This window comes from Vibrio sp. V38_P2S17PM301 (assembly GCF_009904845.1).
GTDB lineage: Bacteria > Pseudomonadota > Gammaproteobacteria > Enterobacterales > Vibrionaceae > Vibrio > Vibrio proteolyticus.
In genome coordinates this window covers 1-55,741 of the sequence record NZ_WXWO01000058.1, presented here as the reverse complement: position 1 = coordinate 55,741, position 55,741 = coordinate 1, and the positions used below count along the sequence as shown (strand labels likewise).

The 55,741-nt window shown below is 48.7% G+C and carries 61 protein-coding genes, 1 tRNA gene, 1 pseudogene and 1 riboswitch (1 of these 64 cut by a window edge); of the genes and pseudogenes, 24 read left to right on the top strand and 39 right to left on the bottom strand.

From position 1 onward, the window contains the following. On the bottom strand, positions 1–967 hold the 5' portion of the coding sequence (locus CAG64_RS13820; RefSeq protein WP_202600948.1) for a putative 2-aminoethylphosphonate ABC transporter substrate-binding protein. 44 nt of this gene lie to the left of the window's left edge; only the first 967 of its 1,011 coding nucleotides appear in the window; its start codon is at positions 965–967; the stop codon falls past the left edge of the window. A 255-nt stretch (positions 968–1,222) separates the two neighbouring features. On the opposite strand from CAG64_RS13820, the gene phnW reads away from it, so the two are divergent. Genes phnW through phnX form a run of 3 tightly spaced genes read left to right on the top strand, consistent with a single transcriptional unit; the run spans position 1,223 to position 4,568 of the window. Further along, positions 1,223–2,326, top strand: a complete 1,104-nt coding sequence (gene phnW, locus CAG64_RS13815) for a 2-aminoethylphosphonate--pyruvate transaminase (protein WP_161453859.1) — start codon at positions 1,223–1,225, stop codon at positions 2,324–2,326. 24 nt (positions 2,327–2,350) lie between these two features. Further along, positions 2,351–3,730 (top strand): aspartate aminotransferase family protein, encoded by a 1,380-nt coding sequence (locus CAG64_RS13810; RefSeq protein WP_161488781.1) that lies wholly within the window; start codon positions 2,351–2,353, stop codon positions 3,728–3,730. Between the two features lie 10 nt (positions 3,731–3,740). Continuing rightward, entirely contained in the window at positions 3,741–4,568 is an 828-nt protein-coding gene (gene phnX / locus CAG64_RS13805) for a phosphonoacetaldehyde hydrolase (RefSeq protein ID WP_161488780.1), read from the top strand. Between the two features lie 55 nt (positions 4,569–4,623). Here phnX and CAG64_RS13800 read toward each other — a convergent pair whose 3' ends face one another. After that, positions 4,624–5,166 carry an NUDIX domain-containing protein gene (locus CAG64_RS13800; protein ID WP_161488779.1) on the bottom strand — a complete coding sequence of 181 codons (543 nt, stop codon included), beginning with the start codon at positions 5,164–5,166 and terminating at the stop codon, positions 4,624–4,626. Positions 5,167–5,649: 483 nt separating this feature from the next. On the opposite strand from CAG64_RS13800, the gene CAG64_RS13795 reads away from it, so the two are divergent. From CAG64_RS13795 to CAG64_RS13785, 3 genes are all read left to right on the top strand, one after another. Next, positions 5,650–6,645 carry a glycosyl transferase family 90 gene (locus CAG64_RS13795; protein WP_161457680.1) on the top strand — a complete coding sequence of 332 codons (996 nt, stop codon included), beginning with the start codon at positions 5,650–5,652 and terminating at the stop codon, positions 6,643–6,645. A gap of 126 nt (positions 6,646–6,771) precedes the next feature. Beyond that, the gene (locus CAG64_RS13790) at positions 6,772–7,092 is read left to right on the top strand and encodes a hypothetical protein (RefSeq protein WP_161448143.1); all 321 of its coding nucleotides are present in this window, start codon (positions 6,772–6,774) and stop codon (positions 7,090–7,092) included. Between the two features lie 23 nt (positions 7,093–7,115). Continuing rightward, complete coding sequence (locus tag CAG64_RS13785; RefSeq protein ID WP_161448145.1) at positions 7,116–7,805, top strand: helix-turn-helix transcriptional regulator; 690 nt, start codon at positions 7,116–7,118, stop codon at positions 7,803–7,805. Here the strand turns inward: CAG64_RS13785 and yjjG are convergent, their stop codons facing one another. After that, entirely contained in the window at positions 7,806–8,480 is a 675-nt protein-coding gene (gene yjjG, locus CAG64_RS13780) for a pyrimidine 5'-nucleotidase (RefSeq protein WP_161448147.1), read from the bottom strand. Between the two features lie 95 nt (positions 8,481–8,575). Between yjjG and CAG64_RS13775 the strand changes: the two genes are divergently transcribed. Continuing rightward, a complete protein-coding gene (locus CAG64_RS13775) occupies positions 8,576–9,496 on the top strand; it encodes a LysR family transcriptional regulator (RefSeq protein ID WP_021705038.1) in 921 nt (306 codons plus the stop codon). On the opposite strand, the gene CAG64_RS13770 is transcribed toward CAG64_RS13775, so the two are convergent. Further along, on the bottom strand, positions 9,475–9,645 hold the full coding sequence (locus tag CAG64_RS13770) for a hypothetical protein (RefSeq protein WP_161448149.1): 171 nt from the start codon (positions 9,643–9,645) through the stop codon (positions 9,475–9,477). The genes CAG64_RS13775 and CAG64_RS13770 overlap by 22 nt on opposite strands. A gap of 121 nt (positions 9,646–9,766) precedes the next feature. Further along, positions 9,767–10,312, bottom strand: coding sequence for a hypothetical protein (locus CAG64_RS13765; RefSeq protein WP_161448151.1), 546 nt, complete (start codon positions 10,310–10,312; stop codon positions 9,767–9,769). A 449-nt stretch (positions 10,313–10,761) separates the two neighbouring features. On the opposite strand from CAG64_RS13765, the gene elbB reads away from it, so the two are divergent. From elbB to CAG64_RS13750, 3 genes are all read left to right on the top strand, one after another. Then, positions 10,762–11,412, top strand: a complete 651-nt coding sequence (elbB, locus tag CAG64_RS13760) for an isoprenoid biosynthesis glyoxalase ElbB (protein WP_021705036.1) — start codon at positions 10,762–10,764, stop codon at positions 11,410–11,412. A gap of 238 nt (positions 11,413–11,650) precedes the next feature. Next, positions 11,651–12,790 (top strand): L-threonine dehydrogenase, encoded by a 1,140-nt coding sequence (gene yiaY / locus CAG64_RS13755; protein WP_161448153.1) that lies wholly within the window; start codon positions 11,651–11,653, stop codon positions 12,788–12,790. A gap of 94 nt (positions 12,791–12,884) precedes the next feature. Beyond that, on the top strand, positions 12,885–13,622 hold the full coding sequence (locus CAG64_RS13750) for a dienelactone hydrolase family protein (RefSeq protein ID WP_443084057.1): 738 nt from the start codon (positions 12,885–12,887) through the stop codon (positions 13,620–13,622). A 41-nt stretch (positions 13,623–13,663) separates the two neighbouring features. On the opposite strand, the gene secF is transcribed toward CAG64_RS13750, so the two are convergent. The 4 genes from secF to CAG64_RS13730 all read right to left on the bottom strand — a co-directional run bounded on the left by secF (position 13,664) and on the right by CAG64_RS13730 (position 17,859). Beyond that, positions 13,664–14,566: a protein translocase subunit SecF gene (secF, locus tag CAG64_RS13745; protein WP_021705033.1), complete on the bottom strand. Its 903-nt coding sequence runs from the start codon at positions 14,564–14,566 to the stop codon at positions 13,664–13,666. A gap of 3 nt (positions 14,567–14,569) precedes the next feature. After that, the gene (secD, locus tag CAG64_RS13740) at positions 14,570–16,411 is read right to left on the bottom strand and encodes a protein translocase subunit SecD (RefSeq protein ID WP_040902499.1); all 1,842 of its coding nucleotides are present in this window, start codon (positions 16,409–16,411) and stop codon (positions 14,570–14,572) included. A 91-nt stretch (positions 16,412–16,502) separates the two neighbouring features. Next, positions 16,503–16,970: a hypothetical protein gene (locus CAG64_RS13735; RefSeq protein WP_021705031.1), complete on the bottom strand. Its 468-nt coding sequence runs from the start codon at positions 16,968–16,970 to the stop codon at positions 16,503–16,505. A gap of 220 nt (positions 16,971–17,190) precedes the next feature. Continuing rightward, positions 17,191–17,859: a hypothetical protein gene (locus tag CAG64_RS13730; RefSeq protein ID WP_161448157.1), complete on the bottom strand. Its 669-nt coding sequence runs from the start codon at positions 17,857–17,859 to the stop codon at positions 17,191–17,193. Positions 17,860–17,939: 80 nt separating this feature from the next. Here CAG64_RS13730 and CAG64_RS13725 point away from each other — a divergent pair, with 80 nt between their 5' ends. After that, the gene (locus CAG64_RS13725) at positions 17,940–18,506 is read left to right on the top strand and encodes a hypothetical protein (RefSeq protein WP_161452080.1); all 567 of its coding nucleotides are present in this window, start codon (positions 17,940–17,942) and stop codon (positions 18,504–18,506) included. A gap of 3 nt (positions 18,507–18,509) precedes the next feature. Here CAG64_RS13725 and CAG64_RS13720 read toward each other — a convergent pair whose 3' ends face one another. Together CAG64_RS13720 and CAG64_RS13715 are read right to left on the bottom strand one after the other, a co-directional pair. Further along, on the bottom strand, positions 18,510–19,484 hold the full coding sequence (locus tag CAG64_RS13720; protein WP_161448160.1) for a GGGtGRT protein: 975 nt from the start codon (positions 19,482–19,484) through the stop codon (positions 18,510–18,512). A 15-nt stretch (positions 19,485–19,499) separates the two neighbouring features. Next, entirely contained in the window at positions 19,500–20,192 is a 693-nt protein-coding gene (locus CAG64_RS13715) for an iron-sulfur cluster assembly scaffold protein (protein WP_161448162.1), read from the bottom strand. A 103-nt stretch (positions 20,193–20,295) separates the two neighbouring features. After that, positions 20,296–20,360, bottom strand: a riboswitch (Fluoride riboswitch). 236 nt (positions 20,361–20,596) lie between these two features. On the opposite strand from CAG64_RS13715, the gene CAG64_RS13710 reads away from it, so the two are divergent. Next, positions 20,597–20,917 (top strand): hypothetical protein, encoded by a 321-nt coding sequence (locus tag CAG64_RS13710; protein ID WP_021705026.1) that lies wholly within the window; start codon positions 20,597–20,599, stop codon positions 20,915–20,917. A 97-nt stretch (positions 20,918–21,014) separates the two neighbouring features. Here the strand turns inward: CAG64_RS13710 and CAG64_RS13705 are convergent, their stop codons facing one another. Together CAG64_RS13705 and phhA are read right to left on the bottom strand one after the other, a co-directional pair. After that, positions 21,015–21,347 (bottom strand): 4a-hydroxytetrahydrobiopterin dehydratase, encoded by a 333-nt coding sequence (locus CAG64_RS13705; RefSeq protein ID WP_021705025.1) that lies wholly within the window; start codon positions 21,345–21,347, stop codon positions 21,015–21,017. After that, the gene (phhA, locus tag CAG64_RS13700) at positions 21,340–22,131 is read right to left on the bottom strand and encodes a phenylalanine 4-monooxygenase (protein ID WP_161448164.1); all 792 of its coding nucleotides are present in this window, start codon (positions 22,129–22,131) and stop codon (positions 21,340–21,342) included. Before phhA ends, CAG64_RS13705 begins: the two co-directional genes overlap by 8 nt. 220 nt (positions 22,132–22,351) lie before the next feature. On the opposite strand from phhA, the gene CAG64_RS13695 reads away from it, so the two are divergent. Continuing rightward, on the top strand, positions 22,352–24,328 hold the full coding sequence (locus tag CAG64_RS13695; RefSeq protein WP_161448166.1) for an acetoacetate--CoA ligase: 1,977 nt from the start codon (positions 22,352–22,354) through the stop codon (positions 24,326–24,328). Between the two features lie 39 nt (positions 24,329–24,367). Here CAG64_RS13695 and CAG64_RS13690 read toward each other — a convergent pair whose 3' ends face one another. Beyond that, positions 24,368–24,943: a class I SAM-dependent DNA methyltransferase gene (locus tag CAG64_RS13690; protein ID WP_161448168.1), complete on the bottom strand. Its 576-nt coding sequence runs from the start codon at positions 24,941–24,943 to the stop codon at positions 24,368–24,370. Positions 24,944–25,076: 133 nt separating this feature from the next. Here CAG64_RS13690 and CAG64_RS13685 point away from each other — a divergent pair, with 133 nt between their 5' ends. Together CAG64_RS13685 and CAG64_RS13680 are read left to right on the top strand one after the other, a co-directional pair. Next, positions 25,077–25,955 carry a LysR family transcriptional regulator gene (locus CAG64_RS13685; protein ID WP_021705021.1) on the top strand — a complete coding sequence of 293 codons (879 nt, stop codon included), beginning with the start codon at positions 25,077–25,079 and terminating at the stop codon, positions 25,953–25,955. Positions 25,956–26,134: 179 nt separating this feature from the next. After that, positions 26,135–27,028 (top strand): cation diffusion facilitator family transporter, encoded by an 894-nt coding sequence (locus tag CAG64_RS13680; RefSeq protein ID WP_021705020.1) that lies wholly within the window; start codon positions 26,135–26,137, stop codon positions 27,026–27,028. Between the two features lie 52 nt (positions 27,029–27,080). Here the strand turns inward: CAG64_RS13680 and CAG64_RS13675 are convergent, their stop codons facing one another. The 21 genes from CAG64_RS13675 to hutW all read right to left on the bottom strand — a co-directional run bounded on the left by CAG64_RS13675 (position 27,081) and on the right by hutW (position 42,641). Next, positions 27,081–29,441 carry a Lon protease family protein gene (locus tag CAG64_RS13675; protein WP_021705019.1) on the bottom strand — a complete coding sequence of 787 codons (2,361 nt, stop codon included), beginning with the start codon at positions 29,439–29,441 and terminating at the stop codon, positions 27,081–27,083. Between the two features lie 157 nt (positions 29,442–29,598). Further along, on the bottom strand, positions 29,599–30,300 hold the full coding sequence (locus CAG64_RS13670) for a DUF4336 domain-containing protein (protein ID WP_021705018.1): 702 nt from the start codon (positions 30,298–30,300) through the stop codon (positions 29,599–29,601). A gap of 15 nt (positions 30,301–30,315) precedes the next feature. Then, the gene (locus CAG64_RS13665) at positions 30,316–31,047 is read right to left on the bottom strand and encodes a glucose 1-dehydrogenase (RefSeq protein WP_161488515.1); all 732 of its coding nucleotides are present in this window, start codon (positions 31,045–31,047) and stop codon (positions 30,316–30,318) included. Beyond that, positions 31,044–31,847: a PhzF family phenazine biosynthesis protein gene (locus tag CAG64_RS13660; RefSeq protein ID WP_161488514.1), complete on the bottom strand. Its 804-nt coding sequence runs from the start codon at positions 31,845–31,847 to the stop codon at positions 31,044–31,046. Before CAG64_RS13660 ends, CAG64_RS13665 begins: the two co-directional genes overlap by 4 nt. Before the next feature lie 70 nt (positions 31,848–31,917). Beyond that, positions 31,918–32,430, bottom strand: coding sequence for a GNAT family N-acetyltransferase (locus tag CAG64_RS13655; RefSeq protein ID WP_021705015.1), 513 nt, complete (start codon positions 32,428–32,430; stop codon positions 31,918–31,920). A 139-nt stretch (positions 32,431–32,569) separates the two neighbouring features. Beyond that, positions 32,570–32,791 (bottom strand): hypothetical protein, encoded by a 222-nt coding sequence (locus CAG64_RS13650; protein ID WP_021705014.1) that lies wholly within the window; start codon positions 32,789–32,791, stop codon positions 32,570–32,572. 193 nt (positions 32,792–32,984) lie between these two features. After that, a complete protein-coding gene (locus tag CAG64_RS13645) occupies positions 32,985–33,446 on the bottom strand; it encodes a RidA family protein (RefSeq protein WP_161488513.1) in 462 nt (153 codons plus the stop codon). Between the two features lie 65 nt (positions 33,447–33,511). Next, complete coding sequence (locus CAG64_RS13640; RefSeq protein ID WP_161488512.1) at positions 33,512–34,534, bottom strand: S66 family peptidase; 1,023 nt, start codon at positions 34,532–34,534, stop codon at positions 33,512–33,514. A 39-nt stretch (positions 34,535–34,573) separates the two neighbouring features. Then, positions 34,574–35,311 carry an SDR family NAD(P)-dependent oxidoreductase gene (locus tag CAG64_RS13635; RefSeq protein ID WP_161452521.1) on the bottom strand — a complete coding sequence of 246 codons (738 nt, stop codon included), beginning with the start codon at positions 35,309–35,311 and terminating at the stop codon, positions 34,574–34,576. A gap of 32 nt (positions 35,312–35,343) precedes the next feature. Beyond that, on the bottom strand, positions 35,344–35,829 hold the full coding sequence (locus CAG64_RS13630; protein ID WP_161488511.1) for a GNAT family N-acetyltransferase: 486 nt from the start codon (positions 35,827–35,829) through the stop codon (positions 35,344–35,346). A 56-nt stretch (positions 35,830–35,885) separates the two neighbouring features. Then, on the bottom strand, positions 35,886–36,170 hold the full coding sequence (locus CAG64_RS13625) for a MazG nucleotide pyrophosphohydrolase domain-containing protein (RefSeq protein WP_021705009.1): 285 nt from the start codon (positions 36,168–36,170) through the stop codon (positions 35,886–35,888). Between the two features lie 459 nt (positions 36,171–36,629). After that, the gene (locus CAG64_RS13620) at positions 36,630–36,920 is read right to left on the bottom strand and encodes a YciI family protein (protein WP_021705008.1); all 291 of its coding nucleotides are present in this window, start codon (positions 36,918–36,920) and stop codon (positions 36,630–36,632) included. Between the two features lie 123 nt (positions 36,921–37,043). Beyond that, positions 37,044–37,589, bottom strand: coding sequence for a nucleotidyltransferase family protein (locus CAG64_RS13615; protein ID WP_161488516.1), 546 nt, complete (start codon positions 37,587–37,589; stop codon positions 37,044–37,046). A gap of 12 nt (positions 37,590–37,601) precedes the next feature. Next, a complete protein-coding gene (locus CAG64_RS13610) occupies positions 37,602–38,084 on the bottom strand; it encodes a PaaI family thioesterase (RefSeq protein ID WP_161488510.1) in 483 nt (160 codons plus the stop codon). Between the two features lie 55 nt (positions 38,085–38,139). Then, on the bottom strand, positions 38,140–38,499 hold the full coding sequence (locus CAG64_RS13605) for a VOC family protein (protein WP_161488509.1): 360 nt from the start codon (positions 38,497–38,499) through the stop codon (positions 38,140–38,142). 184 nt (positions 38,500–38,683) lie between these two features. Then, a complete protein-coding gene (locus tag CAG64_RS13600) occupies positions 38,684–39,088 on the bottom strand; it encodes a lysozyme inhibitor LprI family protein (protein WP_337247455.1) in 405 nt (134 codons plus the stop codon). Positions 39,089–39,156: 68 nt separating this feature from the next. Continuing rightward, complete coding sequence (locus tag CAG64_RS13595) at positions 39,157–39,525, bottom strand: hypothetical protein (protein WP_161488508.1); 369 nt, start codon at positions 39,523–39,525, stop codon at positions 39,157–39,159. 71 nt (positions 39,526–39,596) lie between these two features. Continuing rightward, entirely contained in the window at positions 39,597–40,130 is a 534-nt protein-coding gene (locus CAG64_RS13590; RefSeq protein WP_040902510.1) for an ATP--cob(I)alamin adenosyltransferase, read from the bottom strand. 65 nt (positions 40,131–40,195) lie between these two features. Then, positions 40,196–40,726: a heme utilization protein HutZ gene (gene hutZ, locus CAG64_RS13585; RefSeq protein WP_021705002.1), complete on the bottom strand. Its 531-nt coding sequence runs from the start codon at positions 40,724–40,726 to the stop codon at positions 40,196–40,198. A gap of 18 nt (positions 40,727–40,744) precedes the next feature. Continuing rightward, a complete protein-coding gene (gene hutX / locus CAG64_RS13580; protein ID WP_161452511.1) occupies positions 40,745–41,257 on the bottom strand; it encodes a heme utilization cystosolic carrier protein HutX in 513 nt (170 codons plus the stop codon). Between the two features lie 10 nt (positions 41,258–41,267). Then, positions 41,268–42,641 carry a heme anaerobic degradation radical SAM methyltransferase ChuW/HutW gene (gene hutW, locus CAG64_RS13575; RefSeq protein WP_161488507.1) on the bottom strand — a complete coding sequence of 458 codons (1,374 nt, stop codon included), beginning with the start codon at positions 42,639–42,641 and terminating at the stop codon, positions 41,268–41,270. A gap of 168 nt (positions 42,642–42,809) precedes the next feature. Here hutW and CAG64_RS13570 point away from each other — a divergent pair, with 168 nt between their 5' ends. Genes CAG64_RS13570 through CAG64_RS13545 form a run of 6 tightly spaced genes read left to right on the top strand, consistent with a single transcriptional unit; the run spans position 42,810 to position 47,299 of the window. Further along, the gene (locus CAG64_RS13570; protein WP_161488506.1) at positions 42,810–43,508 is read left to right on the top strand and encodes a TonB family protein; all 699 of its coding nucleotides are present in this window, start codon (positions 42,810–42,812) and stop codon (positions 43,506–43,508) included. A gap of 2 nt (positions 43,509–43,510) precedes the next feature. After that, on the top strand, positions 43,511–44,200 hold the full coding sequence (locus CAG64_RS13565) for a MotA/TolQ/ExbB proton channel family protein (protein ID WP_161488505.1): 690 nt from the start codon (positions 43,511–43,513) through the stop codon (positions 44,198–44,200). After that, positions 44,197–44,610, top strand: a complete 414-nt coding sequence (locus CAG64_RS13560) for an ExbD/TolR family protein (protein ID WP_161488504.1) — start codon at positions 44,197–44,199, stop codon at positions 44,608–44,610. The genes CAG64_RS13565 and CAG64_RS13560 overlap by 4 nt, the downstream gene beginning before the upstream one ends. 14 nt (positions 44,611–44,624) lie before the next feature. Then, a complete protein-coding gene (locus tag CAG64_RS13555; RefSeq protein ID WP_161488503.1) occupies positions 44,625–45,470 on the top strand; it encodes a heme/hemin ABC transporter substrate-binding protein in 846 nt (281 codons plus the stop codon). Between the two features lie 9 nt (positions 45,471–45,479). Then, positions 45,480–46,517 carry a FecCD family ABC transporter permease gene (locus CAG64_RS13550; RefSeq protein ID WP_161488502.1) on the top strand — a complete coding sequence of 346 codons (1,038 nt, stop codon included), beginning with the start codon at positions 45,480–45,482 and terminating at the stop codon, positions 46,515–46,517. Beyond that, positions 46,517–47,299, top strand: coding sequence for a heme ABC transporter ATP-binding protein (locus CAG64_RS13545; protein WP_021704994.1), 783 nt, complete (start codon positions 46,517–46,519; stop codon positions 47,297–47,299). The genes CAG64_RS13550 and CAG64_RS13545 overlap by 1 nt, the downstream gene beginning before the upstream one ends. 55 nt (positions 47,300–47,354) lie before the next feature. Here CAG64_RS13545 and CAG64_RS13540 read toward each other — a convergent pair whose 3' ends face one another. After that, positions 47,355–49,238 carry a DEAD/DEAH box helicase gene (locus CAG64_RS13540; protein ID WP_021704993.1) on the bottom strand — a complete coding sequence of 628 codons (1,884 nt, stop codon included), beginning with the start codon at positions 49,236–49,238 and terminating at the stop codon, positions 47,355–47,357. Between the two features lie 430 nt (positions 49,239–49,668). On the opposite strand from CAG64_RS13540, the gene rnb reads away from it, so the two are divergent. Further along, positions 49,669–51,681 (top strand): exoribonuclease II, encoded by a 2,013-nt coding sequence (rnb, locus tag CAG64_RS13535; protein WP_161488501.1) that lies wholly within the window; start codon positions 49,669–49,671, stop codon positions 51,679–51,681. 62 nt (positions 51,682–51,743) lie between these two features. Here rnb and CAG64_RS13530 read toward each other — a convergent pair whose 3' ends face one another. Further along, positions 51,744–52,094 carry a DUF3024 domain-containing protein gene (locus CAG64_RS13530; protein ID WP_021704991.1) on the bottom strand — a complete coding sequence of 117 codons (351 nt, stop codon included), beginning with the start codon at positions 52,092–52,094 and terminating at the stop codon, positions 51,744–51,746. 197 nt (positions 52,095–52,291) lie between these two features. Here CAG64_RS13530 and CAG64_RS13525 point away from each other — a divergent pair, with 197 nt between their 5' ends. Beyond that, positions 52,292–53,107, top strand: coding sequence for a phosphate ABC transporter substrate-binding protein (locus tag CAG64_RS13525; protein WP_021704990.1), 816 nt, complete (start codon positions 52,292–52,294; stop codon positions 53,105–53,107). Positions 53,108–53,159: 52 nt separating this feature from the next. Here CAG64_RS13525 and CAG64_RS13520 read toward each other — a convergent pair whose 3' ends face one another. Next, positions 53,160–53,840, bottom strand: a complete 681-nt coding sequence (locus CAG64_RS13520; RefSeq protein WP_021704989.1) for a MaoC family dehydratase — start codon at positions 53,838–53,840, stop codon at positions 53,160–53,162. Between the two features lie 317 nt (positions 53,841–54,157). Between CAG64_RS13520 and CAG64_RS13515 the strand changes: the two genes are divergently transcribed. Next, positions 54,158–54,248, top strand: a tRNA-Ser gene (locus CAG64_RS13515). A 519-nt stretch (positions 54,249–54,767) separates the two neighbouring features. On the opposite strand, the pseudogene CAG64_RS24105 reads toward CAG64_RS13515, so the two are convergent. Next, positions 54,768–55,736: pseudogene (locus tag CAG64_RS24105) on the bottom strand (recombinase family protein); the annotation flags it as partial. Positions 55,737–55,741: the final 5 nt, after the last annotated feature.

Here is a 55,741-nt window from a genome sequence, read left to right as displayed (position 1 = left end):
CCGCCAGGACTTTTGCACGTTCACTCCCCATTTTTGCAAAGTCCATCTTAGCCATTACGTCCTGAACGTTCGGAAAGTTAGAGACGGTCGCTTTGACCTCTTTGTGGCCGACCACCGGATACATCTCCACATACAGCTCATTGGCCGCTTTTGATACCGACCAGTCGACAACGCGCTTGGCAGCGTCGGTCTCGTTCACCAGACCCACGGCTTCAGATTCCCAGCCAATTCCCTTAGGTACGATCACATCCAGTGGCGCGCCCTGCGTTTTCAGTTTCGCACCACGACTGGCCATGGAGATACCGATAGCCACTTCGCCCATACCTGCCTGTACGCACGGCTTTGAGCCCGAATGGGTATAATGAGCGATGTTTTGATCCAGACGCTGCATGTAGTCCCAGGCTTGTGTTTCACCCATGTTTTGTAGCCAGGCAGAAACTTGCATGTAACCGGTACCTGAGGAAGCAGGGTTTGGCATCGCAATGTGACCTTTATATACCGGCTTGGTCAGATCTTCCCACGATGTGGGTTTTGGCAGGTTAAGCTGTTTCGCCACCGCTTCATTAAAACAGACCGCATTGAAGAAAGCGTCGTTCCCAAACCAAGCCTGTTTCGACTGCGGGTCATTCAGGTTTGCATTCAGTTCGTCGACACCTTTTGGCGTGTATGGCTTCAGCAGCCCCTCTTCCTTCAGTAAAGCCATGGACGATCCTGCCAGACCCCAAACCACGTCGGCGTGTGGATTGCTTTTCTCAGCCAGCAGTTTCGCGGTCATGATCCCCGTTGAATCACGCACCCACTTAATCGTTACATCCGGGTTATCTTTTTCAAATGCCGATTTGTACTTCGCCAGAATGTCAGTTTCGAAAGCGGTGTAAACCGTCACTTCCTGAGCCGCCATTGCATTAGCGGCCAGCATAGACAGAAGTGCAGCCAGAGATCCTTTCATCAAACGGTTGTTCATCATCTTCTCCAGTTTAGAACATAAGTTTTGCGGTGAATTTAATTGGTCTGTACCAGTTAACCGACCACCACCGTAAAAGGACTCTGTGACGATTACATGAACAAAAAGTGGCAGTTTGACGAAAAATACAACTTTTGAGAGTCGGCGGTTTCCCCGCAGATGAAACTTTTGTGAAATTGTAAATCGGGCTATTTACGCGCCAAATCCGCCTTGCTAGAGTCAAAATCAATTCTGGTATAGTCCAATGAGAAAACAAACATGAAAAATGCGTATTTGCTGCTGACACCCGGTCCTCTCTCTACGTCAGAAACCGTTCGGGAAGCCATGCTGAAAGACTGGTGTACGTGGGATGACGATTACAATAAAGACATCGTTGAAGTGATCAGACACAAACTGGTCCGTCTGGCAACGCGTCAGCCCGGTTATACTTGTGTGCTGATGCAAGGCAGCGGAACCGCCTCTGTCGAGGCAACAATCGGCAGCGCCATTGACCGCAATGGAAAGCTGCTGGTGGTCGATAACGGTGCCTACGGCGCAAGAATCGCTCAGATTGCTGATTATCTGGCTATTCCGAACCATGTCGTTTCGCCTGGCGAAACATCACAGCCACACTTGGATGAGGTGGAAACGGCATTGGTCTCGGACCCTTCCATCACACATGTTGCCATCGTCCATTGCGAAACCACCACAGGAATGCTCAATCCAATCGAAGCCATCGCTTCACTGGCCAAACGCCACGGGAAAATCGTCATACTGGATGCCATGTCGAGTTTTGGCGGCATTCCAATGGACATTGGCGATCTGGGGGTCGACTTTATGATCAGCTCTGCGAATAAGTGTATTCAGGGCGTGCCCGGATTTGGCTTTGTGATTGCCAAACAAGATGAACTGGAAAAGTGCCGGGGTCAGGCACGCTCTCTGAGCCTGGATCTTTACGCTCAGTGGTACTGCATGCAGGTCAATCACGGCAAATGGCGATTTACCTCCCCCACTCACACCGTACGAGCGTTTTACCAGGCATTATTAGAGCTTGAGCAAGAAGGTGGCATCAATGCCCGCTACCAGCGCTATCGGACCAATCAACGTACGCTGGTTTCCGGCATGCGTTCACTCGGTTTCGAACCTTTGCTGGAAGATGCGCTCCACTCGCCTATCATCACCTCTTTTCACTCACCCGCTCACAGTGACTATCAGTTCAACGAGTTTTATCAACGTCTTAAATCACAGGGGTTTGTGATCTATCCAGGCAAAGTCTCAAACGCAGACTGCTTTCGTATTGGCAACATCGGTGAAGTGTATCCAGCCGACATTGAACGCCTGATTGAAGCCGTCAGCACCGCCATGTACTGGCAGCACGTCTGAGTTTGAGCAAAGGACACTCCGAATATGACTCAAGCCATTCCTCAGCCCAATCTCCACAGTGAGGGCGACATCAATACAACCCCGGCTCGTCAGGCCTGGAACTCGTCAATTGATGATGAGAATACCCAGACTCTGCTGCAAAGAGACCGTCAGGTTTTTCTGCATCAGGCCATGTCAACGCCCTGCCTGGACGCCTTACAAGCCGCTGACGGCATCTACATTCAGGACACCGCTGGCAAACGCTATATGGACTTTCATGGCAATAATGTCCATCAGTTGGGATACGGTCACCCGCATGTGATTCAGCGTCTAACGGAACAAATGGCTGCGTTGCCCTTTTCTCCCCGTCGCTTTACCAATGAAACGGCCATCCGTTGCGCGGAAAAACTGATCAGCATCTGTGGTGGAGAAATGCGTCGGGTACTGTTTGCCCCCGGTGGCACATCCGCCATTGGCATGGCGCTTAAATTAGCCCGTTACGTTACCGGGAATTACAAAGTCGTCTCATTGTGGGACTCATTTCACGGTGCTTCGCTGGATGCCATTTCGGTGGGGGGAGAAGCGTGTTTTCGCCAGGGAATGGGGCCGCTGATGGCCGGCGTTGAACGTATTCCACCAGCCGTTTCGTATCGCGGAGCCTTGTCTTCAAACGATGGCGGTGACGTTCACTATGCAGACTATCTGGAATACGTCATCGAGAAAGAAGGTGGTGTTGGGGCTTTTATTGCGGAAGCCGTTCGCAACACCGATGTACAAGTCCCCAGTAAGGCCTACTGGCAACGTATTCGCGCCATTTGTGACAAACACAATGTCATGCTGATCATCGACGACATTCCCAATGGTATGGGCCGCAGCGGTGATTGGTTCACCTATCAAGCGTATGACATCGAACCAGACGTACTTTGTATCGGGAAAGGCTTCGGTGGTGGCATCGTGCCGTTTGCAGCCATGATCACCAAAGAGAAATACAACGTCGCCGAGCGGATTTCGATGGGTCACTATACCCATGAAAAAAGCCCGCTCGGCTGCGCGGCCGCTCTGGCCACCATCGAGACCATCGAGCAAGAAGGTCTGCTGGCTCATACGCGTCAACTGGGTCGTGTTATGCAGGAACGATTGCATCAGCTCAAAGCCCGCTATCCGCTCATCGGAGATGTTCGTGGGATCGGTCTGCTCTGGGGGGTGGAACTGGTGACCGATCATCGCAGTAAAACCCGGGCTTGTGATGAAGCCGAAGCGATGTTGTATGAATGCCTCAATCGCGGGCTGAGTTTTAAGGTCTCACAGGGCAACGTCATCCAACTCAGTCCACCGCTTATTATCACGCGAGCACAGCTCAATCAGGCTCTGGATATTTTCGAGCAAGCTCTCGCTCAAATTTCTCAAGATTTTCAATACGTTTAGGACCAAGATAATGACTCAATCCACTTCTCTTTCTCCGCTGCAGGCGGTGATTTTTGACTGGGCCGGTACCATTGTAGATTTCGGCTCGTTTGCACCTACCAGCATATTTGTCGAAGCGTTTCGCCAAGGCTTTGACTTTGATATTAGCCTGGAAGAAGCGCGGGAGCCGATGGGGCTGGGTAAATGGGATCATATTCAGGCGGTTGGCCAGTTAACGACGGTTGATGCCCGCTGGCGTGCCCAGTTTGGCAGATCGATGACATCTGATGACATCGACCGAGTTTACGCCACATTTATGCCGTTACAAAAAGCCAAAGTGGCCGATCATGCAGAGCCGATTCTCAACGCCATTGAGGTGGTCAATGCACTCAAAGCACAGGGTATCAAAATTGGCTCCTGCTCCGGCTATCCGCGTGAAGTCATGGATGTACTGATCCCGGCTGCAGCCAACTACGGTTATCTGCCGGATTATGTGGTTGCGACCGATGATCTGCCTCAAGGCGGGCGTCCGGCTGCGTTTATGGCGCTCAAAAACGTCATTGAACTGGGCGTCACCGACGTCAATGCCTGCGTGAAAGTTGACGACGCTGTGCCTGGAATCGAGGAGGGGCACAACGCCGGTATGTGGACAGTCGGCCTATTGCTCTCCGGTAACGAAGCCGGACTAACCTGGGAAGAATATCAAAACGCGGACAGCGTCACTTTAGACAACGCACGGCAGAAAGCCCGAAGCAAATTACTCAAGTCTGCGCCTCACTACCTCATTGATACCATTGCCGATCTACCTGACGTCCTAGCAGACATTGAGCGCCGTCTCAATGCCGGTGAACGGCCGTAAAAAAGCCGAATGTTCAGCCCATAAACGAATACGCCCTCTTTACGGAGGGCGTGTGCTAGTCAATCAGGCCTTTTAGCTTAGCCAGACCGTAGGCGGCGATGGTCACATTATCTTTGATTTCACCGTCAATCATCATTTGTTCAAACGTCTGAAGCGAAAACGCTTGTGTGATCAAATCTTCTTCTTCCTTGTCAAGACAGTTACCCACATACGTCAGGCCAGCAGCCAGATAGATATGACAGGTCTGATTGAGGAATCCATAGGCGATAAACTGGGCGCCCACATAGCTCATAATGGCGGCAGACAATCCGGTCTCCTCTCTCAATTCGCCTTTAGCCAGTTCGAGAGGATCGGCATCCGGGTTTGACTCCCATGCCCCTTGCGGCAATTCCCAGCAGCGTTGACCTACAGTGTAACGGTACTGTTGTACCAAATGGATCTCGCCGTTATCCACGGCAAGAATCACTGCGCAGTCTGGCTTATCGACCACACCATAAATCCCTTCCGCACCACTGGGGCGCACTATTTTATCTTCGCGCACCGTCATCCACGGGTTCTGATACACCACTCGACTATCTAACTGTTTGATATCACTCATATCTGATTCTCTCGATTTGTACCCTGGTACCTTAACAAAACGTGCTGCGGCTGAACAGAAACGCTCTGAACGCAATATCCCCATTAAAATGGGTGACATATCAAGCAAGTGCATAAAAATAAAACATCATTCGATTTTACATACAGAGAATATAATTTTTTCTTTATGAAAAACGGTGCAATTAAAATATAAATCAAGTCTCAAATTTGCTGTCCGACATGTGAGTTTATATAGTAATCATCAATAATAAATGCTCTACTTATTATTGATGATAATTATATTAATGTATTTTCTATCTAACAGTGGATGATTACCTTACAAGAAACCCTGCCATTATTGAGAATAATTCGTATATTAAATTGATTCCATACGCATCAAATTACTGAGTTACTGTTAAGTAACGGAATTATCATATTTCTTTCATTGATGGTTAATCCAACTGTATTAGATTTGTCTTAAGATTCAGTCACGAGAGTCATTAACGTGCGTAAAAACAAGTTCTTATACTACTTTTCCAATGCCATTACCTTATTGATGCCAAAATGTGTCTATCGCTGGGATCGCCACAAGATTATTCAATCCATTGATTATTATGATCAGAATGAGATCTACGACAGAGTGAATTATTACAATAAGTTAACTCGTGGATTTTCGCTGAATGAAAATTGCGGGACAAAAGTGAAAACTTTTAAAAAGACCAAAGGAGCGACCTATTTTTTTGATCTTCGTTCCGTAATACGTTATTTCCCTTGTGGGTTACGTTTCGATTATAAAAATGGCGATGTCACTCATATTCCTGATCATCCTACGTTTTTAAAAAGTCGCCCGATTAATGGCTGCAACGAACATTCTGTATTGTTAAAACTGAACCGTATTCGTCATTTTAACTTTGTCTGCGACAAACTGCCTTATCAGGAAAAAAAGAACATGGTTGTTTGGCGGGGTGTCGGGCACAAGGATCATCGTAAACGGGTTATCCGAGCGTTCTATGATCATCCTCGCTGCGACATTGGTCAAACCAAACCCAGACAAGGACAACCGTGGGAAAAGGACTTTATGAGCGTGGCTAAGCAGCTGCAGCACAAATTTGTTCTTTGCATCGAGGGGAATGACGTTGCCACCAATCTAAAATGGGCCATGTCCTCCAACTCACTGGTGATGATGTCAAAACCCAAATTCGAGACCTGGTTTATGGAAGGTCGGCTTAAAGCAGGCGTGCATTACGTTGAATTAAAGGACGATTACTCCGATCTCATCGAAAAAATGGACTACTATCTGGAGCATGAAAATGAGGCTCTGTCGATCATACACAACGCGAATCAATGGGTTGAGCAGTTTCAGGACGACAACAAAGAGCGTCTGATCTCCTTGCTGGTCGCCGATAAATACTTTTCTAAATGTGAAAATAATCCAGTATCGACACTGCCAATGTTAACGCCGTTTGCCCCGCGGACACTTGGTCGCTTTTTTGCCCGGTAATTTTAGCTCTTGCGCCGAACACGGTTACCATGCGGTAGCCGTTGTACTTCTCGCCACACTCCTGACATGTCCTGTCAAAGTCACGTTTTAAGCTTGTTTCCGAACTTAACCAACAAGGAAACAATCATGCAAAGTGCTATTGAAATCGTCACCTTTAAACTGCGTCAAGGAGTAACGGAACACGATCTGGTTGCCGCATCGGAGCAGAGCCAGGCATTTGTCGCTAATCTGCCAGGGTTTCAGTATCGTTCATTAAGCTACGAAATCGAACGTAACCTGTGGAATGACGTAATCTATTGGGATTCCATGGAAGAAGCCAAACAGGCCAGTAAGCAGTTTGCAGCGAATGAGCAATGTCAGGTCTTAATCGCACTGATCGACCGAGATTCAGTCGACATTCAGCACCAACACATTAAGATGTGTGACCTGGCCAAAAAATACCGTTAATCAGCATCTGGGATGAAGACTGAATGAGTAAATCGGAACGACTATTTGAACTCCTGACCTTGCTGCGTTCCCGACGCTACGCGGTCACTGCCTCGGCGCTCGCTGAAGAAATGCAGGTTAGCGAAAGGACCATTTATCGCGATATTCAATCACTCATTCGTTCCGGCGTTCCGATATACGGAGAAGCGGGGGTCGGCTATTTACTGCAAGCCGGCTCCCACCTCCCGCCCTTGATGTTCACCGAACAAGAAATGATGGCACTGGAACTGGGCATGAAAATGGTGCGCTCATGGTCAGACGAAGAACTCGCCAGCGCGGCCAAAAGTGCGTCGACGAAAATATTGTCTGTCCTTCCGGACAAAAGAAAACAACAGGTGGAAGAATTTTCGATGCTCGTGCCGGATCTGCATTCTCGTTCAGACACCGCCAGACATAGCCAGATGCTGCGCCATGCAACCGACGCCAGGTTGAAAGTCGAAATGAAATACACCGCAGAGAATGGTAAGCAAACCCGGCGCACGCTCCAACCTCTCGGGCAAATTTTCTGGGGCAAGATATGGACATTAGTGGCTTGGTGCGAACTGCGCCACGACTATCGTCATTTCCGTCTTGATCGCATCAAAAAACTCAGCACACTTGATGAGGGATTCGAGATAACAAACACCAAATCCCTCAGTCATTACACATCACTCCATGCGCCGGCAGAACGCTGATTAGGCGATCAGAATGTCTTTCAGTTCATGCAATGACGCCACGGTGTAACTCGGAGCAATGCCATCCACGGCATCTACACGTTCGGTATTGAGCCAGCAGGTTTCTATCCCAAAATTCATACCACCAAGAATGTCTGAATGCGGGTTGTCACCAACCATCAATACTTTCGATTTGCACGGATGGCCCATCAGCGACATCGCATGGGCAAAAATACCTTCGTCTGGCTTGGCGATACCCACTTGCTCAGAAATCACAATGTGATCGAAGTAGCTGCTCATTCCAGTTCTTTCCAGACGAATGGCCTGAAGCTCCGTAAAACCATTGGTGATGATGCCCATTCTGGCCTTTCCTGACAGCGCTTCCATCAACTCCTTCGCACCCGGCAGTAAGGTACAGATATCCGCCATAGCTTCGAGAAATGCAGTGTTCAGCTCAGCAGTGGTCGTTTCAAGTTTTTTCGCCCAGAGGTCAAAACGTGTATGCTTTAGCTCATCAGCGGTAATGTCGCCATTTTGATAATCAACCCAGAGCGGTTTATTCACTTGCTGATACTCAGCAAAGTCCTGTTGCGTGAATTCAATTCCCTTACGGGCAAACATCAGTTGCATGCCTTTGAATGCGTCAAAATGGAACAGGGTCTCGTCCGCGTCAAACAGAATCCAATCGTACTTCATGATTACTCCTTACTCGTTCGGCCTAGTTTAGATTGTTTTCTTCTGGATGATAATCCATATAATAAGAAACTCATTGTTAACTTAAACTCAACTCTATGCACAGTTTCTCTGCTATCCCCGTGTTCGTCGCCGTTGTAGAAAACGGCAGCTTTTCCGTCGCGGCTGCCAAGCTCAATATCACCAAGTCAGCAGTCAGTAAACGCGTCAACCAGTTGGAGGATGAACTCGGCATTCGTCTGCTGAACAGAACAACGCGCAAACTCAGCCTGACGGAGGCTGGTCAGCGCTATTACGATTACGTATCGCAGGCGCTGGGTCTCGCTCAGCAGGGGCTGGACGCCGTCACAGAGTTGCAGGGCTCACCGCAAGGGCGACTGAAAATCAGCGTACCAATGGGATTTGGTGTCAAGCACGTCGCACCCATTATCGCCGATTTCATCGAGCTGAATTCGCAAATCGAAATCGATCTGCAACTTGAAGATCAAATGGTGGATTTGATTGAAGGTGGTTTCGACCTGGCGATTCGTATCGGCCATTTACCTGTCTCTAATTTGGTGGCACGTCGTCTGGCGCCCTGTAAAAGCCTGTTGTGTGCCTCTCCCATTTATCTGGAACAATACGGTGAACCCAAACGCCCAACGGATCTCGCTCATCACAATTGCCTGCGCTATAGCTATTTCCGAGGCGGGCACGAGTGGACATTTGAAAGTGTCCACGGCGAGCATAAAGTCGTTCCTAAGGGAAACTTTGTGGTGAATAACAGTGAAGTTATCCGCCGCACGGTGTTAGACGGACTCGGCATCGCTCAGTTACCCACGTTTATCGTGGCATCCGATATCGCCAAAGGCACCTTAATTCCCGTGATGCAGGACTTCCCTCTGCCAGAGCACGCCATTTATGCGGTGTTTCCGGAAAGAAAGCACCTGCCACTGAAAGTCCGGACGTTCATCGAATACATAGCCGACCGGCTGGGGACAGATACACCCTATTGGGATCAGTTGATCGCGACTCCCTGACCCACACTTGCCATACGTTCACGCAGGCGCTGGGCATAGTCACGTAATACTCTGGCGTTGTCGCCTGCCTTCGCATCCCCACACACTTCTCCGTTAAACGAAATCTGTGGGCTGGAATAAAACGGCCTGCGTTTCGGAGCGTAACTCATGATCGTACCACCGTTCGCACACAAATAGGCACGTGCGTATGGTTTGATGTATGGCCATTCCCAAACCGCACTGCTCTCTGTGAGATCGTTGTTGCCTACCTGCTCTTTTAAGGTTTCGGTGTCATGTTCCGCCCAGGCTTAAATGACCAAACTCGTGCTCAAGCACATGTTGGGAAGTGTTGTACCGCAAGGCAATAAAATGACCATGAGGCGCACGCTCTGCTTGTCCGTGGAGGTCACCCTTAAAAAACGTGTTTTCACTGCCAAGAATCAACGCATAATAATGGTTGGACTGCTGACGGATCTGGCTAATACGATCGGCCCCCAGAACAGATTCCAGCGAATAATGCGCTGAGCTAAAGTCCAGTACATAGTGATCGCTCAAATCAACAAACGTTACTTCTGCCACATTGCGTGTCATTGGGATACAAGAGTTCTCCAAAACCCAATTGGAGTAATTCACCCAAAATTGCATCTGAGTACGGATCTCTTGCTGCGAACGTCCTTTCAGAGCTTCGTTTGCCACAAAGAAATGGACGTACGTCGGCACGGGCTTATCAATATTACACACCGGCGCTTTCATCCCCCGGCTGATGCTCTTCGACTGGCAACCACTGACACTCAACACCCCCGCCAGTGCAGTAAAAGAAAGATATTTACGCAGCATATTATTCATCTTATATACAACCAGTCGGGCAATGATACTGAGCCGTGACCAGGAATCAATAATTGAGATTCGCCTCACTACTGGGTTTCATGCACAACGCCAAGCGTTATCGTCAACTTTATTGATATAGACCTCTTACCGCCTCGTCATAATGTGTGACAAATCAGGCAATTTAAGCAGCCTCTTCCACCCTGTCAGTGAACAGATGACTCAGCTCAACGACACTGAATACAAGTCCGTATTAAGCTCGTTGCAATTACAGGGGGAGCTATGAAACACTTTTTGCCATCGAGCGTTATGCTGACACCTTTTGTCGTGAAAAATTATCGGCCTGACGATCACGATCAGGATGAAATCGACGATAATATAGAAAGCACTGAAGTTGATCAGGAACTTAGCCAAAAGGAGTGAGTCCTGAGTTCTTAAGCGTAAAGAAAAGGAAAGTTAAGATGAAAAAGGTTGCTGTCATATTGAGCGGATGCGGTGTTTTCGATGGTGCTGAAATCCATGAAACGGTGCTGGCTCTGCACGCGATCGAGAAGCATGGTGCGACCTGGCACTGCTTCGCGCCAGATATCGAACAAATGCATGTGATAAACCACATCACTGGTGAGGAAATGCCTGAAACCCGCAATGTGCTGGTCGAATCTGCTCGAATCGTCCGAGGTCAGATAGAGGATGTCGCCAAACTGAATCCGGCTGACTTTGATGCCCTGCTCTTGCCCGGCGGCTTTGGCGCAGCAAAAAACCTGACCGACTTTGCTGTCAAAGGCACAGAATGCAGTATTAATGCTCATGTGGCTGCAGCCTGTCGTGGCTTTGCCGAAGCGAAAAAGCCTGCGGCGTATTTGTGTATCGCGCCAGCCATTATTCCCATGATTTACGGCACCGATGTACAGGGCACTATCGGAAATGACGTCCAAACTGCCAAAGCCTTTCGTCAGATGGGCGGCGATCATGTCGAGTGTCCGGTAGACGACTATGTGTTCGATACAGAAAACAAAGTGCTTTCAACACCAGCTTATATGCTGGCTGAAAACATTTCACAAGCCGCAAGCGGGATTGAACGTCTGGTAGCACGCTTGATCGAAATCGCCTGACGGCGTCTCAGCGAAAAAGCGTCCACGCGGCGCTTTTTCCATTCTGTTTAACCATTTGATTAAAAGTATAATTTTAATCACTTGCGTTTAACAAACCACACATAATGTGCAATAAGACCCACATCACAAATATCACTATCTGTGAGTTTGACGTGCCAGAACTTGCCTCAGATCAAGCCTTTTTATCCACATTATATGCGAGCCTGTATGCATACATAAACACAGTGGAGCATTCTTAATGACAAGTGCATTTTTCATTCCTACGGTTAACCTGATGGGCGCAGGCTGTCTTAAAGACGCAGCAGACAGCATTCAGTCGCAAGGCTTTAAGAAAGGCCTGATCGTGACCGACAAAGTGCTCAATCAAATCGGCGTGGTGAAACAGGTTCAGGATCTGTTGGGCGATAGAGACGTCGACACCGTGGTTTTTGATGGCACCCAACCGAACCCAACCATAGGAAATGTTAACGACGGACTTAGCCTTCTGGCAGACAACGAATGTGACTTTGTTATCTCGCTGGGCGGCGGCTCACCACACGATTGCGCAAAAGGCATTGCGCTGGTCGCCACCAATGATGGTGCAATCGCCGATTATGAAGGTGTCGACCAGTCAGCAAAACCGATGCTGCCATTGGTGGCCATCAATACAACAGCGGGCACCGCGTCTGAAATGACACGATTTTGTATCATCACCGATGAAAAACGTCACATTAAAATGGCGATCGTCGATAAGCACACGACCCCACTGATGTCGGTCAATGACCCAGAACTGATGCTGGCGAAGCCGGCTTCCCTGACCGCCGCGACGGGTATGGATGCACTGACTCACGCCGTAGAAGCCTATGTGTCAACGGCCGCTACGCCGATCACAGATGCGGTAGCGATAAAAGCGATTGAGCTGATTCAGGCCTACCTGCGCACCGCGGTGAAAAAAGGTGATGATATCGAAGCCCGCGAACAAATGGCGTACGCTCAATTTATGGCATTCAATAACGCCTCTCTGGGTTATGTGCATGCGATGGCACACCAACTTGGCGGCTTCTACGACCTGCCGCACGGTGTGTGCAATGCCATCTTGTTACCACACGTGCAACGATACAATGCCCAGGTGTGTCCTGAACGTCTGCGTGACGTAGCGAAAGCAATGGGTGTAAATGTCGATGCAATGTCGGCAGAACAAGGCGCAAACGCCGCAATCGACGCCATCGTTCAGTTAGCCAAAGATGTCGGTATCCCTGCGGGTATCGGTGAACTGGGCGCGAAAGCGGAAGACATTCCAACCCTGGCGGATAACGCACTCAAAGATGCCTGCGGTTTCACTAACCCGAAACAGGCTACTCACGACGAGATCAGTCAGATCTTTCAAGCGGCTATGTGATCTTACTCTATGCTATTAAGCCTCCCTCGGGAGGCTTTTTTGTTTTGCTCTACTGTTTGTTCAGGCACGTACTAAACTAGTCGGAACACAGGAGGTGATTATGCTTAAACCACTCGCACTCTCTTTGTCACTTTTGACAGCATCAGTACTGGCCGGAGAGAATCAGATTTACAATGTAAATGGTAGTGAATACGAGGGCTACTGGTCCAAAGTCAGCGACACTGCACCACTTGTTTTGTTGGTTCATGACTGGGATGGGCTGACCGACTACGAAGTGCAACGTTCGGAAATGCTCAATAAACTAGGCTATAACGTTTTCGCCGTCGATTTGTTTGGAAAAGGCGTTCGCCCGACCAAAGTCGAAGACAAACGTCAGCATACCGGCGAGCTTTACAAGGATCGCCAAAAGTTGCGAGCACTGATGCAAGGTAGCCTGGATTATGCCGCGAAGTTGAACGGCAGTGGCACGAATGTGGTCCTTATGGGGTATTGTTTTGGTGGTGCCGCAGTGCTTGAGTCCGCCCGAGCAGGCATGAACGCCAAAGGGTTTGTCACGTTTCACGGCGGACTGACAACCCCAGAAGGTCAATCGTATGCCGATGCTAAAGCGCCAATCCTGGTTTTCCATGGAACAGCCGATAGCGCCATCACCATGGATCAATTTGCCACGCTGGCCAGTGAACTGGAATCACAAGGCGTGAAGCATGAAATGATCACCTACAGTGGCGCGCCGCACGCCTTTACTGTATTTGGCAGTGAGCGTTATCGCAAAGATGCTGATGAAAAATCGTGGACCCGCTTTACGGAGTTTCTCGCCGCACAAACCCAGTAATGACAAAGCCCCGCTGTCGCGGGGCTTTCTGGCTTTTCTTGTTAAGGTGCGGTATCCACTTCTACTGGCATGTAGTGTTTCGGCTCCAGTTTGAACCACTCCGGCAAGATAGTACCGATTGAAATCGAAGACCAGGTACCGGAAATCACACCGATGAACATCGCAATTGCAAATCCTTCTAGTGGCCCGCCTCCCATGATCCATAGCGCAGCAATTGTCATCAAGGTGGTGCCCGATGTCACCATAGTACGCGAAAATGTCGCGATCACTGCCTGATCGTTGGTGTCTTTGGTCGGCGTCTTCGGCTTCGCCAATAAAAGCTCACGAATCCGGTCTGCAATGATAATGGAATCATTCAACGAATAACCGAGGATCGCCAGCACCGCCGCGAATACCGTAAGGTTGAACTCCATCTGTGACAACGCGAAGAAGCCGAGCACCAATACCACATCGTGGAACAATGCCAGTATTGCCCCGCTTGCTAAGCGCCATTCAAAACGGAAGCTCAGATAACCCAGAATACACAGCACACAGATAAGAAATGCCAGACCACCTTGATTGTAGAGATCCTGGCCAACCTGTGATCCCACCATACTATTGCTGATCACATCCACTTGATGCGACACCCCCTGAAGAATGTGGGTAATATCCGGGGTGGTTTGCCCTGCTTCTGGGATCGCATAGCGGATGATCCAGCGTCCGTCCTCATTCGAGTGTGTGACACTGGTAAACTCTCCAAGCTCAGGCTTCAGCGCCTGAGTCAGTTGCACGTTAGTCAGGGTCGGATCAACTTTCACTTCGGTCACCATACCACCCGTGAAATCCAGGCCCATATTCAGACCCCGTACGCCTAACGCCGCAAAAGAAATCACCATCAGCAGAATAGAGACCAATCCCGTCACGTAGCGAATTGGGCGAATGTGTCGTTTCAAATACTCAACCATGATTTATACCCTCACATCGCGGCGGCCATCGCGGCCCCAAACCAAGTTAATGATTGCCCGTGATGCGAACACACCACTGAACATACTGGTCAACAAACCCAATCCCAGCGTCAGGGCAAAGCCCTGAATAGGCCCGTTACCGATGGAGTAAAGAATGACGGCGGTAATCATGGTCGTGACGTTTGCGTCCAAAATAGTGCTGAATGCACTGTTGAAACCTTGATCGATCGACTGGGCAAAAGAGCGCCCTTCTTTGACCTTATCTTTTATCCGCTCAAAAATCAGCACGTTGGTATCCACGGCCATGCCGACCGTCAGTACCAGGCCCGCAATACCTGGCAACGTCAGTACCGCTCCCGGCAGCAGCGCAATCATACCCAGCAAGCTCACCATATTGATCAGCAACGCGGTATTCGCAACCCAGCCTAAACGGCGGTACCACAAAGCCATGAAGGTCAGCGTCATCGCCATACCTAATGCCAGCGCCGCAAAACCGTTGTGAATATTCTCCGCCCCCAAAGACGCGCCGATTGTACGCTCTTCGACAATGGTTACAGGTGCGGTCAGAGAGCCAGCACGCAGTAACAGAGCCAGATTCTGCGCATCCTGCATAGAGCCAGCCCCCGTAATGCGGAACTGACTGCCCAGTTGAGACTGAATCGTTGCTACGCTGATCACACGTTCGCTGCGTTCTGTTTCGCCTTTCGCGTTGGTGGTGTATTCGCGGTACACCGTCGCCATTGGCTTACCAATGTGCTTACCGGAAAAATCACTCATGATTTTGCCACCAGCATGGTCGAGAGAAATGTTCACCTCGGAGAAACCCATTTTATCAACACCAGCACGCGCATTGACAATGTGTTCGCCAGTCAACACCGGACGCTTTGCCAGAACCACTTCACGACCATTGTTGTCTTTGAGGATCATGTCGTCATACGACTTGCCCTGAGACGGTTCTTTCGCTTCATGGAATGCCAGCGTAGCTGTCGCACCAATCACATTTTTTGCCTGAGACGGGTCTTGAACACCCGGCAATTCGATACGGATGCTGTGTTCGCCTTGACGCTGAACCAAGGCTTCCGTAATGCCCAGTTCCTCAATCCGATCACGCATAATCTTAAGGTTTTGCGTCAACGTAATGCTCTGGAACTCACTTTTGTTCTGTTGCGTCGGATTCACACTCAGATGATCGGAATAGCGTTTCACATCCCAACCTGGATAGTTCTGTTTGAGGTACGTAGCTGATTTCGTCAAAGCGTCTGAAGAAATACTATTAAGATCAAAGCCATCCACGCCTACTTTCACAAACTGAACATTACGCACCCGTTCTTGACGAAGCATGTCGCGCATCTCATCAACCAGTGCATTGCGCTGATCTTCAAAGGCTTTGTCCACATCCACATTCAGCAGAAACTGAACACCTCCTCGCAGATCAAGGCCAAGTTTGATCGGGCTAAAACCCAGGTTGCTCAGCCATTGCGGTGCCACGGACACATAAGAGAACGAAATACTGTCATCTTTGTTCAACAGTTCGTCCAATGCCCCGCGTGCATGGGTTTGATCCGTTTCGTTATTGAATACCAGCGTGGTTTTCTCACCTTGTTGGGTGATGGTGTCTACATTGATGTTGCGATGAGCCAGATACTGGTTCACTTCTGTTACTGAACTCAACACTTTGTTGTTCTGTGACGCTGTCACCTGAATGGACGGTTTCTCACCGTACCAGGTCGGAATAGCGCTGAGTGTCAGGACAATAATTGTCGCAACCAGAACCACATACTTCCAAGCAGAATAGTGATTCATCAGACGAGCGCTCTTTGCCGTCTTTTTCGGAGTTTTCTTCATATACGTATAATCCCTCGATTGTTTATCGAGTGTTGTCTAAATCAGATTGAGATAAAGCCTGGCGCGGAAAACGCCACGTAAAGAGGAAAACTCAGTATTGACTGTTTAGCGCTACGTACAGTGCATTGGTTTCTTTCCAGCCAGCAATACGATGGCTTTGGGAAAACTGGTTGTCTGTCTCGTAATGAGGCGTGTCGATATCTGCGCGGTAGAGCCGATGTGCCGGCGCAATAGCGCTATTAATATCACTGCCATCGAAAGACGGAACATCGCCATCTTCCAAATGGCGGGAGCTCCAACGGTTAGCGTTAATGATACCAACGGCCGCGGAGTCAAATTCGGAATGAGAGCTGGGTGTTGACGACGGAGTTTGCGTTTCCCCACTCTGATCAAACAGAGCCTGAAAATCAATACTCCCCGGTAATACGTGTGACGGTTTAGTGCTGGACAGACGTGTCAATACATCGGATTCCGTCTGCGACAGGTACGCAGAAGCCTGCGAAGGTAAAACCATCGCCAGCAAGGTAAAGAAGATGTATTTAATTAAGCGAAATGCCATTCACGCGGCCAATAAAAACCAAACCAGAATGCATAATAGATTTGCGCATTCATAGCGACAACTAAAAAGTTCTAAAATCTAACATTTCAATGGTGCAACATAGGTAAGTGTCTTAATTTTGAGCCAGAGCCGTTCAAAAGCTCGCCAAAAGTAAACGAAAGAGTGACTCAAAGACTGAAAGTCAAAGGCTCCGAACCTCTGATTATTCGCCCCTCAGTAATTAGCGAAAGAAAATTTCGCCTGTTTGAACATCGACATAAATCTTATTTGACACCTTGAAGCCGCCACAATAGACAAAGTACACGTAGCCATCACTGTATTTGACAGAAGTGACCCATCCTCCGAGCTCTTCAAAATCCGCTGGTGAGCAAGTTCCGTCTTGCAGCAATTTGTCGGTTGTTTTAACAAACATCTCTTCATAGAGATCAAAATCGTCTGAGCCGTTGATGTACCCGGTTATCGTCTCCCGACGCTCGGCTTCACTGATGATAGGCGGCGTTTCAAGTAAGGCATCCATCGGCACCCACTCCGCCACTTCCGGGCCGCCTTCTTCGTATACATAATAGGGCGAAATTCGGCCCCACCCGTCCTTTTGCTCGAGAATAATCAGCTTGTCACCACGATAATATTCGGTCTCAGCATAAGCATCATAATCCGGGGCTTCTCGCACACCTAACTGAGGAGAACCAACGTAATAGTCTGTTTTCACGACATCCGGTTGCGTTTTGACGACTTTCTTGCCTTTGTATTCGGTTGCTGGCGGTACAAGAGGCTCATTCTGACTGGCGTTTTGCGCGGCTTCCTTCGGTTTGAGATAAAACATGTAATACCCAGCAGCAGACGCAGCCAATCCGAGCACCAGCAAGACCAACATCACTATTTTTCTCATCGTTTCGCGTCTTCTTCCTGTTTATCTCAATCACACATCGCTCATCTATAATTAACTCAGATACACCTGCAGAGATAACTATGATCTGGCGACTACTTGTCCTTATAACGGCCACAGCGTTGATCACTTTACCGTCTCAAGCCAAAAGTGTGCAGTGTAATGAAAAAGAATGGAACAAAGCTCTTGCTGCACAAAAGCGAATTGACGACAGGTATAACTTTCATGCCAACAAATTCAACTTCTGGTTGTCTGCGTATCATCGCCAGGTTTTTCTCCATGATGAATTTTCCTCACAGGAACTGGTGTCTTTCTGGCAATCAGACAAACAACAGTGGCACCTAAAGCTGGAAGGACAAATCCGGGCATCAAGAGCCGCAGCAGACAACATGAATATAGAGACGTTACAACTGCGTCAGATGACGCCTGCTATCCGTCTGATGGAGTCCAACTGGTTGTCTTTGAACCAAGCCTGCGAAGAACAAGGATTTGCGCTCAATATGATCACCAGCGCAGGCTATATACAAGTCAATCAAAAGCTGCGGCAAGAGGTGCAAAAGCTGATGGAAAAGCTGGAGTTTCTTCGTAGCCGGTATTCGCAAGAAGCTGAGAGTCTGGAAAATGCACGCCAGCCCTCTCAGCATAACTAGTCGTTATTGATGCACTTGTTGTTCAACAGCGACGGCCAGTGCCACGGTCGCCCCTACCATCGGGTTGTTCCCCATACCAATGAACCCCATCATCGCCACATGCGCCGGCACCGATGAGCTGCCTGCAAACTGTGCATCGGCATGCATCCTGCCTAGCGTATCGGTCAAACCGTAAGACGCCGGACCTGCTGCCACATTATCTGGATGTAACGTTCTGCCGGTTCCACCACCTGAAGCGACAGAGAAATACCGCTTATTGAGCGCCGTGCACTCGGACTTATAGATACCAGCAACCGGATGTTGAAAACGGGTCGGGTTGGTTGAGTTCCCCGTGATACTGACATCCACTTGCTCGCAATGCATGATCGCCACACCTTCGCGCACATCGTCCGCCCCGTAGCAAAGAATGTCTCCTCTGACACCTTTAGAGAAGCGCGTACGACTGACTTCAACAAGCGTTCCTGTATCGTAGTCGAACTCGGTCCGGACGTAAGTAAAACCATTGATACGAGAGATTAAATACGCAGCATCTTTGCCCAATCCGTTAAGGATTACTTTCAATGGCGTTTGTCGTGATTGATTGGCGTTTAACGCAATTTTTATCGCGCCTTCCGCCGCCGCGAATGATTCGTGCCCAGCCAGAAATGCGAAACACCGGGTCTGTTCATTAAGCAAACGAGCTGCCAGAGCCCCATGGCCCAGCCCAACTTGACGCTGCGCCGCCACACTGCCCGGTTTACAAAATGCCTGCAAACCTTCCCCAATAGCGATGGCCGCTTCTTCTGCTTTAGTTACCTGGCGCTGTAAGGCCAACGCGGTGCCGAGCGTGTACGCATCGCAGGCATTATCAAAGGCGATCGGCTGAGTCTCCAAAACTTGCTGCTTCGGATCGATGTCAAACGTCAGGCAGTATCGGTGCGCTTCTTCAATCGAAGAAAAATTCATGCTTTGCAGTAGTTGAGTCACTTGATTATTCATTTTGTTCACCTTTGGTTACGCCTGACGAGGGTTAATGGTCATCGCCGCTTCATTGAACCGGCCATAGACTCCGACCGCATTTTGCATCGCCTCGTCAGCCGGGATACCTCGTTCTATGTCGGCCATCATTTTGCCCAGGTTAAGATATTGGTAACCGATCACTTCACTGCGTTCATCCAGTGCCAGTTTGGTGACGTAACCTTCCGCAAGCTCCATATAACGCACCCCTTTCAGACGCGTCGAGTAACTGGTTCCCACCTGACTACGCTGACTTTTGCCAAGATCCTCCAGTGCTGAACCTATCTCCAAACCATCTAGAGAGAACGCCGACTGACTGCGGCCGTAAACAAACTGCAAAAAGATTTCGCGCATCGCGACATTTATGGCATCACATACCAAGTCCGTATTCAGTGCTTCTAGAATGGTTTTACCGGTAAGAATTTCCGCCGCCATCGCCGCAGAGTGCGTCATACCCGAGCAGCCCACAGTTTCGACCAAGGCTTCTTCAATAATGCCTTGCTTTACGTTAAGCGTCAGTTTAGCCGCACCTTGTTGCGGAGCGCAGGTTCCGACTCCATGACTGAGACCTGAAATCGCAATGACGTCTTTAGGGCGTACCATTCGCCCCTCTACGGGGATCGGAGCAGACGGATGCAATTCGCCACGTTGAATCGGGCACATGGATTGGATTTCGGAAGAGTATTGCATGGCGTTTTCCTTTGGGTCAGGAAAACAAGTGCAGATGGCGGCATCTGGTTCCTACAGAAAATCGAGCAATATCCTTGCCCTTCCAACAGTTACACCTGTTTTCGTTTCTGTAGGAGTCATCAGCCCAAGCGGCGGTTAAATAGGTGGAACCCCATCACCTTGCTTAGGATGATAAGGCCAGTTTGCGTCCGTTTGCAAATGCCTTTTTAGAGTCTTTTTACCTAAAAACCGAATTTTTAATGACTCAAAGTGGTTAAAAATGTGGCACGCATAAATTGTGCAAATATAGTTCAAAGTTTTCGAACAACTTGAACCATGAATTGCTATAGAGTGAGACATAAATCACACATATGATTTACATCAGGTGCTCAGAGAGCAAAAATCAAACCAATAAGGATCACACTATGAAAAGCATCAACAAACTGATTACGATTACTGGTATTTTTTCCGCGCTGGCAGTGGTACCTGCAGCATCTGCCATGCAAATGGACGTACAGACACTTGGCAGCAAAGCCATGATCACCGTGACTGACAACGGTCAAGCGGTCGCTAACCAAGAAATTATGGTGAAAAACGGCAATGAATACACAGTGAAAACAGATGAGTTCGGTCGCGCTTCAGTCTGGAATCAGGAAAATCACGCCCGCACTTACACCTTTATGGCCAATGACGCCAGCGGTAACACCATGACAACCAAACGTCGTCTGCCAGGTGACCGTCAGTAATAACAAGGATAGTTGGTTCATCATCCATAACAGGGATTGCTATGGAAAAGGTAAAAATATCCCCAAGTCTGCCAGACAGCCTTGGGGATTTGCTTTTTTATTCGCACATTGCGTCAGATTTCGCGGCGCAGATAAAGTCATTCTTGTGCAAACCTTTAATAGAATGACTCCACCATGTCAGAGTTACTTTTCCCCACTCCAGTAAGATAGAAGGGTGATGAAACTCCTCCTCCGCTAATTCTGCAATTCGGTTAGCAAATGTCCATGCCTGCATGAAATTTTTAAATTTATACACTTTCTCTAGTTGAGGAATTCCATCCCGAACATGAATATGCCAGCCATGTAGCTCGCTCAGCAGTGCTTGCTGCTCTTTTTCCGTCAACGCGATGGCATCTATACTGCAAGCTTCGCAGCGCAATTCATCAAGCATGTGTCACTTCCTTTGGTTCAAATAATGGAGGTAAAAGTCCTTTGGACATTGCCTGTTCCACTTCGGCAATTAAATCCACTTGGCTAAGCTGATACAGCTCAGCAATATCATCCAACACATAATATTTTGGTTGCATAATATCAATTCGATAAGGTGTTCTTAGTACCGTCTGCAAATCAAACGTTTCTCGAATGGCGTCTGTGCTGTCGAGCGCGTATACCGTTTCACCGGGAGAAGACAACACACCACCACCATAAATTTTAGTACTGCCCTGCTCTTTAACCAGACCAAACTCCACCGTAAACCAGTACAACCGAGCTAAGTAGCCACGTTGTTTTGGTGTCGCGCTCTTACCTAACTTGCCATAAGTATGGGTGAAAGCAGCAAAATCGGGGTGAGTCAGCATCGCACAGTGGCCAAATATCTCATGAAAGAAATCCGGCTCTTGTAAATAGTCAAACTCGTCACGTGAGCGCAAAAAAGTCGCCACCGGAAATTTCTTGTCGGCCAGTAAGGCAAAGAAACGGTCGAAATTAATCAACGCTGGCACAGGCTCGACCTGCCAGCCCGTCTCTTGCTTCAGAACGGCATTCACTTCAGGCAACTGTGGTACCCTGTGAAGCGGCAAATCCAACATCGTCAGACCGTCGAGGTACGCTTGACAGGCGCGATGGTTAATCACTTTCTGTTGACGGGTAACCAGATCGTACCAAATGCGATCTTCGTCGTCGTTCCAGTCGACAAAACCTTTGCTATTCACAGGCTTAGAATGATACTGAGTCATACAAACACCAATTAACAAGTCCTTTACATTAAGCCTATCGCCTTCCCTACTGGCTGCCAATTTATCCAGCGGTAATCGCACCCCAATCGATGTAACATAAATTTTACAATTGTGTATTTTTTGCTTATTTATCAGATGTCTGTTTATTCTTCTCTTGGTTTGACTTTGCACAAAAAGCCATCAAAACTACACTTACAGGAATAGAGTAGACGAGGAAGTCATGTCCCCTAACCAGCCCCTCTGGACGCCGTCATCTGCGCGCGTTTCAGCATCGAATATTCATCAGTTCATTAAACACATCAACATGCTGGGCCAACAAATTGAAACCTATGCGGATCTGCATCGCTGGTCCGTCGAAGACAAAAAACAGTTTTGGCTGGAAGTGTGGCAATTTTGCGATGTGATTGGTTATCGAGGTGACTGTATTCTCGGTGAAGGATTGCCCAAATGGCAGACATTTCAGCCAAGCCGAGACACTATTTGGTTTCCTCAAGCCGAACTTAACTATGCTGAAAACCTTCTCTCATATGCGTTTCAGGATCCCGGGGGCATCGCTGTCTGGTTCGAAAACGAGCGAGGAGACAAACAACACCTGACCTGGCAACAGCTCTGCGATCAGGTGTCAGTGGTACAACAATGGCTCACACAGAATGGCGTTGGCGCCGGAGATGTGGTCGCCGGTTACCTGCCCCATATGCCGCAAACTCTGGTGGCGATGCTGGCAACGACCAGTTTAGGGGCGATCTGGACATCCACGTCGCCAGACTTTGGTGTCGATAGCGTGACAGAGCGATTCGGCCAGGTGAAACCTAAAGTGTTATTCTGCTGCAACGGCTATACATTTGGCGGCAAAGCTTTTGATATGCAGAAAAAAAATATCGAGCTGGCCAAAAATCTAGACGAGCTGGAAAACACTTGTCAGATTGAATATCTGGTCGGGCTTCCCCCTGCGGACCATACATTTTCAGACTGGAATGCGATTTTGGAATGTTATCAGCCCAGAGGCATTCGCTACCATCGCATTGGCTTCAATGACCCGTTGTTTGTGCTCTATTCGTCAGGGACCACCGGAAAGCCCAAATGCATTGTCCATTCCGTGGGTGGCACTGTCATTAACCACCTTAAAGAGCATCAATTGCATTGCGACATTCAGCCGAAAGATCGGGTTTTCTACTACACTACCTGTGGCTGGATGATGTGGAACTGGCACGTTTCGGCGCTGGCCAGTGGTGCAACACTGGTCATTTATGATGGCAGCCCAGTCTCCCCTGACACCAGTAACTTGTGGCGTCTGGCGGAAAAAGCCCGTGTGACGCTATTCGGCACCTCCGCCAAATACCTCGAAGCCATTCAGAAACAACGTCTGGCCCCCGCAGAACAGTTCGATCTCTCCGCGCTTAAGACGTTGTGCTCTACAGGCTCTGTACTGTATCCGGAGCAATTCGACTATGTCTATCAACACATCAAGCCCGACTTGCATCTGGCGTCCATATCAGGCGGCACCGATATTTGCGGCTGCTTTGTCCTTGGCAATCCGATTTCCCCCGTGTATCGCGGAGAATGCCAGGCCGCGGGGCTTGGTATGAATATCGCCGTTTTCGACGAGCAAGGTCAACCCGTGCTCGATGAGCGTGGAGAATTGGTCTGCCTGAACAGTTTCCCGAACCAACCGGTTGGTTTTTGGCATGACGATGGTGAACGCTATCATCATGCATACTGGGATAAATACCCCAATACCTGGCACCATGGTGACGATGTCATTATGCATTCAAATGGTGGGGTGCAGTTTTTTGGTCGCAGCGACGCCACCTTAAATCCAGGAGGAGTCCGAATAGGTACCGCAGAAATCTATCAGCAGGTCAATCAGTTGAATGAGGTCGTCGATTCGATTGCCATTGGCCAACAATGGAACAATGACGAACGTATTGTGTTACTGGTGAAACTGACGGAGTACGCGCAACTGACACCAGATCTGGAAGACAAAATTCGTCAGCTTCTGCGCCAGAAGTGCTCACCTCGTCATGTGCCAGCCAAGATATTGGCCATCAGTGATGTTCCCCGAACCAAATCGGGGAAACTAGTCGAATTGGCAGCGAAACAGGTGATCCACGGCCAAACGGTGAAAAATGTCGGCGCCATTGCCAATCCACAAGTTCTGGACGAGATTGCGTCGCTGACTCCGGCGCTAGCAGACTAAAAACAAAACACCCGGCTTAAGCCGGGTGTTTAAACGTCATTATTTTCTGCCCACGCCCATCAAGACCTTGAGCGTCCCTTCCTGAGTTTGCAGTTCAAAAGGCACAGAGACACTGACGTCTTCAAAACCAACGCTGGACAACACCGTTTTCACCCGGGAAACCGTCAGGCCATCCTGGTCGTTTTCTGCCAACCAATCCCAATGAATAAACAGACCACCTTCATCAAGGATGGAGTACACAATATCTGCAACGTCAGAGTAGTTGGGTAAGAAACCGCATACTGATGACGCCACGACCAAATCAAACTGCCCACGAAAAGCCGGGTGCAGCGCAACCAATCCGCGAGTCAGCATATCAACCACAGGTTCGACGTTGGCCAACTCTTTGCTGTCGAGTTGCTCGATCATGGCTTCAGACACGTCCAGAGCAACAATGTCTTTGGCAAGTTGTGACATCTTTTGTGTCAACAAGCCAGTACCACATCCGAAATCAAGAATGTGTTTACCTTTCAGATCAACCAGTTGTTGCAGTGACTCAAACGCTTTTTCAGCATAGACAGCAGTAGCTGGGTTGTTCTCCCACTCTGCTGCGTATGCATCCCAATCGTGCGCCATGGTAATCTCCCTATAAATACTTCTTTAACTTACAATAGATTAAACCAAAACGGACTTTACGTGTTAGTGCTATTCGCCGACAATTTGGTATAAATTAGTTGCAGAATCATCAATTCGGATAAACCACCAGCGCATGAACCTCTCTCAAATAGAAGCCTTTTGTACCGTTGCTGACACCGGCTCGGTTTCTGAAGCTGCACGCCAGTTAGAGTGCAACCGTACTAAGCTCAGTATGGCGATTAAAGCTCTGGAAAAAGAACTCGATACCGAGTTATTTGTTCGATCCGGCAACCACCTCACACTGTCAGAAGTAGGCAAAGCCATTTATAAGGATTGCGAAAGCCTGACGGTTACTGCCGCACGTATCCGCCAGACCTGCGCTCAGGCTTCGGGAGAGTTTAACGCCGAAGTATGGATTGCCCGGGACGATTCTCTGCCAGACGATCTGTGGCAAGATCTGGCGCACAGATTGAACAACCGCTTTCCGGCCACCTCGTTTAACCTGATCCTCGCCTCCAGCGGTGACCTCGCCAATCTGGTAGCCACTCAGCAGGTTGATTTCGCTTTTGGAGTGGACTACGAACGAATCGATGATCCGCTCATCACCTATCAACCGCTCGGTAAAATACGCATGATGTCGGTGTGCAATACCCAACACCCACTGAGTAAAATGCGCCGGGTGACCGACGAACTGCTTCGAAACTCCATGCAAGCGGTCATGGTCTACCTCAACGAAAAAGACAACCCGGAGCTGCAACCTTTCTCACGCCGGTATATCGGTTTCTCCAGCTTTGATTACATGTTGAACACGATACTGACAGAGGAAGCCTGGGGAGTATTACCGGAGCCGCTGATCCGCCATCATCTGCGCCAGCAAGAGCTGGCGGTAATCAAACATACCTACGGGCTTACGCAAGAGGATTACTGTATGTTTACCGCCTCAGGTATGGCGGAACATCCTGGTATGCTTTGGCTGGCGGATAAGCTCAACGAATATCTGTTTGATTTTTAACCCGCACAACAATCACTCAGTGTCAAATTTAATGACACCAGAAACCAGACATAAACTACTGAATATAAAGACAAATATAAAAATATACGTTTTAATCTCATCATCACATAAAGATTACATTTGTAAAAATGTGCACTTAAGCAAAGAATGGCTGCGTATTTTTGAACAACAGGTGATGTATGTGTGCCAGGACAAGCTTAAATGAGAAAAGAGTATTAACGGCTTCAGCCCTTTTAGCTTCAGGCTTTGCGGGCGGTGGCTTAGTACTTGGTGCTCTCGTTGGCTCTCTGGTGATTGTGTTTGACGGCGTATATTCTCTCGTCAGTTTACTGTTAACTTTATTGTCACTCGCCGTTTCACGATACATTCGCTCTCCGTCGAAGAACCTGTTCCCGTTTGGAAAAGCGGTGCTGGAGCCAGTCGTTATCGCGATCAAAGGGGCGGTTATCCTATCGGTCGTTTCCTATTCCCTGTATGGCGCAGTGCTGGCCATGTTCCAGGGCGGACGCGCCGTTGACCCATCGATTGCAACCTTATTTGGTGTGGTTAATGTCATCGGGTGTGGTTATGCCTGGTGGTACATTACCCGCAAGAGCAAACGCTTTTCCAGCGGTCTGATAGAAGCGGAAGCCAAGCAGTGGCAAATGGATACATTGCTGAGCGTCGCGGTGACACTCGGGTTTGTTTCTGCCTGGTTTGTTTCTCTGTCACCTTGGTCACACTACTCTGTGTATGCCGATCCGGCTATGATGCTGCTGATGTCTTTCTACTTCATCAAAGTGCCGTTTTGTATGCTGCGTGATGCCGTTCGAGAGCTGTTGATGATGGCGCCGGATAAATCTATCCGCAGTGAGGTCAGTAAAGGTGTCGAGTTTATCGAAAAGGAATTTTCCCAGGGCATGGCGCTGGCGGGCGTCACTAAAGTGGGTAACGAGCTACGGGTCAACATCGATATTCTGCCAGAACAAGAACAGCTGGCCATTGATGAACTTCATCAGATGCGAGCCAAGTTACAAGACAAGTTGTCTAAGTTGCCGTTTGAGCTTAATCTGACCATGAACATCGCAGCCTAAGTCTGATTTCAAGACAAAGAAACGCCGGATTTAAAATCCGGCGTTTTTGTTTTTACTTTCTCAACGCGTTTAATTTTGCCTGCGCAATACCGAATATCGAGTTGATTGGGTAACTGCCTTCTTCACTCAGCTCGCCCGCAGGTTTACCCGTAAAGATCTCAATTGCTTCTGTCACATGGTCAATGGCCCAGATGTGGAACTCGCCACGCTCAACCGCTTTCACCACATCCGCTCGCAGCATCAAGTTATGAGCATTCGAGCGAGGAATGATCACGCCTTGCTCGTGGCTCCGGCCTTTGATACCACAAACATCAAAGAAACCTTCGATCTTCTCGTTCACACCACCGATTGGCTGTGCTTCCCCAAATTGGTTCATCGAGCCGGTAATCGCGATATCCTGACGGTTTGGCTGTTTGGAGAAAGCCGATACGATAGCGCAAAATTCCGCCATACTCGCACTGTCTCCATCGACACCCCCGTATGACTGCTCGAACGTAATGTGCGTGGTTAACGGTACTCGGGCGGTCTTGCCAAATACGGAGGTCAGGAACGCCGACAAAATCATCACCCCTTTTGAGTGAATGCTACCACCAAGATCGACACTGCGTTCAATATCAATCACGTCACCTTCACCGTACGCCGTGGTGGCGGTGATTCGGTTGGGCGCACCAAACATATAATCACTGGTACTGAGCACCGACAACGCATTGACCTGACCGATAGCCGAACCTTCCGTATGGATTAACGTAGTGCCATTGATGAAACTCTCCATCACACTGTCTTTGAGACGGCTGACCCTGAGTTCCTGATTGCGTAATGCGTCCTCAACGTGCGAGGCACGAATCATATTAGAGTTTGCCTGGCGAGCCACATAGTTAGACTCACGCAACAGGTTGGCAATGTGCGCCGAGTGCAGCGACAACTTGCCCTGATCGCTGACAATCCTAGAGCTGTGCTCGATGATGCGGGCAATCGCTTTCCGATCACAATGCAGCATGCTGTTGTCATGCACGATGCTGGAAATAAACCGGGCATAGTGCAGCTCTGAATCCGCTGTGCGCGGCATTTCGTCTTCAAAATCGGCGGTCACACGGAACAGTTCACTGAATTCCGGATCATAATGCTGAAGCAGCTGATAAGTCCGGTAATCCCCAAACAGAATGATTTTCACATCCAGTGGAATAGGTTCCGGATCCAGAGAAACGGCACCGGTCAACGTCACTTCTTTCTCCAATGAGGTGAAGCTCAGTTGACGCGATCGCAACGCACGCTTAATGCCATCCCAAACATAAGGCTGTTCCAGGACTTTGACCGCATCCATCAGCAAGACTCCACCGTTGGCCTTATGCAAACTCCCGGCACGAATCAAGGAGTAATCGGTGAAAACCGTCCCTTTAAACGTCGCAGTCTCAATGTAGCCAAACAATGAATGGTAGTTCGGGTTCTCCTCCACCACCACGGGAAACTCGTGGGAAGCTCGGCTGACCAGCACATTCACTTTATAACGGCGTGGCAGCTTTTTATCCAGCGATGCCTGGGCAATCTCACCCTGCTCGCTGCCCTCTTCCAGAAAGATATCAGCGTTTTCGACAATGTCTTTTTGCAGATCACGCAGATAGGTTTTGATCTCCGGATATTGCGCGTAGTCTTCTTTCAATTGACGGAAAAAGTGCGTGATGACGTCCTGTGTGACGTCGTCATTGAGCTTTTTGATTTTGTCGCTGTAAGCCTCTTCCCACTCCGTCAGCTGTCTGACCATGTTACGTAAACTGACTTCCAGCTCATCGATGGTGGCACCAAAGTACTCCTGCTCTTTCTTGTTTAACGCCTCAAACGACTCTTCGGTATGCAGCTCCTCACCGTTCATGGCGATAAACTGGTAATCTCCCTGCGTGGTTAGCGTCAGGCTGATCCCTTTGTCTTTTGCCTCCCGACTGATGTTTTCCAGTTCCGCCTGCTGTTTTTGCGCCAACTGATTTTTGAGCTTTTCAGCCCGGCTGAAATACATTTCATTGTCGAACGCCAATGGAATAGCCGTCACCAGTTTGGTCATCAGCTTTTCAATATCCAGACGAAACTTATTGCCTACTCCGCAAGGCAGTTTCAGAACTTTTGGTGTACGGATATCATCGAAATTTGCTACATAACACCAGTCATAAAGACCATCTACGTCATGTTTATGCCGATTCAGATAACGCAGGATCATGGTACGCTTGCCAAGGCCATTCTGACCTATGGCATAAATGTTGTAGCCTTTTTCCTTGATCGACATGGCGAACTCTACGGCCTTTTGTGCGCGCTCCTGGCCCACAATTTCATCGATAGGAGGTAATTCCTTCGTTGACTTACATGGCAAAATTTCCAGCTCAGCGACGTGGTAGAGCTGAGTAGCATCCAATCTTTGAATTGCCATAACAACCTCCTTTTTCTTGTTTTTGTCGTTGTTTATTCGCTCAGTGTAGTTGGCTTTGGTTTACAATTTAGTGACTTACACCCAAAACGGGTCTGAGTGCGCAAATAAACATCAATTTGCGCACCTTATTTCACTGAGTAGGGAAAGCCTTCGAAAGTCAGTGGGAACAGTTCAGGTCAAGCCAGGAAAAAGAACGATGTAAGAAACCTTCTGCCTGCTGACGGATGATCTCACCATGCGCCATCACAATCATACGTGGCTGCCATTCGAGTATGGTCGCAAGGTGTTCTCTTGCCTGCGGTTTACTGAACATGAAGCTCATCCTCCAGTCCAGCGGCATTTTACCGTTGGGAGCCAGAATGCCAACGCCTCTGGCTATCGCACGCTGCCAGGGCTTAAATACCGTCGGATTAAAGTTCTCAATCAAATCGGTTACGATCAAAACGCCCGATTCCGGATGATAAAACACACACTCTTGCATTGCCCGAGAGCCAGTAAACAGCAGTTGGCGTATCTCTGACGACCATGGCATTGCCGAACTTGACTCAAGTACCCCATTGAAAAACAGATCCTCACGTTTATTTTTCAGCTCCGCCGTCGCGTATGTCTGCGCCAAGGGATAAGCGCGCTGCCAATCTTCAATGAACAAGTGATGCAGATGGTTCGGTCCAATCAGGTAGGCAACCTCACCCAGAGCCTCTATTTGCGCTTTCAGAGACAGCGTCAGTTTGATTGGGCTATGAATCCATAAACGACCGTCTTGCAAACGTATCACTGTCATCCGAGTCGAATACGGCAATGAAAAAAAGGGCACCGTTCCACCCTCGACAATCCAAATATCCTTTCCCAGAGCTTCCATACGATTCCTTACGCTTTAGTTTCCGCCAGCCAAATCAATAAACGACCCTGTTGCGTATGACGCTTCATCCGACAGCAACCAGGCGATCGCCGCCGCAATTTCCTCTGGTTGACCGCCACGTTGCAACGGGATACGTTCTTTTAAGCGATCCACACGCTCAGGCTCTCCCCCATCAGCGTGCATCTCAGTATATATGCACCCCGGACGCACACCGTTTACCCGAATGCCATGTTGCGCTAATTCGAGAGACAAACCTTTGGTGATAGTGTCCATCGCCGCTTTGGACGCCGCATAATCGATGTATTCAAACGGGGCTCCGGTGCGTGAAGCCGCAGACGAAACATTGACAATAGCGCCTCCAAAGGGCAGCCTTCTCGCAGCCTCGCGCGAGCATAAAAAACAGCTTATCACATTGACGTTCAATACATGGCTAAAACGCTCGGCGGTCATGTGCTTTAACTCGGACTGGGTGGTCAGAATACCGGCGTTGTTGACCAGATGCGTCACTTGACCAAAATGCTGCTCAGCCTGTTCGAACAGCCGAACGACATCCGCTTCTACCGATACATCGGCAGCAATCGCCAACGCCGTACCGCCAAGACTTGTGATCTCCGCAACTACAGCTTCAGCTTCTTGATGGCGAACCCGGTAGTTGATGGCCACAGCGTACCCCTGAGCCGCCAACCTTTTGGCCGTTGCTGCACCGATGCCACGGCCACCGCCAGTGACAATCACCACTTTATTCATACTGACAGCTCCAGTTTTCCGCTCAAAATCGTCACCGCCTGTCCGGTCAGTAAAACGCGCTGTTCAGGCAGTAAGGTTACTGTCACCTCGCCACCTCGCTGCGAAGCCTGATACGCGCTCATCACAGTTTTACCCAGTCGCTCTCCCCAATAAGTGGCCAGCGCACAGTGAGCAGAGCCCGTAACCGGGTCTTCATTCACGCCCACCCACGGAGCGAAGTAGCGCGAAATAAAATCGTAGCGGCTTTCTGAACGTGCCGTGATTAAAGCACTACGCCCGGGGAACTGTGTTAAAGCATCAAAGTTGGGTTCCAAACAACGAATCGTTTCCTCATCCTCGACCTCGATAAAATAATTGCCGTCAAACAGACCGGATTGAATGACCTGCTCCGGATAGATTCCAAGATGATCAATCAGCTCATCACTCACTGTTTGATGAGTATCAATCTGAGCGGCAGGCAAATCCAGATGATACTGCTGCTCATCTAACGTGACTTTCAATATGCCGCTTCGCGTAACAAATGCCAGTTCGTCGCCTGTCTGGGCAACATGTCGCTGTCTGAGAATATGCGCTACTGACAACGTACCATGCCCGCATAAATCAACCTCAACCTGTGGCGTAAACCATCTGAGATTCATCGTATTCAGATTCAGAAACGCCGTTTCAGAAACGGCCATCTCTTTAGCGATGTTTTTCATCAGCGCTTCATCCAAATCTTCCCGAATGATACACACGCCGGCCGGATTGCCACGAAACGCCTGATGGGTAAAAGCGTCGACTTGATAAATATCCAATGCCATGATGACTCCTTGGCTGTTTATGTCTTTGACCACTTGGTGTGCCCCCCTCAGGCCATTTGATGGCTGAGAGTTACTCGCTGTCCAAATCAATCTGGAACTCAATACAATCGATACTGCGCCGACGCACAACGGCAAAGTTTTTGATCACCCGAACTTTTTCAAATCCGTTATTCCCCAATACTTTTTGCGAGCCCAGATTATCGATTGCTGCCATGGCGATCACCGTGTGAACACCAAACTGACGTGCCTTCTGGAGAATCTGCCCCACCGCCAACGACGCAATACCCTGACGCGTAAAGCGCTCGCCAATACGATAACCCAGGTGAGCCGTCTGGCGGAGTTTGTCCACCTGATGAAAGTTAATTCGACCGACGATCTCGTTTTGATCATTTTTGATTAACATCGGCAGAATTTCACGGGTCCTGTAGCCACCGAGAAACTCAAGAATGTGGCTACGCACACCTTCGTAACTGTAGAAGCTATTTTCACGTGGGTTGATATGGGATTCGAACCAGGCGCGATTTTCCAACTCAAATTCTAACAACGCTTGAGTATCTGACTCGCGTAACAGTGTAATTTGCATAGGTTCCTTATGCTTAAACTCGTCATGTAAGCTCATGAAATTAAGGACATTCACCCTAGCACAGCAATGTGGCACGTAAAAGTGTACAGACAACAGATATGAAAAAGCCTGACACAATACCAAGCGTCAGGCTGAAACATTAACGATCGTAATCAAACTTCACGAAGTGTTGAATATAAGCATTGAGTCCATTCCCCGACTTCGCCAACTGCTTCATTCGCTCCACATGCTGCCGACCAGCCCGATCATATTTATAGGTACTTGGCCTGACATCGCCTTCCAACCACACCGTGATGTAATCATCACCGATCTCGTACCCGCGGATCGACGGATCATTCGTAATGTCTCGATACATTCGCATTTTTTACCTCTTTACGATACGCATATACCCCATATGCTCCGTCCACTATCCGGTAATTTTGCTAAGAATGAATTGCGTTTGATCACGAAGGTCAACGCTCTTCAATATGAAGTTTAGCGCTTGTAAGTCGCTGTTTTATCGTTAAAGACTCTTTCAGTGACTCACTTGATGCCTGTTGCATATTTTTAACACTCTAATCAGCGATTTCAAAAATTGAGTCAATCACAAGTGGTAAGTTGGCTCTGACCGAAGCGGCACCAAAAACAGAACGGGCATGCATGCCTTTTTGACCGAACACTTCCACCATCAGCTCAGAGCAACCATCCAACACTCGGGGATGTTGTTCAAACTCTTCAGTTGCATTGATAAAGCCTTGAATTTTCACCACGCGGGTCACGCGACTGAGTGTACCGAGCTCTTGTTTTATGGCCGCTAAAATATCTAGCCCTGCGGCACGGGCGAACTCGTACCCTTGCTCAACGGTGTACTCACGCCCCAATTTCCCTTTGGGTATCTCATCGAATCCCGAGACTGGCCCTTTTCCGGAAACATACAAAAGATTTCCTGTACGTACACAGTTACGATAACTGCCTTGTGGTTCGCTGAATGGTGGCAGTATCAGGCCTAGTTGTTTAATTTGTTGTTCTGCGTCCATAAATCCTCCTTGAAATAACGTCATCACTGAGTGCTGATCTGGCATTACACGCTCCGACTCAACATTTAAGCTTGTCCAGCGGAAACTTCCTGAGTCCAGGGCGACATCAGATGGATGGTTTCCTGCTCGAAGTCAATACACGCTTCCACACCCAGCGGCGTCACCAACATCGGATGAGTATGACAACTGTCGAACCCGTAAAGAATTTGCAGCGTCTGCTCTCCCAGTACTTCTTGTAACACATCCAATGGCGTTCGTCCGGTACCTTTGTCGTCAAACAGTTCATGTTTGCCCAGAATAATGGCGCCCACTTTCTCAAACACACCACAGAGTTTTAGATGATTAAATGATCGCTCGATGTGGGCGATACTTAACAGCGAATCTTCGAGTAACAGGATGTCACCTGGTTGGATTACTGGCATAAACTCTGATCCCCAGATACCGCCCATGGTATTGAGGTTACCGCCAACAAGTCGCCCACAAACCGCTGCATTGCCAAGGAATTGCCATTGGTTATCACGCACAGGCTTTGCTTCACTTTGCGTTTCCCAATCGATCATCGTATCGGTCCAATAGGTTGGTAATTGATACTCGTAAGGCCATCTCGGCGAGTGGCAAAGCAACGACTCAAAGGATGCAAATGTCTCTTCGACCAGTGGAGGAAGTTCCCCAAACGATGCCACCAACGCCGGGCCATAAAAAGTAACCAGCCCAGTCCTGCTATAAATACCGAGCAGGAGTGCGGTCACATCCGAATAACCTATGATGATCTTCGGATCACGCTGCAGCGCTTGGTAGTCGATATAAGGCAGCAGCGCGTTGCTGTTGAACCCGCCGATCACCGACATAATACACCGCACCTCAGGGTCACGAATCAATCTATTCAGTTCTTCAGCCCGGGCCTGTATTGACCCCGAACGGTAATGGTCTGATTCACCCGTCAGGCTACCTGCTTTCAGCTTAAACCCTTTGCTTTCGAGAAAAGTTTTCGCTCGCGCAAATCGAGTGGGGGCAAATACGGTCGCCGGTGAGGATGGCGAGAAAAAGCCAATCGTATCGCCCTGTTTTAATCTTGGTGGTAACAACATAGCCGCAATAGATCCTTCTGTAATGGGTAAATGGCTGACTTATTTTATTGACAGCCCACCATCAACCACCAACGTGTGGCCGACAATATAGCTGGCTTTATCGGAGCAAAGAAACTCAATCGCATCAACGATCTCTTTGCTGCTGGCAAACCGCCCCAGTGGGACAACGCTGGAAACATCTTGTCGGATAGCCGGTATTTCCTTTGCCCGCTCTTCCCAGCGTGGTGTCCAGGTGACGCCCGGAGCCACCGCATTAATGCGAATACCGCGCTCAATGTTTTCTAGCGCCAGCGAGCGCGTTAACCCTTCCAAAGCGTGCTTCGTTGCCGCATACATGGCAGCATTCGGTGTGGGCCTGAGTCCGTTAATCGAGCTAATGTTGACGATTGCGCTTCCTGAGTTCATCAGTTCCAATTGGTAACGGAGACACAACGCATGTGACCAAAAGTCCTGTTGCAGTGTCTCCTGCAGCGCATCGGGATCAACCGTATGATAAAGCCCCCTCGAACCCAATGCCGGTGACGCATTATTGACCGCGACGTCCAACCCGGAATAATCCGACTTAATGCAGTCAAAAAGATGCTCAACTTGAGCCTGAACGGAAATATCGGTTGGAATAAACCTTACCGATTCCAGCTCCGGATGAATCAACGTCGCTTGTCGCCAGGTGTCTGAATGGCGGGCACACGTCACTACCTGATAACCTTGCCGGACAAAGCGCACGACCGCTTCCAGTCCGATCCCTTTCGTTCCTCCGGTGATAAGTGCTGTCTTCATCTTCTTCCCTATAATCTCTGTTAACGTCGATGTTATTCATTCAAAACCGCGAGTTGACTTAGTGCTTCATCACTAAAACGGTAATATTGTTTTTCCGTCACATGCTGGGCACCGATAGCGCGATAGAAGTCGCCCGCAGACGGGTTGGTTGTTTCTGCCGTCCAGTCGAGACGCCGGCAACCTTTTGCAATGGCGAGTGCAGCCAGATAGTGCATGATCTTTCTCCCAACCCTCTGCCCTCGGGCCGCCGATGAAACAAACAGATCCTTCATATACATCTGTCCTGATAATTTCGGGGCCGGATACATCAAGGTATAGGTCGCAATCCCCGTCACACACTGGTCGTTGATAGCCGCCACTACCCGGACACCAGACTCGGGTGAAAACACTTTAGTCAGCAGATAATCATGAAGCTCTTCTGCACTGGCCGCCTCTTCCCCAAAGTAGTAACGCTCTAGCTCGACAAAAATATCGGTCAATGCGTCTACATCATCTTTGTTCATTTCCCTGATAATCATTTATTCCATTTCCTAAGGCGGCGGACTCGCGTCCGCAGACTCTGACGCTTGTTGACCTAACGGTTGTATTTGATCTTGTTTAACTGTTCTTTGAGCTGGTGCGTTTTCTCCAAATCAATGTCATGGATATTTGCCAACGCACAAACATAATAGAGGACATCGTACAACTCCTCTGCTAAGGAGCCTTTTAAAGACCCACTGTCAGGCTGCCCTGAACGGTTTTTTCTTAATGCTTCGGACACTTCCCCTACTTCTTCAATTAACTTTAGAAAGTAGCTCTGCGGCTGTTCAGGGTCGTAATCGAACGTTTTAATATGCGCTTGCAATTCACTTATCTTCACAGGTTTTCTCTCGTTGGTTCAGACAATCCACAGGCTCATTTGCCCACAATGGCGCAATGTGTTTTCGCTGCGTATCAACACTATCTTTTACTTTGCGTCCATTACGCTCATATTGTCACAAGGAGAACAATATGAAGTCGCAACGACTTGGACTGAATCTGCTACAGATGCCATTTCTGGCGCTGGCCGATACGGTTTGATCAAAGTTGAAAGTGCTTACAATTTTGCGACATAACGGCCAGCAAACGGGAGCAGGCACTATAAGCGAACTACATGAATATCATTGCGAAAGTCGATCATGCCGCCGCGACTGAGAAGCAATAGCCTGATGGCTACTAAATCAAACGAAATACCAGCTCGCTAAAATCCTCGTCGTGAGTCGACACTTGGTACCCAAGCCTGAGATAAAACGCCAGGGCGCGCTGGTTACAGTTGAAACACGACAGACAAGCTGACTGATTACCGATTTAACAACAGCGCCAGCTCTTGGGACGACTTGGTAGGCACAAATTCAGTTACATCATAATCGGCTAAGGCATGCTGGTAGAAAGGATCTTCAGCGAGCACAGCATCGAGCATTTCACGGCTCTGTGCCAACGCGAGAATCACACCGCCCGTCCGGGGTACTTTGCGTCCCGAAACCAGAAAGTGACCGAGCTCATACTGACGATCAAGGTATGCGATATGATCGTCTAAATGCGACTCCACTTGCTCCAAGTTGACTTTATAGGTTATTGAAACCACAAACATTCCGTTACTCCCTGCGTTATTCTCTTCTTCAGCTGTGTAGTATTGCCATCCACTCGAAATGAGACCGACACTTTTCTATTTTAATTTCAAAAGATTGTCTTGGCCGCACTCAGCCCAAGGCGTTCATACGACTCGCAACTCAGGCCATAGATTGAGCCAGCCTTTAGTCTGGAGTCGTTGTTCAAACAGAACACGTTCACGTTTTGGATTGTAGGTAATCCTCAATGCAAACAACGAAGCAAGACCAAACACGGACACGCATTCAAATTGATTGTCACTGTTGAGTCTGACCGCAACCGCCGTCTCCTGCTCAGGCCAGTAGCTCATCGCATCAATAGCGCTCTGATAGGGACGCTCCCCATTGCGAAGGTGCATCCAAGCTTGATTACGCACTTGCCAGTTGAGTATAGGCAAGGCGTGTTTCAGTCGAGCTTCGTGAGCCAGATGCGCGTCAGGGTTCGTTTCCAGAGGATCAAAATAGATCACATCGACATCGTTTAGCGCGGTTGACCGAGGTTTGGCGTGCAAATAATCCCAAACCAAATTGCGTACAAAGCCAGCCGCCAGATAGCATTGAGGCAACTGAAGTTGCTTAACACATTGCAATGCTTTTAGCCGCAACGCATCTCGCCTGACAAGAGACTCAACTGTTTTCGAATAAACGTTCAATGAGTTTGCCAATCAACCCGTCATATTATTTAGCCAACTGTTGGGCACTTGTATCGCCACAACCTGGCTAGAGCAACAGAGTTCGCCTGCAGAGTAGAGCTGGCAAGTTAATGTCATCTTGCTGCCTTTTATTTCATCTATCTCGGCAACCAATTCCACTTCTTGTTCAATGCGTACCGGCTTAAGAAAAGTCACATCAAGTTTCCCGGTTACATACCAGATCGTCTCCCCGGTCCCGATTTCCCGCTCCTGCAATTGATAGCCCTTCGCTATCGCCGTGCATATACAATGGCAATCAATGACGGTCGAAATGATACCGCCATTTAAAAACTGAACGGGCCCCGCACAATGATGAGGTGAAGGCACAAACCTACACGCCGATTTGTTCTCATCAACCCAGTGACTTTTGATTTGCAAACCGAGCGGGTTTTCGGGGCCACACCCAAAGCAATGATTATTTGGAACTAAATCCTGAAAAGCGTTTCCCTGTTCCATGCCGACTCCTAAAATCTAGTTTGACCTTAACCGATTGAGATCATGATGCACGGTTCTATCCACGCGCCTCTGACCACACCGCGAATTCGTTACCACTGGGTTCTTTGAAATGGAAGCGACAGCCACCCGGAAAATCGAAGACAGGACGCGTCACTTGACCACCATGCTGAGTCACTTTAGCCAACGTCGATTCGATATCAGCACTATAAAACACCAGCAGTGCCCCACCTGTGCTGGTTTGATTGCAAGTCTCTGCCCGAAAGAAACCACCATCCAACCCTTGGTCTGAAAAGGCGGTATACTCGGGGCCATAATCCACAAACGCCCAGCCAAAAACCGCAGAAAAGAAAGCCTTCGTGGCGGCCAAGTCTTTGGCTCCAAACTCTACATAATTCAGTTTTTCATGTTGATGCATGCATTCGCCTCCTTTCGGCTTCTCTGGTCGTCAATCAATACGATGTGAACTATCGTGCAAGGATTACATCATTGCCGGCTCCTTTTGCCCTCTCCAACACTACACCTAAATCATTAAAAAATGCCACGCGTCGCGAATCCTAATTAACGATTTGTTACTGGCTTCACGTTGCACTGCAAGGCAATTAACCGACATACACCGCCTTAAAATAAGCGATTCGTTCAAGCGTCATTCTTACTTTACATTCCTCAATCTGAACGGCTTGCCAGGGAGATGGTGTTGAAGAAAGGCCACTGAATCGACACTGAGCGTCTCTGAATGTTAACCATGCGCGCTGAGCAGCCCGAAAAGGCTTCACCAAGTCTGTCTTTTCCCATGTTTTCCTTAAAGCGGTTTCTTCTTCTTTAACTCTCTTTAACGCTTCCAGATAAGTTCGATTCAGCTCTTTGTCGGCAATATCCATTTTGTTCACAGCACACAGATAGCCAGCGGTCACGCCACCACCTTTCACGGTACACGGATGTTCAATCTTATCCGATGCCATCGCGAACCCCGTTAGCAATAACCCGATTAACAACCACTTTTTCACTTTTTTATTTTCCTATTTAACGCTTGATTAAGGCGCGCGTACATCCTGCCGATTGTTTCACTGTCAGGTCACTGGAACACGGACATTAACAGTTCGTCAGACAGGCGTTTGTACCGTATTAATTTTGAGCCAGAATGCTTCCTGACATGGATTCGTGAAGCATTTTTTTGCGGTGTCACCCTCAAGCTGTCAGGCTGAGCGATCACTTGGTAAGTGATCCAGCATTCTGAACACGTGCCTGCCTCACACGTATGTACCAGATCACGCTCCAGGTGCTTGTGTAGCATGACACCATTGTTAAACTTAACCGTAAGTTCACTCACCTGCGTCACCAAATCGCCATCAACCATGGTGTGTGTTTGACACACTTGTTCGTCGATAGACAAACCACTGACGTCTTGCTGCAAAGCCAAAATATAAGTAAACAACGTATTCATTGATCCCACCTACAAGAGCGTTTTCACAAAGAAAATCTTATCGCCGATGCCGTTATTCAGACAATCCGTCTTTACTTGGGCATCGCGTAGCTTTTACTGACAAATTCCGTCTCCGCCACATCATGAATACGGTTGGTGTATGAGGCCAGTGCGTAAAGAATATTCGCCAGCAAGTTGGCATACTTAAACAGAATGGGCGCAGGCGATTTTTGGCCCGAGTGTTCCACCGCCACTAAGGCACGAACCACCTTCTTTGCTTGCGTACGGCACAAGTGCAGCTCTCCTGCGATCGGATGCCCGCCAGGCAACACAAATCCACGAAAACCGCCTTCCAGAATCTGACAGAGTTGCTCATAATCGCGATGCAGTTCCTTGAGCGTCTCCTCAAAAATGGCTAACTTGCCGCGCACAGAGCCATTGAGATGGTATATGTGCGGCTGCATGCGGGTCAATATTTCCCGGCTGTGCTCGTCCAGCTCCATACTCAACACTTTGCCCACACGTGTACATAGCTCGTCCGCCGCAATTTCAAAATCACACACTGGGCTGTCTTCATAAATAAACGGGTAACACATTTCACCATGCGCTTTGCTTATCGGTTTCACGGTGATCAACTCCAGATAAAAGAAAAGGGAGCATTATAGCTCCCTTAGAAAATGATTAATAATAATCAGCTGTTAGACGCTTTTTTGTGGCCTTCTTGCAGATGCACAAAATCAACCAAGTCATCCCCTGATACCTGATACGCCTGCCCAAAACCTTTCACGAACAAACCACGTTCAGCTTTGAGGTTGAACAAGACAAAATCCTGCAATTGACTTAACCCTTCGACAATTTCGCCAAAACGTTCCTGCATTTGTCCGATCACTTGCGCCCACAGTGGTGAATCACGTTCTACCACGCTGGCAATTGCATCAAATGTCAAACGCTTGCGAGCAAACAACTGTTTTGAGCTCTCTTCATCTTCGATCAACATCAAAGAGACATGCGGATTCACCTGGAGGTTTCTTGCGTGACGTGCTATCTCTGAAATCAGCACGAAGTAGCCTTCCTGATTTTGTACAAACGGGGCATAACTCACATTAGGGCGCCCCTCTTCATCCACTGTCGCCAGTTGAATGGTTTTGCGTTGCTGACGAAACTCCTGAATTTCCGGTCCAAGGCGTCCCTGCAAACGCTCTTGTTTTATTTGCTGATCCATGGCTATCTCCTGACTCTCTCAAAGATCGTTCTGTTTTATTTCTGCTTGTTTTTGTTTAAATCGCGATACTTGTTGCGGAATCAATTCACGCTTGTCATCCCGCCCCAGGTACACTTTGAAAATGTTGTTGCCGTCTTCAGAAAAGAAACCAAAATAGTGGCTTTCTCGCCCCATGAATGGTTTGCTGACTAACGCGATATTCTTAATATTGTCGAGTTGAAGATGGCCATGAAGTTCCCCATTGCGCCCCATCAAGTTGTAATAACCGCGTGCAAGCTTACCTTTTGGAAACGGAGCTTTCACTTCAAAAATCGAACCGAACGAATGCATGATAGTCGTCACCGGCCCGTAACTGACCAGTTCTTCTAGAATCGATTGTGCCTGTTCACCTGCCATCACGGCGACCATGTCATCCGGCAACGCAGCAACCACATCAAACTCCGATACCTTCAATTGCTGTGCAATGGCCGCTGGGAGCAGTTTCGGTTCATCTTCGATCACCTGAGCGACCTGTTGTTTTAATGTATTCATAGTTATTCCATTAAGAGGCCACCAAACATGGCTTCATCGTGTTTTGATAAGTATGAAGCAGAATCCGGATACAAGCCTGCGTCAAAGTGACAGACCAAAAACCACCCGCCAACGTCAGGCTGAGATAATCCTTTTCAAGCTTTGCCAGACCAAGGCGATCCCAGTGGACGAACAGAGGATGCAGTAAACCAAAAAGGTTCACCCCAAACACCTTTGGTAGCGCGTAGCGACGCAGTACACCACTGTCGAAAGCCGCTTTTAAAGCGGCAAATACCGATGCCAAGTCATGCTGTTTACTGAGCATCATCACTGGCATCTGTTGTGTCTCAATCGCTTGCAGATAGGCTTGAAGATGACGATGCTGCATGACACTGTAGCCGCCAAGCGTACCGCCCGCACCACAACCTAGCGGTAACACGTCAGCCGACGTTTTGGCCAAACTGTTATACAAACTGCGCTCCCGGTTGTCTCGAGCCCAATGATTGACGCTGAGTGGCCGAAAATGATGCTGGCGCATAAACTCAACGCCAATTTTATACAGAAGCGCTTTCTCCGTGGAGCTTGCCGGCGGAGGTAACTTACCCTTTTCCACCAAATTCAACATCGGCGCGTCTCCGCCGACCACTAACTGATACAAGTCCAGTCCATGAGCCCCAGTCGAGAGAAAATCGCGCAGATCCTGCTCAAAGACCTCAGCCGACTGATGCGGCAGTCCGTACAAAAGATCGATAATAATTAATGCATCATCGCGGGCACTTAACTGGCTCAAACGTTCCAGCACCGTATCTCGATCATCCAGTCGTTTAGCACTGCGTCTGACCTTAGTATCAAAACTCTGAACACCAAAAGAGAAACGGTTAAATCCGCCTTCGAGCGCCCTTTCAAACATTTCATCACTAAAACGATTGATTCGCCCTTCCAGGGTAATCTCGCAATCAGACGCAAGTGGAAACGCGGATCGTATCCTCTGACCCAATTGCTGTATCTGTTCTGAAGACAGATCCGTTGGCGTACCACCTCCAACGTACACCGCCTGAAATACCGCGGACTGTGTCCAGGCGAACTGGGACTTTTGTTCGATTTCCAACATCAGAGCATCAAAGTATTCATCGACTAAACGGCGACTTGCCGCGTTCTGGAAAAAATTGCAGAACGTACACCGCACACGACAAAAAGGAACATGGATATAGAGACAGCGCTTGTCACCGGCACGACCCGGAGTTTGGTACAGCTTGTCTAAAACCGTAGTTGAACTCTGCGGCGACACCATCAAACTTCCGCCACCAGCGTGAGCGGAGTGCTTCGCATCGAAAGCAAATCGGAGTGGATCGTCGGTATGACGCCCCAAAACCGATTCATCAAAACTATTTAAGTCAATCTTCATATACAATCCTGCAATGCCCTTTATTCAAGGGACTCAGGCTTCAATCTAGGTGCTGGTTCGGGATCATAAAAGCACACAAATGAGAATGCAATTGATAATTGATATTATTTAGATTTTAAATAATAATCTGCTCTGTGTGTTCAGCCAGTCAACAAAGTGGAGAAAAAAGTGAGCCTGACAAGGTATGCAATTGCTGGCGGTGTGTCTTTGATCGCGCATGCTGCTCTACTGTTTGTCGCCCAGGAACCAAAAGCGTTGGCAATGCCCGCGGGTAGCCAGTCGACATCTGTTGCGATAAATTTTGTTGCTGCCCCGCCTCCCATCCCAGCATCCGACGCCATACCCACTGAGGCTCCAGAGACTGTGCAAGCGGCAGCGGAACTGACGTCACCGACGAAAAGTGTCGCCACGAAACCGGCGGTGAAGAAACACGTCACAAAGCCAATCAAATCAAAGCCGGCTCAGGTTAAGTCAGCTAAGCCGGCAACAAAGCAACAACCAAAAATACCTGAGCAGGAAACACCACCGACTCCTCCTATCGACAACGTGAAACCTCAACCGGCGACACAAGGCGCATCCAGTGAACCTGTCATGGTACAAAAACCATCGTTTGTCACTCGGCCGGTCGCCCCGCATTACCCTCGTCTGGCACAAAAACGGGGAATTGAAGGCGTGACAATGTACGAGGTATGGCTGGATGAAAATGGTAATCAGGTCAAACAAGTATTGATTGCTTCTTCCGGAGAAACACTACTGGACAAATCGGCACTCAATGCCATCAAACAATGGCGGTTTTCCCCCCACATCATTGCGGGGCAGAAAGTCGCACACCGAGTACAAATTCCCGTTCGTTTTAAGTTGGATTAACCATGGAAACCTTTGCTCAATTACAGCAACAGCTTGGCCTGATGACCTGGCCACTGCTCGTTTGTTCCGCTCTGACCGCAATGATTATTGCTGAGCGCCTGATCCAAGTCGCGATCAGTTTCTCAGTGGGAAAACGCGCGGTTCAATACAAACTCATGCAGCTTTCACCGCAACACCATCAACAGTTGGACGAGCTAGCAGAAGCGCTACTTCCTCGCCGTCCCTTACTGTTTAAGGGAGTCGGTATGTTGCTGACACATCGCCATGTAGAGAAAACGCTAAGAGAAGACGCCGCCGGTATCTGGCTGCAAGAGCAGCGTCACCAACTCCATTCAGGTTTGCGATTGTTAACCTTGGTTGGTGTGATCAGCCCATTACTGGGCTTGCTCGGAACTGTTCTTGGCCTGATCGAGATGTTTCAGGGCATGGCCGCATCTTCAGGCAATGTGACCCCAAGCGATCTGGCCGATGGGCTAGGCATCGCCATGTTCACCACCGCTGCCGGTCTTTTGATCGCACTGCCCGCTATTGTTGCCGCTCAGTTACTGGGATTATGGGCAGACCGTGTGATGGCCAAACTCGAGCACACACTGAACTATGTCAACCTTTGGCTTGAAGGCGTCAATTTGGCCGGACCAATCCTGGCTCAGACACATGGCACAGCGATGAATTCCCCGGTGGCTTCACAATGATTAAAACTGGGCACAACCACACGTCCTTCAGTATGACGCCCGATTTAACGCCGCTTCTGGACATTATTTTTATCGTTATGGTGTTTCTGATGTTGACGGCAGCCGTCAAGCTGGACTCGCTGGACGTGAGCCTGCCAACCACCGATTCCCCAATCTCTGCTGCCATCGACAGCCAATCCATGACCATCAACATTCTTAATGATGAGCCACATTGGGCTATCGATGGTCAGACATACCTCGACTGGGAAAACTTTACTCTGGCGCTGTTGGAACAACACAGTTCCCAACCTCGACCGATCGTCATCGGCGCCGAGAAAACGGCCGATATTCAATACCTGGTCAAACTGTTGGCTTACTTGCAAGAAAACGGCATTCAGGCGACCCAATTACTCACCGAAGATTCTAAGTAAACGAGATTTTTAACATGTTACCGCTCAAACCTTTTTTCTGCCTTGGCGCCTTAGCGTTGAATCTGCTCTCCCCAATCACCGCGTCTGCCAACGAACGCATCGTCAGTGCAGGCAGTGCCGTCACTGAGTTGATGGTTGCGTTAGGCGTGGATGATCAACTTGTCGCTGTGGATGTCACTAGCACACTACCAGGGAATACAACAATCCCCAAGATAGGCTACCATCGCCGCCTGTCTGCGGAAGGTCTGCTGGCCTTGTCCCCTACACTGCTGATTGGATCGGATGAAATGGGGCCTGGCTCCACTTTAGAGCAGCTCAAATCCGCTGGCGTACGTGTTGAAATCGTTAACACTCAGACCAGCACTGCGGGACTTTTAGCGCGTGTTGATCAAATTGCCACTCTGACCCACAGCGAAACCAGAGCCGAAACGCTGAAAAAAGATCTCCAACAGCAGCTCGATGCTCTGACACACCAACCGTTAAATACCCCGAAAAAAGTCCTCTTCCTGCTAATTCATGAAGGCCGGGCAGCCAACGTGGCTGGCAAAGATACGACGCCAGACGCCATTATTCGCCTGGCGGGCGGAATCAACCCGGCAGCTAGACAGCTAACTTCGTACAAACCGCTCTCGATGGAATCTATGGTCGAGATGCAACCTGATGTGATTCTGGTGAGTGGCCGTAGCTACGACAAGCTAGGCGGCGCTGACGCGCTCCTCAAGGCGATGCCGATGCTCGCAGCCACCCCGGCGGGTCAGAATAAACAGATCCTCACCATCGACGGGCATGCATTGGTTGGCGGACTGGGTTTAAAGAGCCTGGCCGAAGCCGAACGACTGCATCAACTATTGTCAAAATAGGGCTCAATCATGTTGTTGAGACGACTTCCTTTGAGCGTGACACTTGGGCTGTTTTCGCTGATGTTGGTGATAACCTCCGTCTATTCGATCACCGTCGGCCCAATGCAGATCGGGTTCACCGACAGTTTGTACAGTCTGCTTGTGCGCTCGAACACACTTCCAGCGCACATAAATCTGGTGATCCATGAAATTCGCTTCCCACGCACCATTTTGTGTGTATTTGTTGGCGCAACGCTGGCTCTGTGCGGCACGGTGACCCAGGGCCTGTTTCGCAACCCGCTGGCAGAACCGGGTATCATTGGTGTATCAGCCGGCTCCGCGTTAGGGGCGGCAACTGCGATAGTCCTATTTTCCGAACTGGCGCAAGCCTATCCTGTCCTGATGAACATCACTGCGATTCCGGTATTTGCTTTTTTAGGCGGAGCGCTGACCACGGTTATCGTTTACCATCTTGGCACATCTAAAATCGGCACTTCCGTCACCATTATGCTGCTTGCCGGCGTTGCAATCAGCGCTTTGTCAGGGGCGGGCATCGGCTTTCTTAACTTTCTCGCGGACGATCAAATGTTACGTGATCTGACACTCTGGTCGATGGGCTCGCTGGCTGGTGCAAGCTGGTCTTCCATAGGCCTGGCGGGCACCACCTTCCTACTCTTAATGGTGCTGTTTTATCGTCACGCCCGGGCTCTCAACACTTTATTGCTCGGTGAAGCGGAAGCTCGTCATCTTGGTATTCCGGTACAACGTCTCAAACGCCACCTGATTTTGCTCACGGCGGTCGGTGTCGGCGTGACCGTTAGTGTATCCGGTATGATAGGTTTCATTGGCCTGGTGATTCCCCACCTTGGGCGTATGTTAGCCGGACCGGATCATCGCCGTTTGCTGCCGCTTTCTGCACTGATGGGCGCCCTGTTGCTGACCGGTGCAGACATGGCGTCTCGCGTCGTTCTTGCGCCTGCCGAATTGCCAGTCGGGATTATTACCGCATTGATTGGGGCCCCCTTCTTTCTCTATCTTCTGTTTCAACAAAAAGGACGAATTCTGTAATGCCACAAGTGGTTCTGAGTGTTCGCCAAGCCAGTGTGCAATTTGGCAAGCACACCATACTGGATAACATTGATCTGGATATTCGCGCAGGTGAGGTTACTGCGCTACTCGGGCCAAACGGTGCGGGAAAAAGTACCTTACTCAAACTAATGTGTGGTGAGATTAACTCCGATAGCCCTCTCACCTATTTTGCTCAATCTTCATCACAATGGCCGTCTCAAGCGCTGGCCCGTCACTTGGGGATATTGCCTCAACACAGTAGCTTAAGTTTTCCTTTTCTGGCTCACGAAGTGGTCGAGTTGGGCGCCTTACCGTTGAACATCGGTCAGGCCGAAAGCCGGGATATCGCCATGCACTACATGCAGCTGACCGATGTTGCGCACCTCGGAGAACGGCTATACACCTCGTTATCTGGCGGCGAAAAACAGCGGCTGCATCTCGCCCGGGTACTAACCCAGTTACATCAGAGTGGAGAGCGCAAAATCCTGATGTTGGATGAACCGACATCTGCCCTGGATCTCGCCCACCAGCACAATACGCTGCACATCGCACGTGAGCTGGCCACTACACAACAGGCTGCGGTCATTGTGGTGCTGCATGATTTGAATCTGGCCGCGCAATACGCAGACCGAATGGTGATCCTCCATAATGGCAAGCTGGTCGAAGATGCCGCGCCTTGGGAAGCGCTGCAACCCAAACTGCTTGAGCGGGTATACGGCTTCAGCGCCATGGTTGCTAAACATCCCACGCTCGACTTTCCAATGGTTTATCCCGCCGCTTAATGCACAAAAAAGCCCCGCTCATCTGAGCGGGGCTTTTTCTTAATTCTGCAAAGAATTACGCTTCGGTGCGACGGCCGCGGCTATGACCACGTTCACCACGATGGTTACCACGGTGATCGCCACCACGATTGCGATCGAAGCGACGTTCGCCTTCGCGACGACCACCTTCACGGTTGCCGCCTTCACGGCTACCACGGAAGTTGCCATTGCCTTCGCGATTACTACGGAAACCACCGTCACGACGACCACCATCACGACGTCCGCCTTCGCGACGACCACGTGACTCGCGGAAATCATCAAAGTCACATACCACAGCATCCACTTGCTTCTGACGAATGCGTAATTTGCGTAGCTTGTTCGCTACATCTGAAGACATCGCTTTAGGCAACTGAACGTAAGTCTCACCACGATCCAGCTTGATGGCACCGATAGAGCCTTTAGTCAGGCCAAGTTCATTTGCCAGCGCACCGACAATGTCTTTAACCTGAACGCCTTGCTCACGGCCGACCTGGAATTGATAAGTATCCCATTCCTGGTTACCGAACTCACGACGACCACCGTTTTCACGACGTTCACGACGACGCAACTTATCACGCTCAATCGCTTCGATCATCGGATCTTCACCGATGTAGAACAATGGACGTTTGCCTTGCTGACGCTTCAGCAGAATGGCAGCCAGAGTGGTTGCATCCAGTTCTAGAGACGTTTGCAGTTTCTCTACCAGATCAACGAACTTCTCTAGTGCTTTGTGTTCTTTTTCCGCTTCCAGTTCTGCACCCAGTTTTTCCAGGCGAGATTCTGCCACTTTATCGCGATGTGGCAGTTGGATTTCTTCCATTGAAGACTTCGTCACACGCTCGATAGTGCGTAGCATACGGATTTGGTTGGTACGAACCAGAAGGATCGCTTTACCTTTACGTCCTGCACGGCCAGTACGACCGATACGGTGGATGTAAGACTCAACATCAAATGGAATATCGTAGTTAAATACGTGCGTAATACGTGGCACATCAAGACCACGAGCAACGACGTCAGTTGCCACCAGAATATCGATCACACCTTGTTTGATGTGGTCAACGGTACGCTCACGCAAGGATTGCGGAATGTCACCGTGCAGTGCTGCTGCTTTGAAACCGCGCGCAGACAACCAGTCTGCCAGACGCTCAGTATCCTGACGAGTACGTACGAATACAATTGACGCATCCGTCTCTTCGGTTTCCAGAAGACGAGACATGGCTTCATCTTTCTCAACGCCTTTAACCACCCAGAACTGCTGCTCTACTTTGTCTACTGTGTGGTTTTTACCTGCAACGTCGATAGTGACTGGCTCACGCAGGAAGCGTTCAACGATGTTTTTCAGCATCGGAGGCATTGTAGCTGAGAACAGAACTCGCTGAGCAGACTCTGGCGCGTGCTCCATGATATCGGTAACGTCGTCAACGAAACCCATATTCAGCATTTCGTCCGCTTCATCAAGAACGAAAGTATGTACTTCGTCCAAGTGCAGACGTTCACGGTTGATCAGGTCTTGTACACGGCCCGGTGTACCGACGATGACATGAGCGCCACTTTTCAGAGCACGCATTTGATCAACGATGGACGTACCGCCGTAGATTTCAAGCACTTTCAGACCACGGATGTTCTGACCCAAATTTTTCATTTCGGCCGCTACCTGAATCGCCAGTTCGCGAGTCGGTGCCAGCACGATAGCTTGGGGCTTACGTTGGTCTAGATCGATTTTGTTCAGCAGAGGAAGAGAGAAAGCCGCTGTTTTACCAGTACCGGTCTGAGCTTTACCCAGCGCGTCAGCGCCTTGCATCAGATGCGGAATGGCAGCCGCCTGAATTGGAGTTGGAGAAACAAAGCCCATTCCGTCCAGAGCAGAAAGAATGGCGTCGTTCAGCGCTAAGTCGCTGAACTGTGTTACAGAATCTTGCATTGGGATCCCACTAAGATTATTGATTTACAAGGTCCCACGAGCTCTACCAATTCCATACCAATCCAAACAACAAATTAGAGCTGATTCCTTTCAGATGCGGATAAGTGTTAAATCGCATCAAGCCGCTAGGGACAACTAAGGGACGCGGATTATTTCGTAAAAGCACACAAAAAGCCAGAAAAAATTGAAATACATCACAATTTTTTCTCATAACTGGTAAAAACGGTCATATTTACGTCATAAGCCAAGTTTAGAAAGGGTGGCACGCCCTACGGCAAACAGCAACTTTTCCGGGGTGAAAAGCACGCTTTCGGTAGTAATCCGCAGCGTCAATGTTTATAGTGTGCTGCTATTGCTGCGTCATAATCGACGTAAAATCTGAGTCGCCAACGCGACATGTCTCGCCGGCCCAAAATTAGATAAGTTTACGATGTTTCAAGACAACCCTCTGTTAGCTCAGCTAAAACAACAAATTCAGGAAACCCTGCCAAAGAAAGAAGGCACCATCAAAGCCACCGATAAAGGCTTTGGTTTCCTGGAAGTCGACAGCAAAACCAGCTTCTTCATCCCGCCACCATACATGAAAAAATGTCTGCACGGCGATAAAGTCGTTGCCATTATTCGTACCGAAAACGAGCGTGAAGTGGCCGAGCCTCAAGAGCTACTGGAGCAATCTCTGACCCGTTTTATCGGCCGCGTTAAGATGTTCAAAGGCAAACTGAATGTGGCACCTGATCACCCTCAGTTGAAGAAACAATCCCTGAAAGCCAAAGTGAAAAAAGGTCTCAAGCCAGACGATTTTGCTGAAGGCGATTGGGTGGTCGCTCACCTGACGCGCCACCCTCTTAAAGGCGACAATGGCTTCTTTGTTGAAATCTCAGAAAAGATCACCGACGCAAACGACAAGATTGCGCCGTGGTGGGTTACGCTGGCAGAAAACGATTTGCCGAATAGCGAACCGGCTGGAATCGAGAACTGGGAACTAAAAGACGATGCGGATCTTGAACGCATCGATATGACCCATATTCCGTTTGTGACCGTTGACGGCGAATCAACCAAAGATATGGACGATGCGCTGTACGCCAAACAAAAAGAAAACGGGGAGTTTGAGCTGACCATCGCCATCGCCGATCCAACGGCTTACATCACGCCGGATGATGAGATGGATAAAGTGGCACGTGAACGTGGCTTCACCATTTATCTGCCAGGCCGCAACATTCCGATGCTGCCTCGTGATTTGGCGGACGATCTGTGTTCACTGAAAGAAAACGAAGTTCGCCCGGCGCTGTGTTGCACGGTCACCGTAAGCAAAGATGGCGTTATTGGCGACGATATCCGTTTCTTCTCTGCCAACATTAAATCCCACGCACGGCTGGTCTACGATCATGTCTCTGACTGGCTGGAGACCGGTGAGTCATCCGAGTGGACACCAAGCGATGAGATCGCACAGATCGTGCGCGATCTGTACGCGTTTTCTCAGGCACGTGCAAACTGGCGAGAAGAACACGCCGTCGTGTTCCCTGATCGCCCGGACTACCGCTTTGAACTGAGTGAAGATAACGACGTTGTCGCGATTCATGCCGACTTGCGCCGCAGTGCAAACCGTCTGGTAGAAGAGTCCATGATCACGGCTAACATTTGTGCAGGCAGAGTTCTGCGTGCTCACTTTGAAACTGGTGTGTTCAACTGTCACAGTGGTTTTAAAGCCGAGAAAATTGAAGAAGTCGTTGAACTGGTGAATCCACAAGGCGACCTTCCGTTCACCGCTGAAAGCATTACTACTCTGGAAGGCTTTGCCGCACTGCGTCGTTGGTTGGGCACTCAGGAAACGACTTACCTGGATAACCGTATTCGTAAATTCCAGACATACAGCGAAATTGGTAACCAACCGCTGCCGCATTTTGCAATGGGCTTGGATATCTACGCGACCTGGACATCTCCAATCCGTAAATACGGCGACATGATCAACCACCGCATGCTCAAAGCGCACGTGCTGGGCAAAGCGCCGGTGCAGCAACCCGATGAAACGGTCGGCGAAGAGCTTGCACTGCACCGCAAGCATCATAAGATTGCTGAGCGCAACGTGGCCGACTGGCTGTATGCCCGCACACTGGCCGAAGAGCCGGCGAAAGAAACCAAGTTCTCTGCTGAGATCTTCGATATTTCACGTGCCGGTATGCGTATCCGTCTGCTGGAAAATGGCGCCGCAGCGTTTGTTCCAGGCAAACTGATCGTCGCCAACAAAGAGCGTATCCAATTGGATGGCGACAACGGTACCATCGCCATCGACAAAGAATTGATCTATCGCCTTGGCGACACACTGGAAGTGGTGTTGACAGAAGTGAACCAGGAAAATCGCAGCCTGGTGGCAAAACCGACTCAGGTCTTCGCTGAGCCGCCAAAACCGGAAGAATCGGAAAAGGCTCCGGCTGAAGCCGAATAACACATTGTCCGCAAGAAAGGCGCCGTAGGGCGCCTTTTCTTTAATTCGTATCCGGATAGGCATCAATCCCAGAACAACGACTTGGGATCTTTCTCAATTTCTCGCATCAACGCCGTTAAGTCATTACTAAACGCCAGATAAGGATACGGAACCCAGTCGTCACACCCTTCTTCCTGAATGACCGACAAATTCCATCGTTGCTGTTCTTCATCCCACAGTACTCGCGCCACCGGGTTAAAGTAATCACAGTGCGAAGAATCGAGAAGATAGTGTTGTTTGACAAACACCACACCATTATCGAGCACTTCAAAACTGGCCTTGCCCAGTTCAACCGGCAAGCTCTGATTACGGTTCTGACACACAACCTGAGCCCGGGTTTCAACCTGCCTTTGCAACAAATTCACCAAACTCATTCAACTCTCCCTAGCGATGCTGGCGTGATCACTTTTTTGACTGTATCAGCTATTTAGCCCGAGTAACATCACTTCTGATTAAGTGTAGAAGCCATAATATGAATTATAAATATTTGAGTCTGCATTCATTTTCACAAAATTGTCATGTAATCGACATATGATAAGCGGCATCTGATATACCACCTCCGGAGTTTTGTATGATTCGAATTGCGATGGCTGCCCTGCTGTCTACTACGTTGTTTTCTTTCCCGCTGTTTGCGGCACAAATCAGTGTTTCCGGCTCAACGTCGGTCGCCCGTGTCATGGATGTACTCGCCGAAGATTTCAATAAAGCTCATCCAGAAACTTATGTCGCGGTTCAGGGCGTCGGGTCTACGGCGGGGATAACACTGGTCAAAAAAGGAGTCGTCAACATTGGTATGAGTTCACGCTACCTGGTCGAAAGCGAGATGTCTGGCGACCTGAAGGTGGATCCCATTGCATTTGACGGACTGGCAGTGATCGTCCATCAGTCAAATCCACTGACCAATATCAGCCGTGAACAGTTGTATGATATCTACAAAGGAAAAATCACCAATTGGAAACAAGTTGGCGGACCGGATCAACAAATTGCCGTCGTTACCCGTGAAGCATCATCAGGCTCCCGTTACAGTTTCGAGCACCTATTAGGCCTGACGCGCATCGTGAACAACCGTGAGGTTTCTGACATTAATCCAGACAACCTGGTGGTCAACAGTAACAGCATGGTAAAAACACTGGTTAACCACAACAAACAGGCAATCGGCTTTATCTCCACCGGTTCAGTTGATCGGTCCGTTAAAGCCATTACGTTTGAAGGAACAGAAGCGACAACAAAGAACATCGCCGACGGAAAATACGAGCTTTCCCGTCCGTTCTTATTGGTCTTCTATCCAGAAAAGCTCAACAAAGACGCTAAAACGTTTATCGAATACATTGATTCTGAAGCGGCCAAAAAATTGATTGAAGAGTACGGCTACACACCGACAAAATAACTTAAGAAACAAAAAAGGAGAGCCATGGCTCTCCTTTTTGCTATCTGGATACTTAGAAGTGCAGTTGAATCACCGACACAACAACCGCAGCTGGGCGACGTACTCCATCGATCTCAACTTTGATTTCACGCTCAACCTCTAACCCTTTGCGAATAGGTGTGACTTTAGTTAGCGTGCTCACTGCACGAAGGCGATTACCAGCTTTCACCGGATAGGGAAATCGAACCTGGTTGAGACCGATATTGACCACCATTTTCGCACTGGGGAACAGGTTATGTTCAGGGTCAACACTGTCCGTTAAACGCGGCAGCAATGCCAAGGTCAGAAAACCATGTGCAATGGTCGTCTTAAATGGAGACTCTGCGGCTGCGCGCTCAGGATCAGTATGAATCCATTGCATGTCTTCTGTCACCTGGCCAAACTGATTGATACGCTCTTGATCAACGCTCAGCCAGTCTCCGGTGTGGATCACTTCGCCAATCTGTTGCTGAAGTTCATCAAACAAGACTTGTGCTTCAGGCTTAAGCACGATCTGCGGTTCTTCAACAACCACGTCTTCGTTGACTGCTGGCTGCTGAAAATCACGTACCCATGAGAAGAATTGGCGATTATTCGCCTTATGCAGAATTTCGCCCCAGTACTCACGTACTGCGGGAGACATTTTCTCCAACAACTCAGAATGATACTTGGACACTGTTTCACCACGATGTTTGAAAAGATCCGCGACTTTCATAAATACCTCAGAATTAACCACTTCAGACTGGTAATTAGCTAATTTTGAAACAGTTCACACTTACGTGCAACGACTTTCGGGCGTACAAGCGTTTTCTCAAACCCATATTTCTTTTAAAATTCAAAACCTTATTAATAAAACATTATTTTATTAGCATAAGTATGAATAGAGTATTTACGTCACAAAATTAGTATTTATAAGCATTTTTAGTAGTTTAGCACGAGTTTGACAATCGGCTAGTTAACGAGCAACCGCTCCGTTTACCTCGATTCTTCGCTTTACAAGCCTGTTGGATATTCCTATCATAGCGCCCACATGGAGAGATGGCTGAGTGGTTGAAAGCACCGGTCTTGAAAACCGGCATACGTTAATAGCGTATCTAGGGTTCAAATCCCTATCTCTCCGCCATATAGTGACGAAAGTGGGAACCGAATAATCGGTTCCCACTTTTTCATTTGAAATAAGGTATAGTAGAGCTAAATTACTCCCTTTGAGCACTAGCTTTTTTTGCTCGGTGATTGTTACCTCTGTTATCGTCGCTAACAAAAATTGCTTTAGTTTCTCATCATTAGCTTCCTTCACGTATTGTTGTACATTGTCCACGAACGAACTGATTTGAGCTTTTCCAAAGCGTTTGATGGGTATTGATGCTAGTGATTTATAACTATCCAGCTTTTCCTCATAAAGGGCAATCTGAGCGTTGTATTCATCCATGTTACGGTTTATTGCAGGATTAGGCTCAATTTTCCCGTCAGCTATAAGGTCTACCAAGTTTCTAACTTTGGTCTTTAGTGAGCTGATTTGATTTCTAATCGGTCTTAGCTTTTCATCACTAACTTTTTTCTTATTCTTAACAATTTCCAAAGTATCATTATAGATATTTGCTAAGTGTTTATAAGTAAACACATGTTCTAACAGAGCTTTTCTCAAGGCATTATCTGCTTCGTTTTTGCGAAGACGCTTTGATGAACATAGCTTAGGATCTTGTCTAACTTGCAGGCTGCATTGGTAGTACTTATATTTACCACCCTTTCCAGTCGATATAACCATCGTCGAACCGCAAACTGGACATCGAAGAGTCCCTGTCAATAATGAACTAGAGCGTAATGACTTTACATTGTTATACGCAACTTGACGCTCGGACAACTTGTTTTGCACTCTATTATATAATTCTTTTGAAACGATTTTTGGCACTGGGATTTTTATTATGTTCTTACCTGGTTCGTTTTTTTGGGTTTTACCAAATTCAAATTCTCCTTTATAGGCAGAGTTCGTTAATATCCGATGAATGGTGTTTTTGTTCCACCTTTTCCCTCTGTTAGTGATCTTTTTGTCATTTAAGATCTTTGCTATTTCTTTTACTCCTAACCCCTTACCATTAAGACCTATATCTGAAAGAGAATAGATCTCTTTAACTACTTCTGCTTCATCACTTTTTACAACAAGTTTTTTACGCTCTTTCGATGTGTCACCTTTAACGCTAACTGACTGATAACCAAAAAGTAATGGCCCACCTGTATGGAAGCCTTTTCTTGCTGTATCTCGCAAACGGTCAGATACGACAGCAGCGTTTTCTCGGCTTTGGTGTTCATGTAGTATGCCCAATATGTTAGTCATAAATTTAAAACTAGAAGGCTCACTAGGTAAAGCTTCACTTGCAGACTGCAAAATCATCCCTTTTTTCTCCAAAACTTCCATAGCCAAAAGCTGATTCTTTAAGTTTCTAGAAAAACGGGATAGGCTATACACCACGACTCCATTAGCATCGATAATCTGTTCAGATAGCTCATGTAGCATTACATCAAAAACAAATCGCCTTCCTTTGAAAGCACTCGCCGCTTCATCAACATACCAATGCACAATTTCATGGCCATTACTTTTAGCCCAGCGTTGGATATATT

Excerpts from the sequence above, each read along its gene's own strand:
- phnW (WP_161453859.1), top strand. The coding sequence starts at position 1,223 with ATGAAAAATGCGTATTTGCTGCTGACACCCGGTCCTCTCTCTACGTCA.
- CAG64_RS13810 (WP_161488781.1), top strand. The coding sequence starts at position 2,351 with ATGACTCAAGCCATTCCTCAGCCCAATCTCCACAGTGAGGGCGACATC.
- phnX (WP_161488780.1), top strand. The coding sequence starts at position 3,741 with ATGACTCAATCCACTTCTCTTTCTCCGCTGCAGGCGGTGATTTTTGAC.
- CAG64_RS13800 (WP_161488779.1), bottom strand. The coding sequence starts at position 5,166 with ATGAGTGATATCAAACAGTTAGATAGTCGAGTGGTGTATCAGAACCCG.
- CAG64_RS13790 (WP_161448143.1), top strand. The coding sequence starts at position 6,772 with ATGCAAAGTGCTATTGAAATCGTCACCTTTAAACTGCGTCAAGGAGTA.
- CAG64_RS13785 (WP_161448145.1), top strand. The coding sequence starts at position 7,116 with ATGAGTAAATCGGAACGACTATTTGAACTCCTGACCTTGCTGCGTTCC.
- yjjG (WP_161448147.1), bottom strand. The coding sequence starts at position 8,480 with ATGAAGTACGATTGGATTCTGTTTGACGCGGACGAGACCCTGTTCCAT.
- CAG64_RS13775 (WP_021705038.1), top strand. The coding sequence starts at position 8,576 with ATGCACAGTTTCTCTGCTATCCCCGTGTTCGTCGCCGTTGTAGAAAAC.
- CAG64_RS13770 (WP_161448149.1), bottom strand. The coding sequence starts at position 9,645 with ATGAGTTACGCTCCGAAACGCAGGCCGTTTTATTCCAGCCCACAGATT.
- CAG64_RS13765 (WP_161448151.1), bottom strand. The coding sequence starts at position 10,312 with ATGCTGCGTAAATATCTTTCTTTTACTGCACTGGCGGGGGTGTTGAGT.
- elbB (WP_021705036.1), top strand. The coding sequence starts at position 10,762 with ATGAAAAAGGTTGCTGTCATATTGAGCGGATGCGGTGTTTTCGATGGT.
- yiaY (WP_161448153.1), top strand. The coding sequence starts at position 11,651 with ATGACAAGTGCATTTTTCATTCCTACGGTTAACCTGATGGGCGCAGGC.
- secF (WP_021705033.1), bottom strand. The coding sequence starts at position 14,566 with ATGGTTGAGTATTTGAAACGACACATTCGCCCAATTCGCTACGTGACG.
- secD (WP_040902499.1), bottom strand. The coding sequence starts at position 16,411 with ATGAAGAAAACTCCGAAAAAGACGGCAAAGAGCGCTCGTCTGATGAAT.
- CAG64_RS13735 (WP_021705031.1), bottom strand. The coding sequence starts at position 16,970 with ATGGCATTTCGCTTAATTAAATACATCTTCTTTACCTTGCTGGCGATG.
- CAG64_RS13730 (WP_161448157.1), bottom strand. The coding sequence starts at position 17,859 with ATGAGAAAAATAGTGATGTTGGTCTTGCTGGTGCTCGGATTGGCTGCG.
- CAG64_RS13725 (WP_161452080.1), top strand. The coding sequence starts at position 17,940 with ATGATCTGGCGACTACTTGTCCTTATAACGGCCACAGCGTTGATCACT.
- CAG64_RS13720 (WP_161448160.1), bottom strand. The coding sequence starts at position 19,484 with ATGAATAATCAAGTGACTCAACTACTGCAAAGCATGAATTTTTCTTCG.
- CAG64_RS13715 (WP_161448162.1), bottom strand. The coding sequence starts at position 20,192 with ATGCAATACTCTTCCGAAATCCAATCCATGTGCCCGATTCAACGTGGC.
- CAG64_RS13710 (WP_021705026.1), top strand. The coding sequence starts at position 20,597 with ATGAAAAGCATCAACAAACTGATTACGATTACTGGTATTTTTTCCGCG.
- CAG64_RS13705 (WP_021705025.1), bottom strand. The coding sequence starts at position 21,347 with ATGCTTGATGAATTGCGCTGCGAAGCTTGCAGTATAGATGCCATCGCG.
- phhA (WP_161448164.1), bottom strand. The coding sequence starts at position 22,131 with ATGACTCAGTATCATTCTAAGCCTGTGAATAGCAAAGGTTTTGTCGAC.
- CAG64_RS13695 (WP_161448166.1), top strand. The coding sequence starts at position 22,352 with ATGTCCCCTAACCAGCCCCTCTGGACGCCGTCATCTGCGCGCGTTTCA.
- CAG64_RS13690 (WP_161448168.1), bottom strand. The coding sequence starts at position 24,943 with ATGGCGCACGATTGGGATGCATACGCAGCAGAGTGGGAGAACAACCCA.
- CAG64_RS13685 (WP_021705021.1), top strand. The coding sequence starts at position 25,077 with ATGAACCTCTCTCAAATAGAAGCCTTTTGTACCGTTGCTGACACCGGC.
- CAG64_RS13680 (WP_021705020.1), top strand. The coding sequence starts at position 26,135 with ATGTGTGCCAGGACAAGCTTAAATGAGAAAAGAGTATTAACGGCTTCA.
- CAG64_RS13675 (WP_021705019.1), bottom strand. The coding sequence starts at position 29,441 with ATGGCAATTCAAAGATTGGATGCTACTCAGCTCTACCACGTCGCTGAG.
- CAG64_RS13670 (WP_021705018.1), bottom strand. The coding sequence starts at position 30,300 with ATGGAAGCTCTGGGAAAGGATATTTGGATTGTCGAGGGTGGAACGGTG.
- CAG64_RS13665 (WP_161488515.1), bottom strand. The coding sequence starts at position 31,047 with ATGAATAAAGTGGTGATTGTCACTGGCGGTGGCCGTGGCATCGGTGCA.
- CAG64_RS13660 (WP_161488514.1), bottom strand. The coding sequence starts at position 31,847 with ATGGCATTGGATATTTATCAAGTCGACGCTTTTACCCATCAGGCGTTT.
- CAG64_RS13655 (WP_021705015.1), bottom strand. The coding sequence starts at position 32,430 with ATGCAAATTACACTGTTACGCGAGTCAGATACTCAAGCGTTGTTAGAA.
- CAG64_RS13650 (WP_021705014.1), bottom strand. The coding sequence starts at position 32,791 with ATGCGAATGTATCGAGACATTACGAATGATCCGTCGATCCGCGGGTAC.
- CAG64_RS13645 (WP_161488513.1), bottom strand. The coding sequence starts at position 33,446 with ATGGACGCAGAACAACAAATTAAACAACTAGGCCTGATACTGCCACCA.
- CAG64_RS13640 (WP_161488512.1), bottom strand. The coding sequence starts at position 34,534 with ATGTTGTTACCACCAAGATTAAAACAGGGCGATACGATTGGCTTTTTC.
- CAG64_RS13635 (WP_161452521.1), bottom strand. The coding sequence starts at position 35,311 with ATGAAGACAGCACTTATCACCGGAGGAACGAAAGGGATCGGACTGGAA.
- CAG64_RS13630 (WP_161488511.1), bottom strand. The coding sequence starts at position 35,829 with ATGATTATCAGGGAAATGAACAAAGATGATGTAGACGCATTGACCGAT.
- CAG64_RS13620 (WP_021705008.1), bottom strand. The coding sequence starts at position 36,920 with ATGTTTGTGGTTTCAATAACCTATAAAGTCAACTTGGAGCAAGTGGAG.
- CAG64_RS13610 (WP_161488510.1), bottom strand. The coding sequence starts at position 38,084 with ATGGAACAGGGAAACGCTTTTCAGGATTTAGTTCCAAATAATCATTGC.
- CAG64_RS13605 (WP_161488509.1), bottom strand. The coding sequence starts at position 38,499 with ATGCATCAACATGAAAAACTGAATTATGTAGAGTTTGGAGCCAAAGAC.
- CAG64_RS13595 (WP_161488508.1), bottom strand. The coding sequence starts at position 39,525 with ATGAATACGTTGTTTACTTATATTTTGGCTTTGCAGCAAGACGTCAGT.
- hutZ (WP_021705002.1), bottom strand. The coding sequence starts at position 40,726 with ATGGATCAGCAAATAAAACAAGAGCGTTTGCAGGGACGCCTTGGACCG.
- hutX (WP_161452511.1), bottom strand. The coding sequence starts at position 41,257 with ATGAATACATTAAAACAACAGGTCGCTCAGGTGATCGAAGATGAACCG.
- hutW (WP_161488507.1), bottom strand. The coding sequence starts at position 42,641 with ATGAAGATTGACTTAAATAGTTTTGATGAATCGGTTTTGGGGCGTCAT.
- CAG64_RS13565 (WP_161488505.1), top strand. The coding sequence starts at position 43,511 with ATGGAAACCTTTGCTCAATTACAGCAACAGCTTGGCCTGATGACCTGG.
- CAG64_RS13560 (WP_161488504.1), top strand. The coding sequence starts at position 44,197 with ATGATTAAAACTGGGCACAACCACACGTCCTTCAGTATGACGCCCGAT.
- CAG64_RS13555 (WP_161488503.1), top strand. The coding sequence starts at position 44,625 with ATGTTACCGCTCAAACCTTTTTTCTGCCTTGGCGCCTTAGCGTTGAAT.
- CAG64_RS13550 (WP_161488502.1), top strand. The coding sequence starts at position 45,480 with ATGTTGTTGAGACGACTTCCTTTGAGCGTGACACTTGGGCTGTTTTCG.
- CAG64_RS13545 (WP_021704994.1), top strand. The coding sequence starts at position 46,517 with ATGCCACAAGTGGTTCTGAGTGTTCGCCAAGCCAGTGTGCAATTTGGC.
- CAG64_RS13540 (WP_021704993.1), bottom strand. The coding sequence starts at position 49,238 with ATGCAAGATTCTGTAACACAGTTCAGCGACTTAGCGCTGAACGACGCC.
- rnb (WP_161488501.1), top strand. The coding sequence starts at position 49,669 with ATGTTTCAAGACAACCCTCTGTTAGCTCAGCTAAAACAACAAATTCAG.
- CAG64_RS13530 (WP_021704991.1), bottom strand. The coding sequence starts at position 52,094 with ATGAGTTTGGTGAATTTGTTGCAAAGGCAGGTTGAAACCCGGGCTCAG.
- CAG64_RS13525 (WP_021704990.1), top strand. The coding sequence starts at position 52,292 with ATGATTCGAATTGCGATGGCTGCCCTGCTGTCTACTACGTTGTTTTCT.
- CAG64_RS13520 (WP_021704989.1), bottom strand. The coding sequence starts at position 53,840 with ATGAAAGTCGCGGATCTTTTCAAACATCGTGGTGAAACAGTGTCCAAG.